The sequence below is a fragment of the Micromonospora sp. URMC 103 genome (genome assembly GCF_051386435.1).
Taxonomy (GTDB): domain Bacteria; phylum Actinomycetota; class Actinomycetes; order Mycobacteriales; family Micromonosporaceae; genus Micromonospora.
Genome location: NZ_JBPQTR010000004.1, coordinates 2039616 through 2096097 on the forward strand (window position 1 = coordinate 2039616; position 56482 = coordinate 2096097).

53 protein-coding genes, 2 pseudogenes and 1 riboswitch (2 of these 56 only partly in view) are annotated in these 56482 nt (G+C 74.7%); of the genes and pseudogenes, 49 read left to right on the forward strand and 6 right to left on the reverse strand.

Annotated elements, in window-relative coordinates:
• From aroQ to nusB, 3 genes are all read left to right on the forward strand, one after another.
• Positions 1-158, forward strand: the 3' end of a protein-coding gene (aroQ, locus tag ACSNOA_RS13045) for a type II 3-dehydroquinate dehydratase (protein WP_436658244.1). Its footprint begins 280 nt before the window's first position; 158 of the gene's 438 nt are visible here — the last part of the coding sequence; its start codon lies off the left edge, out of view; it ends in the stop codon at positions 156-158.
• Positions 159-655: 497 nt separating this feature from the next.
• Positions 656-1213 carry an elongation factor P gene (efp, locus tag ACSNOA_RS13050; protein WP_436658245.1) on the forward strand — a complete coding sequence of 186 codons (558 nt, stop codon included), beginning with the start codon at positions 656-658 and terminating at the stop codon, positions 1211-1213.
• A gap of 23 nt (positions 1214-1236) precedes the next feature.
• Complete coding sequence (nusB, locus tag ACSNOA_RS13055) at positions 1237-1647, forward strand: transcription antitermination factor NusB (protein WP_436658400.1); 411 nt, start codon at positions 1237-1239, stop codon at positions 1645-1647.
• Between the two features lie 63 nt (positions 1648-1710).
• Here the strand turns inward: nusB and bldD are convergent, their stop codons facing one another.
• Entirely contained in the window at positions 1711-2199 is a 489-nt protein-coding gene (gene bldD / locus ACSNOA_RS13060; protein ID WP_013285505.1) for a transcriptional regulator BldD, read from the reverse strand.
• Positions 2200-2489: 290 nt separating this feature from the next.
• Between bldD and pyrR the strand changes: the two genes are divergently transcribed.
• From pyrR to ACSNOA_RS13155, 19 genes are all read left to right on the forward strand, one after another.
• Positions 2490-3071, forward strand: a complete 582-nt coding sequence (gene pyrR, locus ACSNOA_RS13065; RefSeq protein WP_436658246.1) for a bifunctional pyr operon transcriptional regulator/uracil phosphoribosyltransferase PyrR — start codon at positions 2490-2492, stop codon at positions 3069-3071.
• The gene (locus ACSNOA_RS13070; protein ID WP_436658247.1) at positions 3068-3994 is read left to right on the forward strand and encodes an aspartate carbamoyltransferase catalytic subunit; all 927 of its coding nucleotides are present in this window, start codon (positions 3068-3070) and stop codon (positions 3992-3994) included. The genes pyrR and ACSNOA_RS13070 overlap by 4 nt, the downstream gene beginning before the upstream one ends.
• The gene (locus tag ACSNOA_RS13075; RefSeq protein WP_436658248.1) at positions 3991-5268 is read left to right on the forward strand and encodes a dihydroorotase; all 1278 of its coding nucleotides are present in this window, start codon (positions 3991-3993) and stop codon (positions 5266-5268) included. The genes ACSNOA_RS13070 and ACSNOA_RS13075 overlap by 4 nt, the downstream gene beginning before the upstream one ends.
• A 79-nt stretch (positions 5269-5347) precedes the next feature.
• The gene (gene carA, locus ACSNOA_RS13080; protein WP_436658401.1) at positions 5348-6466 is read left to right on the forward strand and encodes a glutamine-hydrolyzing carbamoyl-phosphate synthase small subunit; all 1119 of its coding nucleotides are present in this window, start codon (positions 5348-5350) and stop codon (positions 6464-6466) included.
• The gene (gene carB / locus ACSNOA_RS13085) at positions 6466-9840 is read left to right on the forward strand and encodes a carbamoyl-phosphate synthase large subunit (protein WP_436658249.1); all 3375 of its coding nucleotides are present in this window, start codon (positions 6466-6468) and stop codon (positions 9838-9840) included. The genes carA and carB overlap by 1 nt, the downstream gene beginning before the upstream one ends.
• A 121-nt stretch (positions 9841-9961) precedes the next feature.
• Positions 9962-10987, forward strand: coding sequence for a quinone-dependent dihydroorotate dehydrogenase (locus ACSNOA_RS13090; RefSeq protein WP_436658250.1), 1026 nt, complete (start codon positions 9962-9964; stop codon positions 10985-10987).
• A gap of 111 nt (positions 10988-11098) precedes the next feature.
• Positions 11099-12373: an adenosylmethionine--8-amino-7-oxononanoate transaminase gene (locus ACSNOA_RS13095; protein WP_436658251.1), complete on the forward strand. Its 1275-nt coding sequence runs from the start codon at positions 11099-11101 to the stop codon at positions 12371-12373.
• A gap of 97 nt (positions 12374-12470) precedes the next feature.
• On the forward strand, positions 12471-13307 hold the full coding sequence (pyrF, locus tag ACSNOA_RS13100) for an orotidine-5'-phosphate decarboxylase (RefSeq protein ID WP_436658252.1): 837 nt from the start codon (positions 12471-12473) through the stop codon (positions 13305-13307).
• Positions 13308-13485: 178 nt separating this feature from the next.
• Positions 13486-13803 carry an integration host factor, actinobacterial type gene (mihF, locus tag ACSNOA_RS13105; RefSeq protein WP_007458370.1) on the forward strand — a complete coding sequence of 106 codons (318 nt, stop codon included), beginning with the start codon at positions 13486-13488 and terminating at the stop codon, positions 13801-13803.
• A gap of 25 nt (positions 13804-13828) precedes the next feature.
• Positions 13829-14362 (forward strand): guanylate kinase, encoded by a 534-nt coding sequence (locus ACSNOA_RS13110; RefSeq protein ID WP_436658253.1) that lies wholly within the window; start codon positions 13829-13831, stop codon positions 14360-14362.
• A gap of 80 nt (positions 14363-14442) precedes the next feature.
• The gene (rpoZ, locus tag ACSNOA_RS13115; protein ID WP_013285517.1) at positions 14443-14709 is read left to right on the forward strand and encodes a DNA-directed RNA polymerase subunit omega; all 267 of its coding nucleotides are present in this window, start codon (positions 14443-14445) and stop codon (positions 14707-14709) included.
• 14 nt (positions 14710-14723) lie between these two features.
• On the forward strand, positions 14724-15938 hold the full coding sequence (coaBC, locus tag ACSNOA_RS13120) for a bifunctional phosphopantothenoylcysteine decarboxylase/phosphopantothenate--cysteine ligase CoaBC (RefSeq protein WP_436658254.1): 1215 nt from the start codon (positions 14724-14726) through the stop codon (positions 15936-15938).
• Positions 15939-16020: 82 nt separating this feature from the next.
• Complete coding sequence (gene metK / locus ACSNOA_RS13125; protein WP_436658255.1) at positions 16021-17214, forward strand: methionine adenosyltransferase; 1194 nt, start codon at positions 16021-16023, stop codon at positions 17212-17214.
• Between the two features lie 59 nt (positions 17215-17273).
• Positions 17274-19379, forward strand: a complete 2106-nt coding sequence (locus ACSNOA_RS13130; protein WP_436658256.1) for a primosomal protein N' — start codon at positions 17274-17276, stop codon at positions 19377-19379.
• A 182-nt stretch (positions 19380-19561) separates the two neighbouring features.
• Complete coding sequence (locus ACSNOA_RS13135) at positions 19562-20545, forward strand: AAA family ATPase (RefSeq protein ID WP_436658257.1); 984 nt, start codon at positions 19562-19564, stop codon at positions 20543-20545.
• 129 nt (positions 20546-20674) lie between these two features.
• Entirely contained in the window at positions 20675-21943 is a 1269-nt protein-coding gene (locus ACSNOA_RS13140) for a cytochrome P450 (protein ID WP_436658258.1), read from the forward strand.
• 46 nt (positions 21944-21989) lie between these two features.
• The gene (gene def / locus ACSNOA_RS13145) at positions 21990-22553 is read left to right on the forward strand and encodes a peptide deformylase (protein ID WP_436658259.1); all 564 of its coding nucleotides are present in this window, start codon (positions 21990-21992) and stop codon (positions 22551-22553) included.
• Between the two features lie 4 nt (positions 22554-22557).
• Positions 22558-23484, forward strand: coding sequence for a methionyl-tRNA formyltransferase (fmt, locus tag ACSNOA_RS13150; RefSeq protein WP_436658260.1), 927 nt, complete (start codon positions 22558-22560; stop codon positions 23482-23484).
• Between the two features lie 173 nt (positions 23485-23657).
• Positions 23658-25046: an RsmB/NOP family class I SAM-dependent RNA methyltransferase gene (locus ACSNOA_RS13155; RefSeq protein WP_436658402.1), complete on the forward strand. Its 1389-nt coding sequence runs from the start codon at positions 23658-23660 to the stop codon at positions 25044-25046.
• Positions 25047-25142: 96 nt separating this feature from the next.
• On the opposite strand, the gene ACSNOA_RS13160 is transcribed toward ACSNOA_RS13155, so the two are convergent.
• Together ACSNOA_RS13160 and ACSNOA_RS13165 are read right to left on the reverse strand one after the other, a co-directional pair.
• Entirely contained in the window at positions 25143-26027 is an 885-nt protein-coding gene (locus ACSNOA_RS13160; RefSeq protein WP_436658261.1) for a septum formation family protein, read from the reverse strand.
• Positions 26028-26113: 86 nt separating this feature from the next.
• Positions 26114-26995 carry a septum formation family protein gene (locus ACSNOA_RS13165; RefSeq protein ID WP_436658262.1) on the reverse strand — a complete coding sequence of 294 codons (882 nt, stop codon included), beginning with the start codon at positions 26993-26995 and terminating at the stop codon, positions 26114-26116.
• Between the two features lie 249 nt (positions 26996-27244).
• On the opposite strand from ACSNOA_RS13165, the gene rpe reads away from it, so the two are divergent.
• The 12 genes from rpe to ACSNOA_RS13225 all read left to right on the forward strand — a co-directional run bounded on the left by rpe (position 27245) and on the right by ACSNOA_RS13225 (position 37416).
• On the forward strand, positions 27245-27925 hold the full coding sequence (gene rpe / locus ACSNOA_RS13170) for a ribulose-phosphate 3-epimerase (RefSeq protein ID WP_436658263.1): 681 nt from the start codon (positions 27245-27247) through the stop codon (positions 27923-27925).
• A gap of 1 nt (position 27926) precedes the next feature.
• On the forward strand, positions 27927-28883 hold the full coding sequence (locus tag ACSNOA_RS13175; protein ID WP_436658264.1) for a GGDEF domain-containing response regulator: 957 nt from the start codon (positions 27927-27929) through the stop codon (positions 28881-28883).
• Positions 28884-28963: 80 nt separating this feature from the next.
• Positions 28964-29135: riboswitch (FMN riboswitch) on the forward strand.
• 166 nt (positions 29136-29301) lie between these two features.
• Positions 29302-30363: a bifunctional diaminohydroxyphosphoribosylaminopyrimidine deaminase/5-amino-6-(5-phosphoribosylamino)uracil reductase RibD gene (gene ribD / locus ACSNOA_RS13180; RefSeq protein WP_436658265.1), complete on the forward strand. Its 1062-nt coding sequence runs from the start codon at positions 29302-29304 to the stop codon at positions 30361-30363.
• Position 30364: 1 nt separating this feature from the next.
• Positions 30365-31060, forward strand: coding sequence for a riboflavin synthase (locus ACSNOA_RS13185; RefSeq protein WP_436658266.1), 696 nt, complete (start codon positions 30365-30367; stop codon positions 31058-31060).
• Positions 31060-31752 (forward strand): nicotinamide riboside transporter PnuC, encoded by a 693-nt coding sequence (gene pnuC, locus ACSNOA_RS13190; protein WP_436658267.1) that lies wholly within the window; start codon positions 31060-31062, stop codon positions 31750-31752. Before ACSNOA_RS13185 ends, pnuC begins: the two co-directional genes overlap by 1 nt.
• Positions 31749-33014 carry a bifunctional 3,4-dihydroxy-2-butanone-4-phosphate synthase/GTP cyclohydrolase II gene (locus ACSNOA_RS13195; RefSeq protein ID WP_436658268.1) on the forward strand — a complete coding sequence of 422 codons (1266 nt, stop codon included), beginning with the start codon at positions 31749-31751 and terminating at the stop codon, positions 33012-33014. Before pnuC ends, ACSNOA_RS13195 begins: the two co-directional genes overlap by 4 nt.
• Before the next feature lie 2 nt (positions 33015-33016).
• On the forward strand, positions 33017-33517 hold the full coding sequence (gene ribH, locus ACSNOA_RS13200; RefSeq protein ID WP_436658269.1) for a 6,7-dimethyl-8-ribityllumazine synthase: 501 nt from the start codon (positions 33017-33019) through the stop codon (positions 33515-33517).
• A gap of 6 nt (positions 33518-33523) precedes the next feature.
• Positions 33524-34219 carry an alpha/beta fold hydrolase gene (locus ACSNOA_RS13205; protein ID WP_436658270.1) on the forward strand — a complete coding sequence of 232 codons (696 nt, stop codon included), beginning with the start codon at positions 33524-33526 and terminating at the stop codon, positions 34217-34219.
• Positions 34220-34261: 42 nt separating this feature from the next.
• Positions 34262-34525 (forward strand): phosphoribosyl-ATP diphosphatase, encoded by a 264-nt coding sequence (locus ACSNOA_RS13210; RefSeq protein WP_436658271.1) that lies wholly within the window; start codon positions 34262-34264, stop codon positions 34523-34525.
• 46 nt (positions 34526-34571) lie between these two features.
• Positions 34572-35417: an ATP phosphoribosyltransferase gene (gene hisG / locus ACSNOA_RS13215; protein ID WP_436658272.1), complete on the forward strand. Its 846-nt coding sequence runs from the start codon at positions 34572-34574 to the stop codon at positions 35415-35417.
• A 176-nt stretch (positions 35418-35593) separates the two neighbouring features.
• Positions 35594-36571, forward strand: coding sequence for a DMT family transporter (locus ACSNOA_RS13220; RefSeq protein WP_436658273.1), 978 nt, complete (start codon positions 35594-35596; stop codon positions 36569-36571).
• A 371-nt stretch (positions 36572-36942) separates the two neighbouring features.
• Positions 36943-37416 carry a PH domain-containing protein gene (locus ACSNOA_RS13225; RefSeq protein ID WP_436658274.1) on the forward strand — a complete coding sequence of 158 codons (474 nt, stop codon included), beginning with the start codon at positions 36943-36945 and terminating at the stop codon, positions 37414-37416.
• A 201-nt stretch (positions 37417-37617) separates the two neighbouring features.
• Here the strand turns inward: ACSNOA_RS13225 and ACSNOA_RS13230 are convergent, their stop codons facing one another.
• The gene (locus ACSNOA_RS13230; protein WP_436658275.1) at positions 37618-38613 is read right to left on the reverse strand and encodes an IS30 family transposase; all 996 of its coding nucleotides are present in this window, start codon (positions 38611-38613) and stop codon (positions 37618-37620) included.
• Between the two features lie 511 nt (positions 38614-39124).
• On the opposite strand from ACSNOA_RS13230, the gene infC reads away from it, so the two are divergent.
• From infC to ACSNOA_RS13265, 7 genes are all read left to right on the forward strand, one after another.
• Positions 39125-39754, forward strand: coding sequence for a translation initiation factor IF-3 (infC, locus tag ACSNOA_RS13235; protein ID WP_436658276.1), 630 nt, complete (start codon positions 39125-39127; stop codon positions 39752-39754).
• Between the two features lie 20 nt (positions 39755-39774).
• Positions 39775-39969, forward strand: a complete 195-nt coding sequence (gene rpmI, locus ACSNOA_RS13240; protein WP_007458415.1) for a 50S ribosomal protein L35 — start codon at positions 39775-39777, stop codon at positions 39967-39969.
• Between the two features lie 32 nt (positions 39970-40001).
• Positions 40002-40394, forward strand: coding sequence for a 50S ribosomal protein L20 (gene rplT, locus ACSNOA_RS13245; RefSeq protein WP_436658277.1), 393 nt, complete (start codon positions 40002-40004; stop codon positions 40392-40394).
• A 56-nt stretch (positions 40395-40450) separates the two neighbouring features.
• Complete coding sequence (locus ACSNOA_RS13250) at positions 40451-41314, forward strand: TrmH family RNA methyltransferase (RefSeq protein WP_436658278.1); 864 nt, start codon at positions 40451-40453, stop codon at positions 41312-41314.
• Between the two features lie 168 nt (positions 41315-41482).
• The gene (gene pheS / locus ACSNOA_RS13255; RefSeq protein ID WP_436658279.1) at positions 41483-42553 is read left to right on the forward strand and encodes a phenylalanine--tRNA ligase subunit alpha; all 1071 of its coding nucleotides are present in this window, start codon (positions 41483-41485) and stop codon (positions 42551-42553) included.
• A 40-nt stretch (positions 42554-42593) separates the two neighbouring features.
• A complete protein-coding gene (gene pheT, locus ACSNOA_RS13260; RefSeq protein WP_436658280.1) occupies positions 42594-45140 on the forward strand; it encodes a phenylalanine--tRNA ligase subunit beta in 2547 nt (848 codons plus the stop codon).
• A 3-nt stretch (positions 45141-45143) separates the two neighbouring features.
• Positions 45144-45614, forward strand: a complete 471-nt coding sequence (locus ACSNOA_RS13265; protein ID WP_436658281.1) for a S26 family signal peptidase — start codon at positions 45144-45146, stop codon at positions 45612-45614.
• Positions 45615-45668: 54 nt separating this feature from the next.
• Here the strand turns inward: ACSNOA_RS13265 and ACSNOA_RS13270 are convergent, their stop codons facing one another.
• A complete protein-coding gene (locus tag ACSNOA_RS13270) occupies positions 45669-45884 on the reverse strand; it encodes a hypothetical protein (protein ID WP_436658282.1) in 216 nt (71 codons plus the stop codon).
• Positions 45885-46042: 158 nt separating this feature from the next.
• Here ACSNOA_RS13270 and ACSNOA_RS13275 point away from each other — a divergent pair, with 158 nt between their 5' ends.
• From ACSNOA_RS13275 to ACSNOA_RS13285, 3 genes are read left to right on the forward strand one after another with little or no spacing between them, the layout of a single operon-like run.
• Complete coding sequence (locus ACSNOA_RS13275) at positions 46043-46594, forward strand: MauE/DoxX family redox-associated membrane protein (RefSeq protein WP_436658283.1); 552 nt, start codon at positions 46043-46045, stop codon at positions 46592-46594.
• 30 nt (positions 46595-46624) lie between these two features.
• Positions 46625-47164: a TlpA family protein disulfide reductase gene (locus ACSNOA_RS13280; protein WP_436658284.1), complete on the forward strand. Its 540-nt coding sequence runs from the start codon at positions 46625-46627 to the stop codon at positions 47162-47164.
• The gene (locus ACSNOA_RS13285) at positions 47161-49095 is read left to right on the forward strand and encodes an ABC transporter ATP-binding protein (protein WP_436658285.1); all 1935 of its coding nucleotides are present in this window, start codon (positions 47161-47163) and stop codon (positions 49093-49095) included. The genes ACSNOA_RS13280 and ACSNOA_RS13285 overlap by 4 nt, the downstream gene beginning before the upstream one ends.
• Before the next feature lie 320 nt (positions 49096-49415).
• Here the strand turns inward: ACSNOA_RS13285 and ACSNOA_RS13290 are convergent.
• Positions 49416-50852 (reverse strand): annotated as a pseudogene (locus ACSNOA_RS13290) (BTAD domain-containing putative transcriptional regulator); the annotation flags it as partial.
• A gap of 346 nt (positions 50853-51198) precedes the next feature.
• Here ACSNOA_RS13290 and argC point away from each other — a divergent pair.
• From argC to argF, 5 genes and pseudogenes are all read left to right on the forward strand, one after another.
• Positions 51199-52200 carry an N-acetyl-gamma-glutamyl-phosphate reductase gene (gene argC, locus ACSNOA_RS13295; protein WP_436658286.1) on the forward strand — a complete coding sequence of 334 codons (1002 nt, stop codon included), beginning with the start codon at positions 51199-51201 and terminating at the stop codon, positions 52198-52200.
• A 55-nt stretch (positions 52201-52255) separates the two neighbouring features.
• A complete protein-coding gene (argJ, locus tag ACSNOA_RS13300; protein ID WP_436658287.1) occupies positions 52256-53422 on the forward strand; it encodes a bifunctional glutamate N-acetyltransferase/amino-acid acetyltransferase ArgJ in 1167 nt (388 codons plus the stop codon).
• Positions 53423-53480: 58 nt separating this feature from the next.
• Entirely contained in the window at positions 53481-54422 is a 942-nt protein-coding gene (gene argB, locus ACSNOA_RS13305; RefSeq protein WP_436658288.1) for an acetylglutamate kinase, read from the forward strand.
• Complete coding sequence (locus tag ACSNOA_RS13310; RefSeq protein WP_436658289.1) at positions 54419-55681, forward strand: acetylornithine transaminase; 1263 nt, start codon at positions 54419-54421, stop codon at positions 55679-55681. The genes argB and ACSNOA_RS13310 overlap by 4 nt, the downstream gene beginning before the upstream one ends.
• Positions 55678-56482: pseudogene (argF, locus tag ACSNOA_RS13315) on the forward strand (ornithine carbamoyltransferase); its annotated part runs 152 nt beyond the window's last position; the annotation flags it as partial. The gene ACSNOA_RS13310 and the pseudogene argF, both read left to right, overlap by 4 nt.

Here is a 56482-nt window from a genome sequence, read left to right on the forward strand (position 1 = left end):
CGCTGATCGAGGTGCACATCTCCAACATCCACGCGCGCGAGCGGTTCCGGCACCACTCGGTGGTGTCGGCCGTGGCGACCGGCGTCATCGCCGGCCTCGGCATCGACGGCTACTGCCTCGCGCTGCGCCACCTGGCCACGCTGGCGCCCGACCGCTGAGCCGGCGGGTCGGCGGCGGGCGGGCGGCGGGTCAGCGGCGGGTCGGCGGCGGGTCCGACGCGTTGCGCCTGTGGCAGCGATGCGGACGCGGGCCACGAGCCGCACCCGCGGCCCCGGTCGGACACGCAGCGTGACTCCGGGCCCGCCTCACGCTGCGTGAGCGTCACGGCCGGATCCGACACACCCCTTCGCCTCCTTTGCTCTGCACCCCTATGTGCACCACCCCTCTGACCTGCGGCGTACCCGGCCGGTCGCGGAACGCCACCGACGCCGGTCGTCACGGTGGGTGCCTGGTGCATCCATGGGTGCAGAGCAAAGGAGGCGGGAGGGCAGGTGCCGGGGCGCGGCCTCGGACACGGAGCGTGAGGCCGATGCCCGCGGCGGCGGGTCGGGTCGACGCAGGCCGTCCCGAGGGGCCCCGGGAGGACCGACCGGCGGCGACACGCGGACTAGTAGACTTTCCAGGTCTGTCCGCCAATTGATGATCAAGGCAGGAAATGGCCACCACCAACGACCTGAAGAACGGCCTGGTACTCAACCTCGACGGGGAGCTCTGGACCGTCATCGAGTTCCAGCACGTCAAGCCCGGTAAGGGTGGTGCGTTCGTGCGTACCACGCTGAAGAACGTGCTCTCCGGCAAGGTCGTCGACAAGACCTTCAACGCGGGCACCAAGGTCGAGACCGCGACCGTCGACAAGCGCACGATGCAGTACCTGTACGCCGACGGCGAGGACTACGTCTTCATGGACCTGGAGACGTTCGACCAGATCACGGTCCCCGGCGGCACCGTCGGCGAGGCGGCCAACTACCTGCTGCCCGAGGCCGAGGCGACCGTCGCCACCCACGAGAGCGTGCCGCTCTACGTCGAGCTGCCCACCAGCGTCGTGCTCGAGGTCACCTACACCGAGCCGGGTCTGCAGGGCGACCGCTCGACCGGCGGCAACAAGCCGGCCACCGTCGAGACCGGCGCGACCGTGCAGGTCCCGCTCTTCATCACCACCGGTGAGAAGATCAAGGTCGACACTCGGGACGGCCGTTACCTCGGCCGCGCCTGATGGCCGAGGGTCCCAAGCAGCAGATGCCGGCGCGCCGCAAGGCGCGCAAACGGGCGTTGGACGTGCTCTTCGAGGCCGACCTGCGTGACCGGCCGCCCGTGGAGGTGCTGGCCGGCTACCTGGAGCGGATCGAGAAGCCCCACCCGGAACACCTGGGCTACGCGGTGCGGCTGGTCGAGGGGGTGGCCGCGCACCTGGACCGCATCGACGAGTTGATCGCCAGCTACGCCGAGGGGTGGACGCTGGACCGGATGCCCGCGATCGACCGCAACCTCGCCCGCATCGCGGTCTACGAGCTGCTCTACCTCGACGACATCGACGACGCGGTGGCCATCAGCGAGGCCGTGGAGCTGGCCCGGCAGATGTCGACCGACGACTCGCCGCGCTTCCTCAACGGCGTGCTCGGCCGGATCGCCGAGTACGCCACCCGCTGACCTCCGCGTTCCCGTACGAACGACGAAGGGCCCGTGCCGTCCGGCACGGGCCCTTCGTGTCGCTCAGGAGGCGAAGAACGCCCGCGGGTCGGCGACGAGCACGCCGTGCTCGGTGAGGCGCTCGATCAGACCCGACGGCGAGGCGTCGTAGACGATCGCCAGCGCGCGCAGGTCGTCGGCGCGGATCGACAGCACCCGGCCGTTGTAGTCGCCCCGCTGCTGCTGGATGGCCCGGGCGTAGCGGGCCACGTACGCCAGGTCCTCGGAGGCCTCGTCGTAGAGCCGCTCCAGGTCCAGGACGATCTTGCTGGTCGGCTCGTGACGTACGCCACTGCCGTCGGGCAGCAGCTCCGACACGGGGACACGGTAGAAGTCGGCCAGCTCGGCCAGGCGGGACACCGTCACGGCCCGGTCGCCGCGCTCGTACGAGCCGACCACCACGGCCTTCCACCGCCCGTTCGACTTCTCCTCCACCCCCTGCAGGGAGAGCCCCTGCTGCTGGCGGATCGAGCGCAGGCGGGCGCCCAGAGACTTGGCGTATTCAGAGGGCATTCGGACACTCCCAGTGCTGCGGGGGTTCTCCCAGCGATTCGCTACGGAGCGTGACGGTACGGGGATTGCGACACCTGGTCAAGTGGTCGTGACCTTACCGTTGGGGAGCACGGGGGGAGTTATCCCCATTTCGCCGCCCTGATCCGGTGGTCAGTGGCCCGCGGGGGCCGAGCCGGTGACCACTGGTAACGTGGCGTGAAGCCCCGGCTCGGGCCGCTCTCGCGGCCGACGGCCGAGGTGTCCGACGTCCTTTAACGACCCGTCCCGTGAGGCGGGGAAGGAGGTCCGCCGTGGCCTGCCCACCGGCCGCCCAGTCGCCGACCGCGCGGCAACCCTCGGTGAAGGTGATCCTCGCCAGCGCCGACGTGCAGCGCGTGGTCGACCGCATCGCCCACCAGATCCTGGAGAAGACCCAGGGCGCCGCCGACACCGTCCTGCTCGGCATCCCCACCCGGGGCGCGCCCCTCGCGCGGCGGCTCGCCGCCCGGATCAGCACCTTCGAGGACGTCACCGTCCCGGTCGGTGTGCTCGACATCACCCTCTACCGCGACGACCTGCGCCGGCAGGCGACCCGCGCGGTGGGGCCGACCCAGGTCCCGCCGGGCGGGATCGACGGCAAGCGCGTCATCCTCGTCGACGACGTCCTCTTCTCCGGCCGCACGGTCCGGGCCGCCCTCGACGCGCTGAACGACGTCGGCCGGCCCGCCTCGGTGCAGCTCGCCGTCCTCGTCGACCGCGGCCACCGGGAGCTGCCGATCCGCGCCGACTACGTCGGCAAGAACATCCCCACCGCCCTCGCCGAGAGCGTGAAGGTGACGCTCGCCGAGACCGACGGCGCCGACGGGGTCAAGCTCTACGGAGGGGCCTCATGATCCGGCACCTGCTCTCCGGCGCCGACCTCGACGCGGCCACCGCCACCCGGATCCTGGACACCGCCGCCGAGATGGCCACCGTCGCCGGCCGCGAGGTCAAGAAGCTGCCCGCGCTGCGCGGGCGCACCGTGGTGAACCTCTTCTACGAGGACTCCACCCGCACCAGGATCTCGTTCGAGGCGGCGGCGAAGCGGCTCAGCGCCGACGTGATCAACTTTTCCGCGAAGGGCTCCAGCGTGGCCAAGGGCGAGAGCCTGAAGGACACGGCGCTGACCCTCCAGGCCATGGGCGCCGATGCGGTGGTCGTCCGCCACCCCGCCTCCGGCGCCGCCCACCGGCTCGCCGAGTGGGTGGACGGGTCGGTGGTCAACGCCGGCGACGGCACCCACGAGCACCCGACCCAGGCGCTGCTCGACGCGTACACGATGCGTTCCCGGCTGGGCCGGCTGGCCGGCCTGTCGGTCGCGGTGGTCGGCGACGTCCTGCACAGCCGGGTGGCCCGCTCCAACGTCCTGCTGCTGTCCACCCTCGGCGCCAAGGTGACCCTGGTCGGGCCGCCCACGCTGATCCCGGTGGACATCGCCGCGGCGCTCGCGCCCGGCACCGGCGTCTGCTACGACCTCGACGCGGTGCTGCCCGGCTCGGACGTCGTGATGATGCTGCGCGTGCAGCGGGAGCGGATGGGCGACTCCTACTTCCCCTCCGCCCGCGAGTACGCCCGCCGCTACGGTCTCGACGGCCCGCGCATGCGCCGGCTGCCGGAGCACGCGATCGTCATGCACCCCGGCCCCATGAACCGGGGCATGGAGATCACGCCCGAGGTCGCCGACTCGCCCCGCTCCACCATCGTCGAACAGGTCGCCAACGGGGTCTCCGTCCGGATGGCCGTCCTCTACCTGCTGCTCGGGGGGAACAACGCATGACCGCGTACCTCATCAAGGGGGTCAGCGTGCTCGGCGCCGCGCCGACCGACCTGCTGATCCGCGACGGCGTGGTGGCCGAGGCCGGTGCGGGTCTTTCCGCCGCCGGCGCGACGACCGTCGACGCCGCCGGGCTGGTCGCCCTGCCCGGCCTCGTCGACCTGCACACCCACCTGCGCGAGCCGGGCCGCGAGGACGCCGAGACCGTCGAGTCCGGCTCCCGGGCGGCGGCGCTCGGCGGGTACACGGCGGTCTGCGCCATGGCGAACACCTCCCCGGTGGCCGACACGGCCGGCGTGGTCGAGCAGGTGTGGCGCCTCGGCCGGGAGGCCGGCCTCGTGGACGTGCAGCCGATCGGCGCGGTCACCGTGGGCCTGGCCGGCGAGCGCCTCGCCGAGCTCGGCGCGATGGCCGACTCCGCGGCCCGGGTGCGGATCTTCTCCGACGACGGGCACTGCGTGGCCGACCCGCGGCTGATGCGCCGGGCGCTGGAGTACGTGAAGGCGTTCGACGGGATCATCGCCCAGCACGCCGAGGAGCCCCGCCTCACCGAGGGCGCGCAGATGCACGAGGGCGAGGTGTCCACCCGGCTCGGGCTGACCGGGTGGCCGGCGGTCGCCGAGGAGGCGATCATCGCCCGGGACGTGCTCCTCGCCGAGCACGTCGGCAGCCGCCTGCACGTCTGTCACGTCTCCACGGCCGGCAGCGTCGAGGTGCTGCGCCAGGCCAAGGCCCGCGGCGTGCGGGTCACCGCCGAGGTGACCCCGCACCACCTGCTGCTCACCGACGCGCGCGCCGAGACCTACGACCCGGTCTACAAGGTCAACCCGCCGCTGCGCACGGCCGAGGACGTGGCCGCGCTGCGCGCCGCGCTGGTCGACGGCGTCGTCGACATCGTGGCCACCGACCACGCGCCGCACGCCGTCGAGGACAAGGAGTGCGAGTGGGCGTACGCCCGGCCGGGCATGCTCGGCCTGGAGACGGCGCTGCCCATCGCCCTCGACGTGCTCGGGCCGCGCTGGGACCTGATCGCCGAGCGGATGTCGCGCACGCCGGCCCGGATCGCCGGCCTCGACGGCCACGGTCTCGACCCGGCCCCCGGCGTGCCGGCCAACCTGACCCTCGTCGACCCGGCGGCCCGCCGGGTGGTCGAGCCCGGCGAGCTGGCCAGTCGCAGCCGCAACACCCCGTACGCCGGCATGACGCTGCCGGGTCGCATCGTGGCGACCTTCCTGCGCGGCGAGCCGACGGTGCTCGACGGAAAGGCGGTTCGGTGAGCCCGAGGAAGGCAGCGAGGCGGATTTCCGCAGTCGCGGACGAAAGGCTGGCACAGTGAGCAGCAGGCGCAGGCCGGCGATGCTCGTCCTGGAGGACGGGCGGACGTTCCACGGTGAGGCGTACGGCAGCGTCGGCGAGACCTTCGGCGAGGCGGTCTTCAACACCGGCATGACCGGCTACCAGGAGACCCTCACCGACCCGTCGTACCACCGCCAGGTGGTGGTGCAGACCGCGCCGCACATCGGCAACACCGGGGTGAACGGCGAGGACGACGAGTCGACCCGGATCTGGGTGGCCGGTTACGTGGTGCGCGACCCGGCCCGGATCGGATCCAACTGGCGGGCCACGGGCGGCCTCGAGGACCGGCTCGCCGCCGAGGGTGTCGTCGGCATCGGCGGGGTGGACACCCGCGCGCTGACCCGGCACCTGCGGGAGCGTGGCGCCATGCGGGTGGGCATCTCCAGCGTCGAGGACGACCCGCGGGCCCTGCTGGCCCGGGTGCGGCAGGCCCCCGAGATGGTGGGCGCCGACCTCTCCGCCGAGGTGACCACCGCCGAGCCGTACGTGGTGCCGGCACAGGGCACGCACCGGTTCACGGTGGCCGCGCTGGACCTCGGCATCAAGCGCAACGTGCCGCGCCGGCTCGCCGCGCGCGGGGTCACCACCCACGTGCTGCCCGCCACGTCGACCGTCGACGACCTGCTCGCCACCGGCGCGGACGCGGTGTTCTTCTCGCCCGGGCCGGGTGACCCGGCCACCGCCGACGGGCCCGTCGGGCTGGCCCGGGAGGTGCTGAGCCGGCGGATCCCGCTGTTCGGCATCTGCTTCGGCAGCCAGATCCTCGGCCGGGCGCTCGGCTTCGGCACCTACAAGCTCGGCTACGGCCACCGCGGCATCAACCAGCCAGTGCTGGACCGGGCCACCGGCAAGGTGGAGGTCACCAGCCACAACCACGGCTTCGCCGTCCAGGTGCCTAGCGCCGGCGCCGGGACGGTCGTCCCCGACCAGGTGATCGACACCGAGTTCGGCGGGGTCCAGGTGTCGCACGTCTGCCTCAACGACAACGTGGTCGAGGGGCTGCGGGCCAAGGACGTGCCCGCGTTCACCGTCCAGTACCACCCGGAGGCGGCGGCCGGCCCGCACGACGCGGACTACCTCTTCGACCGCTTCGCAGAGCTGATCGAAGGCGGGAAGTAATGCCCAAGCGGACAGACCTGAAGCACGTCCTGGTCATCGGCTCCGGGCCGATCGTGATCGGGCAGGCCTGCGAGTTCGACTACTCGGGCACCCAGGCCTGCCGGGTGCTGCGCAGCGAGGGGATCCGGGTCAGCCTGGTCAACTCGAACCCGGCCACGATCATGACCGACCCGGAGTTCGCCGACGCCACGTACGTCGAGCCGATCACGCCCGAGTTCGTCGAGCTGGTCATCGCCAAGGAGCGGCCGGACGCGATCCTGCCCACCCTCGGCGGGCAGACCGCGCTGAACACCGCGGTCGCGCTGCACGAGTCGGGTGTGCTCGAGAAGTACGGCGTCGAGCTGATCGGCGCCAACATCGACGCCATCAACCGCGGCGAGGACCGGCAGCTGTTCAAGGACATCGTGGCGAAGGCCGCCGCCCGCCTCGGCGTCGAGGACCCGTCGTCGCTCGTGCCGCGCTCGCGGGTGTGCCACTCCATGGACGAGGTCCGGGAGACCGTCGCCGAGCTGGGCCTGCCCGTGGTCATCCGCCCGTCGTTCACGATGGGCGGCCTCGGGTCGGGCATGGCGCACACCGACGAGGACCTGGAGCGCATCGCCGGGGACGGCCTCGCGGCCAGCCCGGTGCACGAGGTGCTCATCGAGGAGAGCGTGCTCGGCTGGAAGGAGTACGAGCTCGAGCTCATGCGGGACCGGCACGACAACGTCGTGGTGGTCTGCTCCATCGAGAACGTCGACCCGATGGGCGTGCACACCGGCGACAGCGTGACCGTGGCCCCGGCCATGACGCTCACCGACCGCGAGTACCAGCGACTGCGCGACCTGGGGATCGCGGTGCTGCGTGAGGTCGGGGTGGACACCGGCGGCTGCAACATCCAGTTCGCCGTGAACCCGGCCGACGGCCGCATCGTGGTGATCGAGATGAACCCGCGGGTGTCGCGTTCGTCGGCCCTCGCGTCCAAGGCCACCGGCTTCCCGATCGCCAAGATCGCCGCCAAGCTGGCCATCGGCTACACGCTCGACGAGATCCCCAACGACATCACGCTCAAGACGCCCGCGGCGTTCGAGCCGACCCTCGACTACGTGGTCGTCAAGATCCCGCGGTTCGCCTTCGAGAAGTTCCCCGGCGCGGACCCGGAGCTGACCACCACCATGAAGTCGGTGGGGGAGGCCATGAGCCTCGGGCGCAACTTCACCGAGGCGCTCAACAAGGCCATGCGGTCGATGGAGACCGGCGCCGCGGGGTTCTGGACCCGGCCGGACCCGGCGGACGCCACGAAGGAGAACACCCTCGCCGCGCTCGGTACGCCGCACGACGGCCGCCTCTACACCGTCGAGCGGGCGCTGCGGCTGGGCGCCTCGATCGCCGAGGTGGCGGCCGCCTCCGGCGGGATGGACCCGTGGTTCCTCGACCAGATCGCGAGCCTCGTCGAGCTGCGCGCCGAGATCGTGGCGGCGCCGGTGCTCGACGCGGACCTGCTGCGTCGCGCCAAACGGGCCGGTCTCTCCGACCGGCAGCTGGCCGCGCTGCGCCCCGAGCTGGCCGCCGAGGACGGCGTCCGGAGGCTGCGGCACCGCCTCGACATCCGGCCGGTCTACAAGACCGTGGACACCTGCGCGGCCGAGTTCGCGGCGAGCACGCCGTACCACTACTCGTCGTACGACTGGGAGACCGAGGTGGTCGGGTCGCCCCGACCGAAGGTGATCATCCTGGGTTCCGGGCCGAACCGCATCGGGCAGGGCATCGAGTTCGACTACTCCTGCGTGCACGCGGTCCAGGCGCTGCGCGCCGCGCCGGCCGGCGGCGGCTCCGGCTCCGCCGGCTTCGAGACCGTCATGGTCAACTGCAACCCGGAGACCGTTTCCACCGACTACGACACCGCCGACCGGCTCTACTTCGAGCCGCTCACCTTCGAGGACGTGCTGGAGGTCTGGCACGCCGAGGACACCTCCGGCCGGGCGGCCGGCGGGCCGGGCGTGGTCGGGGTGGTCGTGCAGCTCGGCGGGCAGACCCCGCTGGGGCTCGCGCAGCGGCTCAAGGACGCCGGGGTGCCGGTGGTCGGCACGTCGCCCGAGTCGATCCACCTGGCCGAGGAGCGGGGCGCGTTCGGCGCGCTGCTGGCCCGGGCGGGCCTGCGGGCGCCGGCGTACGGCCTGGCCACCTCGTACGAGGAGGCGAAGGCCATCGCCGACGAGATCGGCTACCCGGTGTTGGTGCGCCCGTCCTACGTGCTCGGCGGACGGGGCATGGAGATCGTCTACGACGACGCCACGCTGCGCGACTACATCGGACGCGCCACCGACATCTCGCCGAACCACCCGGTGCTCGTGGACCGGTTCCTCGACGACGCCATCGAGATCGACGTGGACGCGCTCTGCGACGCCGACGGCGAGGTGTACCTCGGCGGTGTCATGGAGCACATCGAGGAGGCCGGCATCCACTCCGGCGACTCGTCCTGCGCCCTGCCGCCGATCACCCTGGCCGGCTCGCACCTGGCCGAGGTCCGCCGGTACACCGAGGCGATCGCCCGGGGCATCGGCGTCCGCGGTCTGCTCAACGTGCAGTACGCCCTCAAGGACGACGTGCTCTACGTCCTGGAGGCGAACCCGCGCGCGTCGCGGACCGTCCCGTTCGTCTCGAAGGCGACCGCCGTGCCGCTGGCCAAGGCGGCGGCCCGGATCGCGCTCGGCGCCACCGTGGCCGAGTTGCGCGCCGAGGGACTGCTTCCGGCCACCGGGGACGGCGGCACCATGCCGGCCGACTCGCCGATCGCCGTGAAGGAGGCGGTGCTGCCGTTCAAGCGGTTCCGTACCCCGGCCGGGAAGGGGATCGACTCGCTGCTGGGGCCGGAGATGAAGTCCACCGGCGAGGTGATGGGCATCGACACGAACTTCGGGCACGCCTTCGCCAAGTCCCAGTCGGCCGCGTACGGATCCTTGCCGACCGGGGGCCGGATCTTCGTTTCGGTGGCCAACCGGGACAAGCGGGGGATGATCTTCCCGATCAAGCGCCTCGCCGACCTCGGCTTCCAGATCGTCGCCACCACCGGCACGGCCGAGGTGCTGCGCCGGCACGGCATCGCCTGCGAGCAGATCCGCAAGCACTACGAGGCGGGCGAGGGCGAGGACGCCGTCTCGATGATCCTCGGCGGCGACGTCGCGCTCGTGGTCAACACCCCGCAGGGCTCGGGGGCCAGCGCCCGCTCGGACGGCTACGAGATCCGCAGCGCGGCGGTCACGGCGGACATCCCGTGCATCACCACGGTGCCCGGGGCGGCCGCGGCCGTGATGGGCATCGAGGCGCGCATCCGGGGCGACATGCAGGTGCGCCCGCTCCAGGAGCTGCACGCCGCCCTGCGGGCCGCCCAGTGACCCGCCGCACCGCTCCCGACCCCCAGCACGCGTCGATCATGAAGTTGTCGCCCGCCGGCACGGCGTGTCGCGGCAACAACTTCATGATCGACCGGGGGACGGGCGTGGGTGGGTCGGCGTCGTGATCTTCGAGCGGGCGGTCCGGCCGGTTCTGTTCCGGCTCGGGGGCGGCGACGCCGAGGCGGCGCACGAGTGGACGCTGCGGCGGCTCGCCGCGGTGTCCCGGCGGCCCGCGGTCCTCGCGGCCCTGCGGGCCCGGTACGCGCTGGGTGCGCCGCGCACGGTGTTCGGTGTCGAGTTCCCCAACCCCGTCGGCCTGGCCGCCGGGATGGACAAGGACGGCGTGGCGCTGCCCGCCTGGCCCGCGCTGGGCTTCGGCTTCGTCGAGGTCGGCACGGTGACCGCCCACGGCCAGCCGGGCAACCCCCGGCCTCGGCTGTTTCGGCTGCGCGACAGCGAGGCCGTCGTCAACCGGATGGGCTTCAACAACTCCGGCGCCGAGGCGCTCGCGGCGCGGCTCGCGGCCCTGCCCCGGCCGCTCGGCGTGCCGCTGGGCATCTCGCTCGGCAAGTCCAAGGTGACCCCGATCGAGGACGCCGTGGACGACTACCTCGCCTCGTACCGGACGCTGCGCGCGCACGGCGACTACTTCGCGGTGAACGTGTCCTCGCCCAACACACCGGGCCTGCGCGCGTTGCAGGACCGGGCACACCTCGACGCGCTGCTCGCGGCGCTGGTGGGGGAGAAGCCGGTGCTCGTCAAGATCGCCCCGGACCTCACCGAGCCGGCGATCGCCGAGCTGCTGGAGGTCTGCCTCGCCCGGGGCGCGGCCGGCGTGATCGCCACGAACACGACGCTCGCCCGCGACGGGCTGGCCGCCGCCGACCGGCCCCGGGGCGCGGAGAGGGGCGGTCTGTCGGGCCGCCCGCTCACGGCACGCGCCCGCGAGGTGGTCTCGTTCGTGCACCGGGAGACCGGCGGCCGGCTGCCGGTGATCGGGGTGGGCGGCATCGTCGACCCCGACGACGCGGCCCGGATGGTCGACGCGGGCGCCAGCCTCGTGCAGCTCTACACCGGCTTCATCTACCGGGGCCCGGCCCTGGTGCGCTCCGCCGCCCGGGCCCTGTCCAGGACCCCGGCACCGTAGGCTCCCCGCGATCTCGCACTTCCTGCCCCGGCATGCGCCACATCCCGGACCGCACGATCGCGGGGCCTGCGCGCGGGGGCGCGGGGCTGAAGCATGTTGGAGGAGGTCACGTTGACACCTGAGGAGATTCTCGCCGGCGACCGGGACCACGTGTGGCATCCGTACGCGGCGCTGCCGCCGGCCAGCCCGCCCTACGTGGTCGAGAGCGCGCGGGGCGTACGCCTGCGGCTGGCCGACGGCCCGGAACTGGTCGACGGGATGTCGTCGTGGTGGGCGGCGATCCACGGCTACCGCCACCCGGTGCTCGACGCGGCGGCCACCGACCAGCTCGGACGGATGAGCCACGTCATGTTCGGCGGGCTGACCCACGAGCCGGCCGTGCGGCTCGCCCGCACGCTGGTCGAGCTCACCCCGGACGGGCTGGAACACGTCTTCCTCTGCGACTCCGGCTCGGTGAGCGTGGAGGTGGCCGTGAAGATGTGCCTGCAGTACCAGCGGGCCACCGGCCGGCCGGAGCGCCGCCGGCTGGGCACCTGGCGCGGCGGCTACCACGGCGACACCTTCCACCCGATGAGCGTCTGCGACCCGGAGGGGGGCATGCACCACCTCTGGGGCGACGTGCTGCCCCGGCAGGTCTTCGCGCCGGTGCCGCCGGGCGGCTTCGACACGGCGCCCGACCCGGCGTACGTGGCGGCCCTGGTGGACGCCGTGGAGCGGCACGCGCACGAGCTGGCCGCGGTCATCGTGGAGCCGGTGGTGCAGGGCGCCGGCGGAATGCGCTTCCACCACCCGGAGTACCTGCGGGTGCTGCGCGAGGTCACCCGGGCGCACGGCATCCTGCTCGTCTTCGACGAGATCGCCACGGGCTTCGGCCGGACCGGGACGATGTTCGCGGCCGAGCACGCGGGTGTGACGCCGGACGTGATGTGCGTGGGCAAGGCGCTCACCGGCGGGTACCTCACCCTGGCCGCCGCGCTCTGCACCCCGGAGGTCGCCCGGGGGATCTCCCGCGACGGCGTTTTGGCGCACGGTCCCACGTTCATGGGCAATCCGCTCGCCTGCGCGGTCGCCAACGCCTCCATGGGGCTGCTGCGGGCCGGAAACTGGGCGGCCGAGGTGGCGCGGGTGGGCGCGGGGCTCCGGGCCGGCCTGGAGCCGCTGCGGGGCGCGCCGGGGGTGGCCGACGTGCGGGTCCTGGGCGCGATCGGCGTCGTGCAGCTCGACCACGAGGTGGACCTGCCCGCCGCGACGGCCGCCGCGGTCGCCGAGGGCGTCTGGCTGCGGCCGTTCCGGGACCTGGTCTACACCATGCCGCCGTACGTCACCGACGACGCCGACCTGGCCCGGATCGCGGCCGGCGTGGCGGCGGCCGTGAAGGCCGGCTGAAGGCCCCGGCGGCCCCGTCCCGGGGCGCGGGGATTCCTTGGGCGTGCGCGGGCGGCGTGGGCCGCCCGTTTCGGAGTGAGGAGAGGGAGAAGAACGGATGGAGACCTTCGGCGCCCGGTTGCACCGGGCCCTCGTCGAGCGGGGACCGCTCTGCGTCGGGATCGACCCGCACCCCGGACTGCTCGCCCGCTGGGGGCTTCCCGACGACGTCGAGGGGCTCGACCGGTTCGCCCGGACCGTCGTGGACGCCCTCGGTGACCGGGTTGCGGTGGTCAAGCCCCAGTCGGCCTTCTTCGAGCGATTCGGTGCCCGAGGTGTCGCGATTCTTGAGTCAACTATCCGACAGTTACGGGATTCCGGCTCGCTCGTTCTGCTTGACGTCAAGCGCGGGGACATCGGCTCGACGGTCCGGGCGTACGCCTCGGCGTACCTTGATCCATCCAGCCCGCTGTATGTCGACGCGGTGACGGCGAGTCCCTACCTGGGAGTAGGTTCGCTCGCCCCGATGTTCGAGCTCGCCGCCGAGCACGGCGGTGGCGTCTTCGTGCTGGCGCTCACCTCGAACCCGGAGGGCCCGGCCGTCCAACACGCCCGCACCGCCGACGGCAGGACGGTGGCGCAGACGGTGATCGACGAGATTTCCCAGCTCAACGCGGGTGCGGACCCGCTCGGTAGCTTCGGCCTGGTGGTCGGCGCGACGATCGGGGACACCGGTCACGACCTGTCCCGGGTGGGCGGTCCGCTGCTCGCACCGGGGCTCGGCGCCCAGGGCGCGACGGCCGCCGATCTGCGTACGGTCTTCGGCGCCAGCCTCCCCGCGGTGCTTCCGTCGTACTCCCGTGAGGTGCTCGGCGCCGGCCCCGACGCGGCCGCGCTGCGGGCCGCCGCGGACCGGGTCCTGGCCGACTGCCGGGCCGTCCTGCCCGCCCGCTGACTGATTGATCGCTCGGTCACTTTGTCGTGATCATGGCGCGCCCACGTTGCCGAAAGCTCCGTTGACCGCTAGTTTTCCCCGCGCTGGGAACCACATACCCCTTGGTTCACAGCGACACCACGTTTCACAGATGCGGCGGTGCGTCCCGCCCGTCGCGATAGGGACCTGAGGAGAACTGGTGCCGCTCCCGTCACTGACCCCCGAGCAGCGCGCTGCCGCGCTGGAGAAGGCCGCGGAGATCCGCAAGGCCCGTGCTGAGCTGAAGGAGCAGCTCAAGCAGGGCAAGACCACCCTCGGAGCCGTTCTCGAGCGGGCCGAGTCCGACGACGTCGTGGGCAAGCTGAAGGTGTCGGCCGTCCTGCAGGCGATGCCGGGCATCGGCAAGATCCGGGCCACCCAGATCATGGAGAAGCTGAAGATCGCCGACAGCCGCCGCCTGCGGGGCCTCGGCGAGCAGCAGCGCAAGGCACTGCTTGGAGAGTTCGCCGCCAACTGAGCATGGCAGCGTGTAGAAACAAGCAGTGAGCACGGATGGCGGAGCGCGCCCGGCGGCTCGGCTCACTGTCCTGGCCGGTCCTTCGGGCGCCGGCCGGGAGAGTGTCGTCGAGCTCGTCCGGGCGCGTTCTCCCTCCGTGTGGCGGCCGGTGCCGGTGACCACCCGGCCCCGGCGCCACCCCGAGGTCGACGGGGTGGACCGGATCTTCCTGACGGCCACCGAGTTCGACCGGCTGATCGCCTCCGGCGCTCTGCTGGAGTGGTCCCGCGCCGGCCCGCACCGGCGCGGCACCCCGTACGAACCGCTGCGCTCCCGGCTCGCGGCCGGGCAGCCGGCGCTGCTCCCACTCGACCTCCCGGGCGCCCTGGCCGTCCGTGAACGCCTCGCCGACGCCCGGCTCGTGTTGCTGCGCCCGCCCGACTACCGGCCGGACCCGGCCGTACGGGCCGCCTTCGACCTCGACCTCACGCACGACCTGACCGATCGCGTCGCCGATGAGCTGGTAGGCTTGTTCGGTTCTTCTTATCCGACTCCGGCCCGACCGGGGGTTCTCGGTTAGGAGCCGTCCGCGGTCCGGAGTCGGCCGTGGCCGCCAGTCCGCACCGCGTCCGCGCGGTTCGACAGACGCAGAGGTTATTCGTGGGATCCATCGCCACCAACCCCGAGGGCATCACCAACCCGCCGATCGACGAGCTCCTCGAGAAGACGACGTCGAAGTACGCCCTGGTCATCTTCGCCGCCAAGCGGGCCCGCCAGGTCAACGCCTACTACAGCCAGCTCGGTGAGGGCCTGCTGGAGTACGTGGGCCCGCTCGTCGAGACCACCCCGCAGGAGAAGCCGCTCTCCATCGCCATGCGCGAGATCAACGCCGGCCTGCTCACCGCCGAGCCGACCGACCAGCCGTAACCCGCCGCACCGCGATGTCCGCCGGGATCGTCCTCGGGGTCGGTGGCGGCATCGCCGCCTACAAGGCGTGTGAGCTGCTGCGGCTCTTCACCGAATCGGGCCACCGGGTCCGCGTCGTGCCGACCGCGTCGGCGCTCCGCTTCGTCGGGGCGCCGACCTGGGCGGCGCTCTCCGGCCAGCCGGTCGCCGACGACGTCTGGTCCGACGTGCACGAGGTGCCGCACGTGCGCCTCGGGCAGCAGGCCGACCTCGTGGTGGTCGCGCCGGCCACCGCCGACCTGCTCGCCAAGGCCGCGCACGGTCTCGCCGACGACCTGCTCACCAACACGCTGCTCACCGCCCGCTGCCCGGTGGTGCTCGCCCCGGCCATGCACACCGAGATGTGGGAGCACCCGGCCACCGCGGCCAACGTCGCCACGCTGCGCTCCCGTGGCGTCCGGGTGATCGAGCCCGCGGTCGGCCGGCTCACCGGTGTCGACACCGGCAAGGGGCGCCTGCCCGATCCCGCGGAGATCTTCGCGGTGGCCCGTCGCGTGCTCACCCGGGGGATCGACGCCCCCGCCGACCTCGCCGGTCGCCGTGTGGTCGTGACCGCGGGCGGCACCCGCGAGCCGCTGGACCCGGTCCGGTTCCTGGGCAACCGTTCCTCCGGCAAGCAGGGCTACGCCTTCGCCCGCGCGGCCGTGGCCCGCGGCGCCCGGGTCACGCTGATCGCGGCCAACGTCGGTCTGGCCGACCCGGCCGGGGTCGACCTGGTCCGCGTGGGCACCACGGCGGAGCTGCGGGAGGCGACGCTGAAGGCGGCCGTCGACGCCGACGCCGTGGTGATGGCCGCCGCTCCGGCCGATTTCCGTCCGGCCGTCTACGCCCCTGGCAAAATCAAGAAGGCGGACGACGGCAGCGCGCCCACCATCGAGCTCGTCACCAACCCGGACATCGCCGCCGAGCTCGGCCAACGCCGTCGGCCCGACCAGGTGCTGGTGGTGTTCGCCGCGGAGACCGGCGACGCGGAGGCCAACGGCCGGGCGAAACTCGCCCGGAAGCGGGCCGACCTCGTCGTCGTCAACGAGGTCGGGCAGGACAAGGTGTTCGGCGCCGACACCAACGCGGCGACCGTCATCGGCGCGGACGGCTCGGTCAGCCGGATGCCCGAGCAGTCCAAGGAGGACCTCGCCGACAGCGTCTGGGACCTCGTCGTGGCGCGGTTCGCCCGTCGCTCCGAGGGGTGAGATCGGCGCAACTGGCTCCGCCGCCACCGACGGTGGTGGCTAGACTTCCGCGGAACGACTTTCACATGCTTAAGGGAGTGCCGTGACACGCCGCCTCTTCACGTCCGAATCGGTCACGGAAGGCCACCCGGACAAGATCGCCGACCAGATCAGCGACGGCATCCTCGACGCGTTGCTCGCCGAGGACCCGCGTAGCCGGGTCGCGGTGGAAACCCTGATCACCACGGGCCAGGTGCACATCGCCGGCGAGGTGACCACCAAGGCGTACGCGGACATCCCGACCATCGTCCGCCGGACGATCCTCGACATCGGCTACGACTCGTCGAAGAAGGGCTTCGACGGCGCTTCCTGCGGCGTGAGCGTCTCCATCGGCGCCCAGTCCGAGGACATCGCGCAGGGCGTCGACAACGCCTTCGAGCTGCGCACCGGGGCGTCGGAGAGCGCGCTGGACGCCCAGGGCGCCGGCGACCAGGGCATGATGTTCGGCTTCGCCTGCTCGGAGACACCGGAGCTGATGCCGCTGCCGATCGCGCTGGCGCACCGGCTGGCCCGGCGGCTCGCCGCCGTGCGCAAGGACGGCACGATCCCCTACCTGCGGCCGGACGGCAAGACCCAGGTCACCATCGAGTACGAGGGGCTGCGCCCCGTGCGGCTCAACACCGTGGTGGTCTCCAGCCAGCACGCGGCCGACATCTCGCTGGACTCGCTGCTCACGCCGGACATCCGCGACCACGTCATCGCCCCCGAGATGGAGAGCCTCGGCCTCGACATCGACGGCTACCGGTTGCTCGTCAACCCGACCGGCCGTTTCGAGATCGGTGGGCCGATGGGCGACGCCGGCCTGACCGGTCGCAAGATCATCGTGGACACCTACGGCGGCTACGCCCGCCACGGCGGCGGGGCGTTCTCCGGCAAGGACCCGTCGAAGGTCGACCGCTCGGCCGCGTACGCCATGCGCTGGGTGGCCAAGAACGTGGTCGCGGCCGGCCTGGCCGAGCGGTGCGAGGCGCAGGTCGCGTACGCCATCGGCAAGGCCCACCCGGTGAGCCTGTTCATCGAGACCTTCGGCACCGAGACCGTGCCGGTGGCCTCGATCGAGAAGGCCGTCACCGAGGTGTTCGACCTGCGTCCCGCGGCCATCATCCGCGACCTCAACCTGCTCCGCCCGATCTACCAGCAGACGGCGGCGTACGGCCACTTCGGCCGCGAGCTGCCCGACCTCACCTGGGAGAGCACCGACCGGGCCGCCGACCTCAAGTCGGCAGCGGGAGCCTGAGCGGCACCACGCGCAGCGACCGGCGACCCGCGGACGGGTCGCCGGTCGCTCGTGTCTGCGTGGACGTCCCGCTGGCCCACCTGGACCGGCCCTTCGACTACCTCGTCCCGGCCGACCTGGACGGCGCGGCCGTGCCGGGCGCCCGGGTGAAGGTGCGCTTCGCCGGGCAACTGGTGGACGGCTGGCTGCTGGAGCGTGCCGACGCCTCCGGGCACGGCGGCCGGCTGGCGTACCTGGAGAAGGTCGTCTCGCCGGAGCCGGTGCTGTCGCCCGAGGTGGCCCGGCTGGCCCGCGCGGTCGCCGACCGGTACGCCGGAAGCCTCGCCGACGTGCTCCGGCTCGCCGTGCCGCCCCGGCACGCCCGCGTCGAGAAGGAGGCGCGCGAGCGAGCCGCCCCGGACATCACCACCGCGGCGCCCGCGGCCGACGCCGCCGGTGCGGCGCCCACCGCCACTGGCGCTGCCGGTGCGGCGCCCACCGCCACCGACGCCGCCGGTGGGGCGCCCACCGCGGCCGACGCTGCCGGTGGGGCGACCACCGCCGCTGCGGCCGGTCCGGCGGCTACGGCCGTCCCGCCGCCGCCACGGGCCGCCGCCGACGGCTTGGTCACGGCCGGGTCGGGGGGCTGGCGGGACTATCCGGCCGGCCCCGCGTACCTGCGGGCGCTGGCCGACGGCCGGGCCCCCCGCGCCGTCTGGTCTGCGCTGCCGGGGGAGGACTGGGCGGCCCGCTACGCCGAGGCCGTCGCCGCGACCGTGGCCGGCGGCCGGGGCGCCGTGGTGGTCGTCGCCGACAACCGGGACCTCGACCGGCTGGACGCCGCCGTGGGCGCCGCCCTCGGCCCGGGGCGGCACGTCTGCCTGTCGGCGGCGCTCGGCCCGGCCCGCCGCTACCGGGCGTTCCTCGCGGCCCGGCGCGGTGACGTTCCCGTGGTGATCGGCACCCGGGCCGCCATGTTCGCCCCCGTCGAGAGGCCGGGGCTCGTCGCGATCTGGGACGACGGGGACGACCTGCACGCCGAGCCCCGGGCACCCTACCCGCACGCCCGCGAGGTGCTGCTCACCCGCGCCCAGCTCGCCGACGCCGGGGCGCTTGTCGGCGGGTACGCCCGTACCGCCGAGGCGCAGCTGCTGCTGGAGACCGGCTGGGCCCGCGAGGTCGTGGCCGACCGGGCGACCGTGCGGGCGCGTACCCCGGCCGTCGCGCCGACCGGCGACGACCCACAGCTCGCCCGGGACCCCGGGGCGGCCACGGCGCGGCTGCCGAGCCTCGCCTGGACGGCGGCGCGGGAGGCGCTGCACGCCGACCGGCCGGTGCTCGTGCAGGTGCCCCGCCGCGGGTACCTGCCGTCGGTCTCCTGCGCCGACTGCCGCACCCCGGCGCGCTGCCCGCACTGCGCCGGCCCGCTCGCGCTGCCCTCGGCAACGGCCGCGCCCGCCTGCCGCTGGTGCGGCCGGGTCGCGGCGGCGTACGCCTGCCCGGAGTGCGGCGGGCGGCGGCTGCGCGCCGCCGTCACGGGTGCCCGGCGCACCGCCGAGGAGTTGGGCCGGGCCTTCCCCGGCGTGCCGGTGCGCACGTCGGGCCGGGAGGAGGTGCTCGCCACCGTGCCCGGCGGCGCGGGCCTGGTGGTCGCCACGCCGGGAGCGGAACCGGTCGCCGACGGCGGGTACGGCGCGGTGCTCCTGCTCGACTCGTGGGCGCTGCTCACCCGGGCGGACCTGCGCGCGGGGGAGGAGGCGCTGCGCCGCTGGCTGGCCGCCGCGGCGCTGGCCCGCCCGGCCGCGGCCGGCGGCCGGGTGGTGGTGGTCGCCGACGGCGCGCTCGCGCCCGTGCAGGCGCTGCTGCGCTGGGACGCCGGCTGGTTCGCGGCCCGCGAGCTCGCCGAGCGCCGCGAGCTGGGCTTCCCGCCGGCGGTCCGGATGGCCAGCGTCACGGGTCTGCCGGCGGCGGTCGCGGACCTGCTCGACGAGGCGCGGCTGCCCGACGGCGCCGAGGTGCTCGGGCCGGTGCCCGCCGACGGCGAGCGGGAGCGGATGCTGGTGCGGGTGCCGCGCGCCCGGGCGGCGGCGCTGGCCGGCGCGCTGCACACAGCCGCCGGCGCGCGTAGCGCCCGCAAGGCCGCCGACCCGGTCCGCCTCCAGGTGGACCCGCACGACCTCTTCTGAGCTGCGCTTCGAGAGGGTGAGCCGGGCGGTGTCGCACGCCGCGTGCGGCAGGCGCCGCTTTCCGGGGTGGTAGCATCGCCCGTCATGCCCGGGCGCACAGACCGCGCGACGATGACGGGAGCGCGTCGAGCCGACGCCAGGACGATGCTGTCAATCAGCCGGTGATCAGGGGTGGACCAGTCGTGACCGTTCGTCAGTCGATCGTCTTCAACGGTGACCTCGGCAGCGGCAAGAGCACGGTGTCGGTGGAGATCGCCAAGCGTCTCGGGATGCGCCGGGTCAGCGTCGGCGACCTCTACCGGCAGATGGCGCAGGAGCGGCAGATGACCGCCCTCCAGCTCAACCTGCACGCCGAACTCGACCAGGCGGTCGACGGCTACGTCGACCAGCTCCAGCGGGACATCGCGGCCTCCGGCGAGAGCCTCGTCATGGACTCCCGGCTGGCCTGGCACTTCTTCACCGACGCCCTCAAGGTGCACATGATCACCGAGCCGGGCGAGGCGGCCCGGCGGGTGCTCGCCCGCCCGTCCGGGCCGGCGGAGAGCTACACCTCCCTCGAGGAGGCCACGGCGAAGCTGCGCGAGCGCAGCGAGAGCGAGCGGGGCCGGTTCCTGGTCCGCTACGGGGTGGACAAGGCGCGGCTGCGCAACTACGACCTCATCTGTGACACCACCCGGGCCTCCGCCGACGAGGTCATCGAGCACATCGTGGCGGCGTACGAGGGCACGCTCGGCGCCGACGTGCTGCGCGACGCCCCGCCGCTGCTGCTGCTGGACCCGGCGCGGGTGTACCCGACCGAGGACATCGCCACCCTGCGCGGCCTCTGGGACTCCGAGTTCGTGGGCGAGGTGGCCGGGGCCGGCGACGAGGCGTTGGAGCCGCTGCGGATCGGCTACACGGGCGAGTACTTCTTCGTGGTCGACGGGCACCGCCGGCTCAGCGCCGCCCTGCAGAGCGGCTTCCGCCTGGTGCCGGCCCAGCTCGTCGCCGAGGTCGACGAGCCGGTGGTCGGCGGGATGAGCGCCGTCGACTACTTCGCCGCCCAGGTCCGCCCCGGCATCGTCTACGACTGGGAGGCCGCGCACGGCACCCGTTTGCCGCTGCCCGAGCACGCGCTGCTCGGCGGCGACGCGGTGCTGGCCGGCGAGCCGGGCCACGGCGCCTGACCGATCCCGGAGCGTCCGCGACGCCATCGCCTGGCCGCCCCGGGCCTCCGGCGCGGCGGTCCGCCGGATCGCCGAGCGGCCGGTTCGGAGGCATGATGAAAGGCCCTCGACGGATGCGGGAGGCCGACCATGGACGCTGCCGAGGCGCTGACGCTGCTGCTGTCGCCGCAGGGCCGGGTCGATCCCTACCCGACGTACGAGCGGCTGCGCGCGTACGGGCCGGTGGCCGAGGCGGGACCCATGTTCTACCTGGTCACCGGCTACGCCGAGGCGGACGAGCTGCTCCGTGACCCGCGGCTGGGGGTGATGGACGACGCGCTGCGCGACAGCGTCTGGCCGGGCTGGCGGGACAGCCCCGCGGTGGCCTCGATCTCGCGGTCGATGCTGCGGACCAACCCGCCCGACCACAGCCGCATGCGCCGCCTCGTCTCCGGCGCGTTCAGCCCGCGCCGGATCGCCGGGATGCGGGACGTCGTGGCCGCCCAGGCCGACGAGCTGATCGACACCATGTGCGCGCGGGGCGGCTCGGGCGAGCCGGTGGACTTCCTCGCCGACTTCGCGTACCCGCTGCCGGTCGCGGTGATCTGCGCGCTGCTCGGCGTGCCGTCCGGCGATCGACCGCTGTTCCGCCGCTGGGCGAGCGACCTGACCGGCGTCCTCGAACCGGAGATCACGCCGGAGGAGCTGGCCGTCGCCGACCGGGGCGCCGCCGAGCTGCGCGACTACTTCATCGAGCTGGTCGAGGCCCGGCGGCGGGCTCCGGGCGACGACCTCACCACCGCCCTGGTGCAGGTGCACGACGCAGACGGCGAGCGGCTCTCCGGCGACGAGCTGCTCGCCAACCTGGTGGTCCTGCTGGTCGCCGGGTTCGAGACCACCACCAACCTGCTCGGCAACGGCCTCGTCGTGCTGCTCGACCACGCGTCGGCCGCGGACGCGCTGCGCGGGCACCCGGAGCACGCCCCGGCGTACGTCGAGGAGCTGCTCCGCTACGACTCGCCCGTGCAGCTCACCAGCCGCGTGAGCACGGCCGCCGTCCGCTGCGGCGGGGTCGAGCTGCCGGCGGGCAGCTGGGTGCTGCTGCTGCTCGGCGCGGCCAACCGGGACCCGCGTCGGTTTCCCGAGCCGGGCCGCTTCGACCCGTGGCGGGCGCAGTCCCACCCGCTGTCCTTCGGCGCCGGCCCGCACTACTGCGTCGGCGCCGGCCTGGCCCGCCTGGAGGCGCAGATCGCCTTTCCGCACCTGCTGCGCCGGCTGCCCGGCCTGGCCCTGGCCGGCACGCCCCGGCGGCGCACGAGGCTCACCCTGCGCGGCTACGACACCCTGCCGGTGACGCTCGGCACACCGGCCCGGGACGATCGCGGTACGCCGGCCGGCGCCCACCCCGGCACTCCGTAGACTGGTACGGCCCCGATCGTCCCACCCCGCGAAGGAGCCGTTCCGCGTGACCGTCCAGCCCATCCGTCTGTTCGGCGATCCGGTGCTGCGCACGCCGGCCGATCCGGTGGTCGACTTCGACGCCGAGCTGCGCCGGCTCATCGCCGACCTGACCGACACCATGCGCGAGCAGAACGGCGCCGGCCTGGCCGCGCCGCAGCTCGGAGTGGGCCTGCGGGTGTTCACGTTCGACGTCGACGACGTCCTCGGCCACCTCGTCAACCCGGTGCTCGAGTTCCCTGACTCCGAGGAGCAGGACGGGCCCGAGGGCTGCCTCTCGATTCCGGGGCTCTACTTCGACACGAAGCGCCGGCAGAACGTCGTCGCGAAGGGCTACAACGGCTACGGCGACCCGGTGCAGATCGTCGGCACCGGCCTCATGGCCCGCTGCGTGCAGCACGAGACCGACCACCTCGACGGCGTGCTCTTCGTCGACCGGCTCGACCCGGCCGGGCGCAAGGAGGCCATGAAGGCCATCCGCCAGGCCGAGTGGTACGACCCGGCGGCCCCGCCGGTGGTCAAGCTGAACCCGCACGGCGCGGGCAGCAGCCCGTTCGGCCTGGGTGGGTGACGCCGTGCGAGTGATCTTCGCCGGCACGCCGGCCGTCGCCGTCCCGGCCCTGGCGGCCGTCGCCGAGTCCCGGCACGAGCTGGTCGCCGTGGTCACCCGGCCCGACGCGCCCGCCGGCCGCGGCCGTGGCCTGTCCCGCTCGCCGGTGGGCGCGTGGGCCGACGAGCACGGTGTGGAGGTGCTCACCCCGGCCCGCCCGCGGGAGCCGGAGTTCCTGGCCCGGCTGCGCGAGCTCGCGCCGGACTGCGTGCCCGTGGTCGCGTACGGGGCCCTCGTGCCGCCGGCCGCCCTGGAGATCCCCCGGCACGGCTGGGTCAACCTGCACTTCTCGCTGCTGCCCGCCTGGCGCGGCGCCGCGCCCGTGCAGCACGCCGTGCTGCACGGCGACGAGGTGACCGGTGCCAGCGTCTTCCAGCTCGAGGAGGGTCTCGACACCGGGCCGGTCTACGGCACGCTGACCGACGAGATCCGTCCCACCGACACCTCCGGCGACCTGCTGGAGCGGCTCGCCACCTCCGGCGCCGGCCTGCTCGTCGCCGTCCTCGACGCGATCGCCGACGGCACCGCCCGGGCGGAGCCGCAGCCGGCCGACGGGGTGTCCCTGGCGCCGAAGCTCACCGTCGACGACGCCCGGGTCCGCTGGACCGACCCGGCGTTCGCCGTGGACCGGCGCATCCGCGCCTGCACCCCGGCGCCCGGCCCGTGGACCACCTTCCGCGGCGAGCGGGTGAAGCTGGGCCCGGTCGCCCCGGCGCCCGACGGCCCCGACCTCAAGCCGGGCGAGCTGCTCGTGGAGAAGGCCCGGGTGCTCGCCGGCACCGCCACCGTTCCGGTACGCCTCGGCGAGGTGCGGGCGGCCGGCAAGCGGGCCATGCCGGCGACGGACTGGGCGCGCGGCGCCCGGGTCGCGGCCGGCGAGGACCTGGCGTGAGCGGCACCGGACCGGCGCGCGACGACCGGCCCGCCGGCGACGGGTCGCCCGACTCGCGGTCCGACCTCCGCCCGGCCGACGCGCGCTCCGGTGAGAGCCCGTACGGCGGCCGCCGCCGGGGTGACCGTCTCGGTGGCGGGCGACCGGCGGCCGGGTGGTCCGCGCGCGCCGGCATGGACCGACGGGTCGGCCGGGGCGGCCGGCCGGCCGTGGACCGGCCGCGCCAGGCCGCGTACGAGGCGGTCGCCGCCGTGAACCGGGACGACGCGTTCGCCAACCTCGTGCTGCCGGCCATCCTCCGCGACGAGGGTCTCGTGGGCCGCGACGCGGCGTTCGCCACCGAGCTGACCTACGGCACCCTGCGCCACCTCGGCACCCTGGACGCGATCCTCACGTCGGCCGCCGGCCGGGACGTGCAGCGGATCGACCCGCCGGTGCGCGACGCGCTGCGGCTCGGGGCGTACCAGCTGCTGCACACCCGGGTCCCCGCGCACGCCGCGGTGTCCTCGACCGTCGACCTCGTCCGCGTGGTCGGCCCGGGGGCCACCGGTTTCGCCAACGCGGTGCTGCGGGAGGTCGCGGGCCGGGACGAGGACGCCTGGGTGCAGCGGCTCGCGCCCGCCATGGACGCCGATCCCGTCGGGCACCTGGCGCTCGCCTACAGCCATCCCCAGTGGGTGGTGCGGGCGTTCGCCGAGGCCCTCGGCGGCGACCTCGGCGAGACCACGCGGCTGCTCATCGAGGACAACGAGCGCCCACCCGTGCACCTGTGCGCGCGACCGGGCCTCGCCGACCCGGTCGAGCTGGCCGACGAGGTCGGCGGCGCCCCGGGCGCCTTCTCCCCGTACGCCGTGTACCTCTCCGGCGGCGCGCCGGGCGACCTGCCGGCGGTGGCCGAGGGCCGCGCCCACGTGCAGGACGAGGGCTCCCAACTGGTGGCCACGGCGCTCGCGGCCGCGCCCCTGGACGGCCCGGACGGGCGCTGGCTGGACCTGTGCGCGGGGCCCGGCGGCAAGTCCGGACTGCTCGGGTCCCTCGCGGCCCAGCGCGGCGCCCGGCTGACCGCCGTCGAGGTGGCCGAGCACCGGGCCCGCCTGGTCGCCCAGGCCACCCGTGGTCTGCCGGTGACCGTCCTGCACACCGACGGTCGCACCGTCGGGCAGGATCCGAAGCTGCCGGAGGAGCACTTCGACCGCGTTCTTGTCGACGCCCCGTGCACCGGCCTCGGCTCGCTGCGGCGCCGCCCCGAGTCCCGCTGGCGGCGGCAGCCGTCGGACCTGCCGGCGCTGACCCGGTTGCAGCGGGAGCTCCTCGGCGCGGCGCTGCGCGCGGTACGTCCCGGCGGCCTCGTCGCCTACGTCACCTGCTCCCCGCACGTCGTGGAGACGCACGTGACGGTGACCGAGGCGGCCCGGCGATCCGGGGTCCCCGTGGACTTCGTCGACGCCCGTCCGCTGTTGCCGGCCGGCATGCCGGGCCTCGGCGACGGTCCGACGGTGCAGCTGTGGCCGCACCGGCACGGCACCGACGCGATGTTCCTGGCCGTCCTGCGCCGCGGCTGAGGGGCGGGGGAGGGCCCGGCGCGGTCGACGCCGGGCGCGCCGGGGCCGTGGCTCACGGCGGGGACGGATCCGCCGCCGTCGGGACGCGGCGGCGGGTCAGCGGACGGGAAGGGCCTTGGTGCCGGCGCCCTTCATGGAGCGGGTGAGCGCGCGGTCGCTGACCCACAGGAAGCACTGCACCCCGCGGTTGCCGTCCTTCCACTCCTCCTCGAACGGGTGGTAGAAGATCGTCCCCGCCCGGTACTGCACGTCGGCGTTGTCCGGGACCTTCACGTAGGAGGCCAGCAGCTTCCGGCACGCCTTGTGCGTGGCGAGGACGTTGTCGGTGAACTGCGCGTAGGTGACGTCGGGCGCCCGGTACACCCCGACGAACTCGGCGTGGTGCCGGGCCGTGCAGGACGCCGGGACCATCTCCTCGATGTCGTCCTTGACGAGCTTCGGCTCGAAGCAGCGGTGCGCCAGCTTCGAGTCGCCCTTGAGCGCGCCGCGCAGGCTCCCGGTGCGGGGCAGCACGGCCGGGTCGTCGAGGCTCTGGAGTTCGCTCACGTCGCAGCGGAACCAGCGCGCCCCGCCGCCCCATGCGGCGGGCGAGGGGAAGACGGCGTCCACGCCGAGCCTGCCGGAGTGCCAGTCGGCGCCCACGGCCTTGTCGACCTCCCGGTCGCACTCGGCGCGCGCGGCCCGCATCCCGGGCGAGCCGGGCGGCGGTGGCGTGCTGCGCTGCGCGACGGCGCCGGAGAGGGTGCCCACGTGCACGGTCTCGGCCCGGTGGGTCTGAGCGCAGTCGACGGGGCTGTAGGCGCTCAGGTACCCGACGTCCTGGAGGGCGGCGTGGCAGACCCCCGCGTCGGGGACGAACGCCTCGGCCGCGGCGAGCGCCGGCCAGTCGTCGGTGAGTTCCGTGTCGAGGCCGGCCGGGGCGCAGCCGGTGAGCCCCAGCAGCGTCGCGCCCACGGCGACCGCCGTCCACCACCGTCGCATGCGCCAGCCTCCCCGTCGACCGTGGTCACGCCCACCGGCGATCGTCGCCGGTGGCGCCACAAGCGCAGGAGCATACGGCACCGGAGTCAGATCGCCGGAAGTCCCTGCGGGCCCACCCCGCGCATCGACCGGGTCAGCTTCCGATCGTCGCTCCACAGGAAACAGCGCACCCCGCGGTCGCCCTCGTCCCACTCCCGGCGCGACGGCGGGTAGAAGATGGACCCCGCCCGGTAGGGCAGGTCGGCGTCGTCGGGCACCGCCGCGAAGGCGGCGATCAGCGCCATGCACCGCCGGTGCGCCTGCTCGGGCGCCGCGGAGAACGCCGCCCAACTCACGTCCCGCTCGGCGTACACGCCGACGAACTCGGCGCGGTGCGGCTCGGTGCACAGCACCGGCGCCATGTAGTTGAGGTTGCCCCCGATCAGTTTCGGGTCGAAGCAGCGGTGGATGAGCGGGGAGTCGCCGATCATCGCGCCGCGCAGGCTGCCCACCCGGTTGATCGGACGGGTGTTGTCGATGCTGTCGGTCTCGCTCAGGTCGCAGCGGAACCAGCGGGCGCCACCGGCCCAGGCCGGCCCGGAGGGCAACGCGATGTTCAGGGTGAGGCGCGCCGAGTGCCAGTCGCCGCCGAGCACCTCCCGGGCCCGCTGGTCGCACTCGGCGCGCGCGGTGCGCAGCGCGGGGGAGCCGGGCTCCGGCCGGGCGCCGCGCGGGGAGTCGAACGCGCCGACGTGGATGGCCTCGGCCAGGTGGCTGCGGGAGCATGGCACCGTCTCGTACGTGCCCGCCTGCACGACGGGGGTGATCCGGGGCAGGCAGGTGTCGGTGGCCGGCACGAACACCTTCGGCGCCCGCAGGGCCGGCCAGTCGTCGACGAGGTCACCGTCGGCCCCGCGCGGCCGCTGGCAGCCGGCCAGCAGGACCGTCACCGCGCCGGCCAGCGCCACCACACCGAGCCACCGTCGCATCGTCCGCCCTTCCCGGAAGCTGTGACCGCACACGGCGGGCCGCCGACCGCCGGCGCGGGCCCTCCGCCGGTGTCACCGTCCCCGTTGGAGTTTCGTCGGATTCGCGCCGTACGGCCAGTCGCGGACGGCCCGTACCGCCGACACGCCGGCCCGGACGGCTCATTCTGCACCGCCGGTCACCGGCGGGTCACGCCCCGTCCCGGATGGTGCCGTGCCGCGGGGCGGCGGGCACGTTCGTACACTGGCCCGGTGACCGTACCGCCGCCGATCATCGCGCCGAGCATCCTCGCCGCCGACTTCGCCCGCCTCGCCGACGAGGTCCGTGCCGTGGAGAACGCCGCGGACTGGTTGCACGTCGACGTGATGGACAACCACTTCGTGCCGAACCTCACCATCGGGCTGCCGGTGGTGCAGAGCCTGCGGGCGGCCACCCAGCTCCCGTTCGACGTGCACCTCATGATCGAGGACCCGCGGCGCTGGGCGCCCGGGTACGCCGACGCCGGCGCGTACAACGTCACCTTCCACGCCGAGGCGTGCGACGACCCGGTGGCGCTGGCCAAGGACCTGCGCTCGGCCGGCGCCAAGGCGGGGCTCGCCATCGACCGGGACACCCCGATCGAGCCGTACCTCGACCTGCTGCCCAGCTTCGACACCCTGCTCGTCATGACGATCAAGGCCGGTTTCGGCGGGCAGCGCTTCCTTCCGCAGCTGCTGGAGAAGGTCCGCACCGCCCGCCGGCACGTGTCCGCCGGTCACCTGGAGCTGCGCATCGAGGTCGACGGCGGGATCGCGGCCGACACCATCGAGCAGGCCGCCGCGGCGGGCGCGGACGCCTTCGTGGCCGGCACCGCCGTGTACGGCGCCGACGACCCCGCCGAGGCGGTACGCCGGCTGCGGGCCCTCGCGGAACGCGCGACCCCCGGGACCTGACGTGGACCCGGCGGAGGAGCGACCGGACGTCATCCTCGTCGTGGACGACGACGAGGACATCGTGCGCTTCGTCGAGTTCAACCTGCGCCTGCACGGGTTCGAGGTGCTGCACGCCGGCGACGGCCAGGAGGCCCTGGAGGTCATCGAGCAGCAGCGGCCCGACCTGGCCGTGGTCGACCTCATGATGCCCCGGATCGACGGGCTCGAACTGACCCGCCGGCTGCGGGCCGACCCCATGACCTCGGCCCTCCCGGTGATCATGCTGACCGCCAAGGGGATGACGTCCGACAAGGTCAACGGCCTGAGCGCCGGGGCCGACGACTACCTCGTCAAGCCCTTCGACACCGCCGAGCTGATCGCCCGGGTCAGCTCCACCCTGCGGCGCAACAAGGAGTTCCGCGAGGTGTCCCCGCTGACCGGGTTGCCCGGCAACAGCCGGATCCGCCGTGAGATCAGCGACCGGGTGCGCAACGGCGCCGACTACGCCGTCGGCTACATCGACATCGACCGGTTCAAGAGCGTCAACGACCGGTACGGCTTCGTCCGCGGCGACGACTTCATCTCGGCCCTGGCCCGGAGCCTGCACCGGGCGGTGGTCTCGGTGGGGCTGCCGCCGGCCTTCCTCGGCCACGTGGGCGGCGACGACTTCGTGATCGTCTGCTCGCCGGACCAGGTCCGCCCGCTGACCTCCCGCGCCGTGGTCGACTTCGAGAAGGCGGCCGACACGCTCTACGACCCGGTCGACCGGGAGCGGGGCTTCGTCGAGTTGAAGGACCGGCGGGGCAACATCCGGCGCGCCGCTCTCGTGACCCTCTCGATCGGGGTCTCCCTTTCCGACTCCGGCAAACGCTTCACCAACCCCCTCGAGGCGATCGCGGTGGCCAGCGAGATGAAGACGGTGGCCAAGAGCCAGCCGGGGTCGTACGTGGCGGTGGACCGGCGGCGCGGCGTCACGTGATCGTGTGCCGCCGCTGTGAGGTAGCTCGCCTCGGTGGCGGCGCACCCCCGTCGGCGTGTAAGACTTCCGGAGTACCCACCACGCGCTGGCGGGACTCGGTGTAATTCCGAACCGGCGGTGATCCACGGCGAGCCCGTGGTAAGCCCGCGACCCGGACGGCTCTGCCGCCCGGTGGACCTGGTGAGAATCCGGGGCCGACGGTTGGGGGCGGGGCATCCCGCGCCCAGACAGTCCGGATGGGAGACAGCGCGCGGGACGGACGGGCCGTGCCGGCCGCCTCTTTCGGCGTGCGGTGCGCGGCCCCGCGGGTCGGCCCTGCCGTACCCGCGTCTCCGCCACCGCATGCCCGCGGCCCGACGGCCGCCGTCCCCCGCCCCGCCCGCGCGCGACCGGCGAGTGAGAGGGCAGGCAGCGCGACATGGCGAGCGTCTCCGTCGACGAGGCGATGCGTCGGGCGATCGAGCTCGCGGCACGCGGGCTCGGCACCACGAGCCCCAACCCGGTGGTCGGCTGCGTCCTGCTCGACGACGCCGGCGAGGTCGTCGGGGAGGGCTTCCACGCGTACGCGGGCGGGCCGCACGCCGAGATCGTGGCGCTCGCCCAGGCCGGCGAGCGGGCGCGCGGCGGCACCGCGGTGGTCACCCTGGAGCCCTGTGACCACACCGGTCGCACCGGCCCCTGCAGCCTCGCGCTCATCCAGGCCGGGGTCTCCCGCGTCGTGATCGCCGTGCCCGACCCGAACCCGGTGGCCTCGGGTGGCGCGGCCACCCTGCGCGCCGCCGGGGTCCGCGTGGATCTCGGGGTACGCGGACACGAGGCGGAGGCCGGCAACATCGCCTGGCTGACCTCGATGCGCCGGGGCTGGCCGTACGTCATCTGGAAGTACGCGGCGACGGTCGACGGCCGGTCGGCGGCGGCCGACGGTACCAGCATGTGGATCACCTCGGAGGCGGCCCGGATCGACGTGCACGCGCTGCGGGGCACCGTCGACGCGGTCGTCGTCGGCGTGGGCACCGTGCTCGCCGACGACCCGCGGCTGACCGCCCGCAACCTGCGCGACGGCAGCCTCGCCATCCGCCAGCCGCTGCGCGTGGTGGTCGACAGCGAGGGCCGTACGCCCGCCGACGCACGGGTCCGCGACGGCGCGGCCCGCACCTGGATCGCCACCGCCGCCGAGGTCGGCTCGGGCCCCCACGGCGGGGTGGACCTGACGGCGCTGCTCGCGGCGCTGCACCAGCGCGGCGTACGCGCGGTGCTGCTGGAGGGCGGCCCCCGGCTGGCCGGCGCGTTCCTGGCCGCCGGCCTGGTCGACAAGATCGTCGGTTACGTGGCGCCGCGGCTGCTCGGCGCCGGGCCGACCGCGGTGGTCGACGCGGGTGTGACCACCATCGCGGAGGCCATCGATCTGGAGTTCATCGACGTTACGCAGATCGGTCCGGATCTGCGGATCACCGCGCTGCCCCGTAAGAGGGAGGGCTGACATGTTCACCGGCATCGTCGAGGAGCTGGGCGAGGTCGTCCGGGTGACGGCCACCGCGCAAGACTCCGCGCTGGTCGCCCTGCGCGGCCCGCTGGTCACCGCCGACGCACGGCACGGCGACTCCATCGCCGTCAACGGGGTCTGCCTCACCGTGGTGGACGTCGACGGCGGGGTCTTCACCGCCGACGTCATGGGGGAGACGCTGCGCCGGTCCGCGCTGGGCGCGCTGCGCCCGGGCGACCCGGTCAACCTGGAGCGGGCCGCCACGCTGGGCAGCCGTCTCGGCGGGCACCTCGTGCAGGGCCACGTCGACGGGGTCGGCGAGGTGCTCGGCCGGGAGCCGGCCGCGCAGTGGGAGACGGTCCGGTTCCGGCTCCCCGCGCACCTGGCCCGGTACGTAGTGGAGAAGGGCTCGATCACCGTCGACGGTGTGTCGCTCACCGTGGCCGACGTCGGGCCGGACTGGTTCGCGGTCGGGCTGATCCCGACCACGCTGAAGCTCACGACGCTGGGCGCGCGCGGTGTCGGCGACCCGGTCAACCTCGAGGTGGACGTTCTCGCCAAGTACGTCGAGCGGCTGCTCGGCGACCGGGCGGGCGCCGGGCCGGCCGTCGGCGCGGCGTCCGGGGTCCCGGAGGCGCGGCCGGCGCAGGCGGGCGGGGTAAACGGCGCGGCGCCGGCGGGCGGGGTGGCGTGATGCTGCACTGGCTGCTCGACGCGCAGGTGAGCGTCGCCGGCTCGCCCGTGCTGGTCCGGGAGATCGTCGGCAACGCGTTCGGGCTCGTCTCGGCGCTGCTCGGCCTGCGCCGGCTGGTCTGGGCCTGGCCGGTCGGCATGGTCGGCAACGTCCTGCTGTTCACCGTCTTCCTGGGCGGGGCCTTCGCGACCCCGCAGGCGCACGACCTGTACGGGCAGGCCGGCCGGCAGGTGTTCTTCTTCGCGGTGAGCGTCTACGGCTGGTGGCGCTGGTCGCGCACCCGCCGGCTCGGCCTCGTGCCGGACCGGGGCGCCGTGGCGCCGCGCTGGGCCACCGGCCGCGAGCGGCTGGTGCTGCTCGTCGCCGCCGCGCTCGGCACCGCGGCCGCCTACCCGCTGCTCGCCGCGCTCGGCTCGTGGGGGCCGCTGCCGGACGCGTGGATCCTCACCGGCAGCCTGCTCGCCACCTACGGCATGGCCCGCGGCTTGGTGGAGTTCTGGCTGGTCTGGGTCGCGGTGGACGCCGTCGGCGTGCCGCTGCTGCTCGACGGCGGCTTCTACCCGTCCGCCGCCATGTACCTCGTCTACGGCGCCTTCTGCGTCTGGGGCTTCGCGAGCTGGTGGCGGACCTCCCGGGCGCTGCGGCCGACCCGCGTCACGATCCCGCCCACCTACACGGAGGCCGTCGCATGACCGCTTACTCCTCCATCGAGCAGGCGGTGGCGGACATCGCCGCCGGACGGCCGGTCGTCGTGGTCGACGACGCGGACCGGGAGAACGAGGGCGACCTCATCTTCGCGGCCGAGCTGGCCACGCCGGAGCTGGTGGCGCTCATGGTCCGCCACACGTCCGGCTTCATCTGCGTGCCGATCACCGAGGCCGAGGCCGACCGGCTCGAGCTGCCGCCGATGTACCACACCAACCAGGACCGGCGCGGCACCGCGTACACGGTGACCGTGGACGCCCGCGAGGGGGTCAGCACCGGCATCTCGGCGGCCGACCGGGCGCACACCATCCGGCTGCTCTCGGCCCCGACGACCGGGCCGACCGACCTGGCCCGCCCCGGGCACGTGGTGCCGCTGCGGGCCCGGCCGGGCGGCGTGCTGCGCCGGCCCGGGCACACCGAGGCGGCCGTCGACCTCGCCCGGATGGCCGGCCTGCGTCCCGCCGGGGTGCTGTGCGAGCTGGTCAACGACGACGGCACCATGATGCGGGTTCCGGACCTGGAGAAGTTCTGCGCCGAGCACGCGCTCACGCTGATCACCATCGCGGACCTGATCGCGTACCGGCGGCGGACCGAGAAGCAGGTCGAGCAGGTCGCCGACGCCCGGATGCCCACCCGGCACGGCGTGTTCCGGGCGGTCGGCTACCGCACCGAGAACGACGCGGCCGAGCACATCGCGATGGTCTACGGCGAGATCGGCGACGGGCAGGACGTGCTCGTCCGGGTCCACTCCGAGTGCCTGACCGGGGACGTCTTCGGCTCGCTGCGCTGCGACTGCGGGCCGCAGCTCGACGCCGCCCTGGCCCGCGTGGCCCGGGAGGGCCGCGGGGTGGTCCTCTACATGCGCGGCCACGAGGGGCGGGGCATCGGCCTGCTGCACAAGCTCCAGGCGTACCAGTTGCAGGACCTGGGCCGGGACACCGTGGACGCCAACCTGGACCTCGGCCTGCCGGCCGACGCCCGGGACTACGGCACCGGGGCGCAGATCCTCTACGACCTCGGTGTGCGGTCGATGCGGCTGCTCACGAACAACCCGGCGAAGCGGGCCGGCCTCGAGGGGTACGGCCTCACCATCACCGGACGGGAGGGGCTGCCGGTGCGCCCGCACCCGGAGAACGTCCGGTACCTGCGCACCAAGCGGGACCGGATGGGACACCTGTTGGACGAGTTGGACGAGATCACCGAGGCGCCGGCCGGCCGGCTGACCGCCGGTGACGAGATCGGAGCGTAGGCATGGCGGGATTCGGTGAGCCGGGGGCGGCGCCCGTGGACGCGACCGGGATGACGGTCGGTGTGGTGGCCGCGCGCTGGCACGGCGAGCTGACCGACCACATGCTCGAGCGGGCGGTCGCGGCCGCCGAGGCGTGCGGGGCGCGGGCCGTGGCCGCCCGGGTGGCGGGCTCGGTCGAGCTGCCCGTGGTGGCCCAGGCCCTCGCGCGCCGCTGCGACGTGGTGGTGGCGCTGGGCGTCGTGGTCCGGGGCGCCACGGCGCACTTCGACTACGTGTGCCGGTCGGTGACCGACGGGCTGACCCGGGTGGCGCTGGACGAGGGCAAGCCGGTGGCCCACGGCGTGCTCACCGTGGACACCATCGAGCAGGCCCGGGACCGGGCCGGCCTGCCGGGTTCGGCGGAGGACAAGGGCTGGGCGGCGACCGTCGCGGCCCTGGACGCCGCGCTGGCCATCCGGTCGGTCAACACCGCCAACGGCCACCGGGTCGGTTTCGCCGGCTGACGGCCCGTGGAGTTCGTCGACCTGCCCGGCCTGCGGACGGCGTACCGCACCTGGGGCCCGCGGCACGGGCGGCCGGTGCTCCTGCTCCCCGGCGGCGCGGCGGACGGCTCCACCTGGGCCACCGTCGCCGCCGGGCTGGCCGAGGACGGCCTGCGGTCGTACGCCCCGGACCCGCGCGGGTTCGGGGCCAGCGACCGCACCGGGCCGTACGGCCTCGCGGTCCTCCGCGACGACGCGCTCGCGCTCTGGGACGCGCTCGCGCTCGACCGGCCGGTGCTCGTGGGGCACTCCTCCGGGGCGGTGGTCGCCGCGCTGCTCGCCGAGGCGCGCCCGGACCGGGTGGCGGCGCTGGTGCTCGAGGAGCCACCGCCGCCGGTCCCGCTCGGTCTCCGGCTGCCCTCGCGGCCGGCGGGCCCGCTCGGGTACGACTGGGCGGCCCGCGAGGCCGTGGTCGCCGACCTGAACGCGCCCGACCCGCAGGGGTGGGCGCGGCTCGCGCGGATCACGGCGCCCACCCTCGTGGTCGCCGGCGGGCCGGCCAGCCACCTGCCGCAGGCCGACCTCGCCCGGATGGCGGCCCGGTTGCCCGCGGGTGACCTCGTGACCGTCGACGCCGGGCACGCCGTGCACGCGTCCCACCCGGACGAGTTCTCCTCCGCCGTGCGGGCCTTTCTGCGGTCCCGCGGGGTGAGCGGGGCCTGACCCGGCGCGCCCGCGGCCCCGGGGCGCTGGAAGAATCGCGGCGTGAAGACGTTCGAGGAGTTGTTCGCCGAGCTGCAGGCCAAGGCCGCGGCCGGCACTCCGGGCTCGGGCACGGTGGCCGCGCTCCAGCGCGGGGTGCACTTCGTCGGCAAGAAGGTCGTCGAGGAGGCGGCCGAGTCGTGGATGGCCGCCGAGCACGAGGGCCGGGAGCGGGCCGCCGAGGAGATCTCCCAGTTGCTCTACCAGACCCAGGTGCTGATGCTCGCCGCCGGTCTCGAGCTGAAGGACGTCTACCGACATCTGTGAGTGCGTCCCGTCGTCGACCCGTACCGACTGGAAGGAGCACTCCGACATGCTGCGTGTCGCCATTCCCAACAAGGGCACCCTCGCCGAGCCGGCCGCCCAGATGCTGCGCGAGGCGGGCTACCGCCAGCGCACCGACCCGAAGGACCTCGTCTGCCGGGACGAGCCCAACGACCTCGAGTTCTTCTACCTGCGCCCGAAGGACATCGCCACCTACGTCGGCTCGGGCGACCTGGACCTCGGCATCACCGGCCGGGACCTGCTCATCGACTCGGGCGCCCCGGCCGAGGAGGTGGTCGACCTGGCGTTCGGCCGGGCCACCTTCCGCTTCGCCGCCCGCCCCGAGGCCATCGACTCCGTGCAGGAGCTGGGCGGGCACCGGATCGCCACCGCGTACCCCGGGCTCGTCGAGCGGCACCTCGCCGACCTCGGGGTGAAGGCCGAGGTGATCCGCCTCGACGGCGCCGTGGAGAACGCCGTCCGGCTCGGCGTCGCCGATGTCGTGGCCGACGTCGTGGAGACGGGGGCGACCCTGCGCCAGGCGGGGCTCGTGGTCTTCGGCGAGCCGCTGCTGCGCTCGTCGGCGGTGCTCGTACGCCGCGCCGGCGCGCCCGCCCACGCGCAGGCCGAGCAGCTGCTGCGCCGCCTGCACGGCGTGCTGGTGGCCCGCCGCTACGTGATGCTCGCGTACGACGTGCCGGCCGGCCTGCTCGACCGGGCCAGCTCGCTCACCCCGGGCATCGAGTCGCCGACCGTGTCGCCGCTGCACCGGGAGGGCTGGGTCGCGGTGCAGGCCATGGTGCTGCGCGACGACGTACACCGGATCATGGACGAGCTGTACGAGCTCGGCGCCCGCGCCATCCTCGTCACCAACATCCACGCCTGCCGCCTGTGACGGCGACGCCGGCGGCGCCCGGCGCCGGACCGGACCGGGCGGTCCCCGGGGGTTCGCCCGACCGGGAACCGGCCGTCTGCGGTCCGGCGGCCGCCGTCCCGGGTTCGCCTGACCCGGAGCCGGCCGTGCCCGGTCCGGCGGCCGCCGTTCCGGGTTCGCCTGACCCGGAGCCGGCCGTGCCCGGTCCGGCGGCCGTCGTTCCGCCGGCGACCGCCGCGTCGGCGTCGGCGCGGCCGGTGCGCGGGCCGCTGCCCCCGTGGGCCGCCCTGTCCGTCGTCACGGTGGCCGGCGTGGCGTCCGCCGCCCAGGGAGCGGCCAACGGCGAACTGGGCACCCGGGTGGGGGAGCCGACGGTGGCCGCGGTCGTCAACAACCTCGGCGGCACCCTGCTGGTCGTCGTCGGCCTCGCGGTGCTGCCGTCGATGCGTGCCGGGCTCGCCGTGCTGCGCGGGGCGCGGCTGCCCTGGTGGAGCTACCTGGGTGGCCTCGGCGGTGCCGCGATCGTGGTGCTCGGGGCGTACGTGGTGCCGCTGCTCGGCGTGGCGGTGTTCACCATCGCCCAGGTGGCCGGCGGCAGCGTCGGCGGGCTGGCAGTGGACCGCGGCGGCGTCGCCCCGGTCGGCCGCCTCCCGCTCACCGGCCCCCGGATCGCCGGCGGGCTGCTCGGCGTGGCCGCCGTGGGCCTGGCCCAGCTCGGCCAGCCGGTGGGCGACCTCGCCGTCGGCCCGGTCCTGCTCGCCGCGGCCGGCGGGGTCGGGGTGGCCTTGCAGTCCGCGCTCAACGGTCGCGTCTCGGCGGCCACCTCGTCGGCCGCCGGCGTCGCGGTCAACTTCGCGGTCAGCACCCCGGCCGTGCTGCTCGTGGCGGCGCTCGCCGGCGCGCTCACCGACCCGCCGTCGGCCTGGCCGCACGCCTGGTACCTCTACACCGGCGGCGTGCTCGGCGTCTGCATCGTGGCCGGCCTCGTGGTCGGCGTCCGCTCGGCGGGCGTGCTGCGGACCGGCCTGGCCCTCGTGGCCGGCCAGCTCGGCGGGGCCCTGCTGCTCGACGCGCTGCTGCCCGGCGGCCCCGGCGCCCGCCCGGCGGTGCTGGCCGGGGCGGCCCTGACGCTCCTCGCGGTGGTGGTGGCCGGCCGCGGGGCCCGCCGCCGCTGAGGCGGTCCGTGCCCCGTTGTCGTCGTGGCCGGCCGTAGGGCCCGCCGCCGTTGGGGCGGTCCGTGCCCCGTTGTCGTCGTGGCCGGCCGTAGGGCCCGCCGCCGTTGGGGCGGTCCGTGCCCCGTTGTCGTCGTGGCCGGCCGTAGGGCCCGCCGTCGCTGAGGCGGTCCGGGCCCCGGGGTCGTCGTGGCCGGCCGCAGGGCCCGCCGTCGCTGGGGCGGTCCGTGCCCCGTTGTCGTCGTGGCCGGCCGCAGGGCCCGCCGTCGCTGGGGCGGTCCGTGCGCCCTTCCGCACGCCGTGGTCACGCCGTCGGGTGACCCCGGCAGCGTGGCGGCGGCGGGGCCCCCTCCGGCGGGTGGCAGACTGAGGGGGTGAGTGAACCCGAGCTGATCCGACTCCGGCCCCGGCGCATCCGGCTGGTCTGCTGGGCCTCGGCGGCCACCCTGCTGGTGGTGTTCACCCTGGTGGCCACCTCGCTGCACGGCCCGACCGGCGACGGCTACGGCACCTTCCAGCGCGGTGACCAGCTCGCCATGGTCGGTTTGGGCGTCTTCGGCGCTCTCGCGTTCCTGCTCTTCACCCGGCCCCGGGTAGAGGCCGACGCCCGGGGCGTCCGGGTCCGCAACATCGTCGGCTCGTACGACCTGCCGTGGGACGTCGTCCGCGGGATCCGGTTCGACCGGGGCGCGCCCTGGGCCAGCCTGGAGCTGCACGACGACGACCTGCTGCCCATGGTCGCCCTCCAGGCAGCCGACAAGGAGCTGGCCGTCGAGGGCGTACGCGCGCTGCGCCAGCTGCACCAGGCCCACCTTGCGCGCCTGGTCGAGAACGCCCCCAACCGCTGACCCGGGCCCGCACCCGGCCCCGACCGGCCGCCGTACCGGCCCTCCGCACCTGGCCCCTCCCGCGCCGCCCCGCCCGACGCCCGTCCCGTCGCGCCCGCCCCGCCCGGCCCGCCCGGCCCGCCCGGCCCGCCCGGCCCGCCCGGCCCGCCCGCCCCGCCCGGGCCCATGATCCGCACAAGTTCTCGGAAGTTGTTCCCGTGCTCAGCTGGTGGAAGCAATCTGGCTGGTCAGGAGTTCGGCGAAGACTTCTTTGGGTTTCTTGTAGCCGAGGATGCGCCGGGGTCGGTTGTTGAGTCGGTCGGCGATGGCGTTGAGGTGGTCGTTGTCGTTGGGGATGACGGTTCCGCGGGGGAGGTATTCGCGGATCCAGCGGTTGGTGCTTTCGTTGGTGCCGCGTTCCCAGGGACTGTGGGGGTGGGCGAAGTAGACGTCGATGTCAGCGGCGACGCTCAGGGCGGCGTGTTCGGCCATCTCGGTGCCGCAGTCCCAGGTCAGGGTGCGGCGCAGGGTGTCGGGCAGGCCAGCGATTCCGGTGGCCACGGCGCTGGTCACGGTCGGGCTGTCCCGGCCCGACAAGGGCACGAGGATCAGGAATCGGGAGGTGCGTTCCACCAGTGAGGCGGTGGCGCTGGCACCGTCCTTACCGATGATCAGATCGCCTTCCCAGTGCCCGGGCACCCGCCGGTCCTCGGCCTGGACGGGCCGCTGGTCGATGAACGTCGGGTTAGGGATCTTCGGCGCCCGCGACGCGGCCGAGCGTGCCGGGCGACGGTGTTTGCGGCCACTACGCAGACGCATGTGCTGCCGCGCCAACTCCCCGACCGGTAGCGCGTAGATCCACGTGTAGATCGCCTCGTGCGACACCCGCATCGCCTCGTCTTCGGGATAGTCCAGCCGTAGCCGTCCCGCGACCTGATCCGGCGACCACCCCTCACCCAACAACGCCACCACCGCCTGCCGCAGCCGCACATCCACATCCAACTTGCGCGCCTTGGGCCGGCGCCGCCCCCGTTGCGCCTGCCGCTGCGAACGCCACGCCCGATAGAACCCCCGCCCACCGCCCCGACAAATCTCCCGCGACACCACACTGGGATCTCGACCGATCAACACCGCGATCTGCTGACCCGACAACCCCTCAGCGATCCCCCGAGTGATCTCCTCCCGATCCGCCACCGTCAACGGCCGACGACCACCCACACCCCACCCACCCCTCAGCAGACACACACCTACCAAGAGGACCAACGACCGACAAGATCGATTGCTACGACCACCTGAGCACGAGGTTACCTCCCGAGGACGGGAGGCAACTTTTCCCCTGAAGTTGCGCGGATCTTGATGCGGCTCGCCCGGATCTTGATGCGGCCCGTGCGGATCAGGGGGCTCGCGCGCCCGGGGTGCCCGGTTTGGGGCTGGGTTGCCCGAGGGTGTAGTGTTGTCGAGTCGACCAGGCTGCCCCCGTGCAAGCGGGCAGCATGAAAGTGGAGCGCCTGCTCCCACCCGAGTCGCCGCAGCGGCGTCCGGGTCCGGTCACCGGTTCCGGGCGTGCCCCGGTCCCGGATGCGCGATCATGTGATCGTGCCGACCGGTCGAGCGGGCCCTGGCATACGCCGGGGCCTTCTGCTTTCCGGATCGGTTCCCGCCCGGGAGCCGCAGGGTCGGCACGCACAGACACTCGACTCGAGGAGGCCCCATCAGCGTCGAACCACGCGTGAACGAGCAGATCCGGGCACGTGAGGTCCGACTGGTCGGCCCCGAGGGTGAGCAGGTGGGCATCGTCCCGCTGGAGCGCGCCCTTCAGCTGGCCGCGGACGTCGATCTGGACCTGGTCGAGGTTGCGCCGATGGCGCGCCCGCCGGTGTGCAAGCTCATGGACTTCGGCAAGTTCAAGTACGAGAGCGCACTCAAGGCGCGCGAAGCGCGGCGTAACCAGCAGCAGACCGTCATCAAGGAGATGAAGCTCCGGCCGAAGATCGATCCGCACGACTACGAGACCAAGAAGGGTCACGTGGTGCGGTTCCTGAAGGCCGGCGACAAGGTCAAGGTGACGATCATGTTCCGCGGTCGCGAGCAGAGCCGCCCGGAGCTGGGTTACCGGCTCCTGCGCCGGCTCGAGTCGGAGATCTCGGAGCTGGGGTACGTCGAGGCCGCTCCGAAGCAGGACGGCCGCAACATGATCATGGTGCTCGCGCCGCACCGCGCCACCAAGGCCGCCGCGGTCGCCGCGACGGCTTCCCGTGGCGGGGCGCCCCGGGAGCGGGCCGAGGGGTCCGCCGCCGAGGCCGGCGAGACCACAGCAGCCGGTGAGACCGGCGCAGTCGCCGACACCAGCGGCGAGTAACAGGGGAGAAGACGTTCCACATGCCGAAGATGAAGAGCCACACGGGTATGGGCAAGCGGGTCAAGGTGACCGGCAAGGGCAAGATCGTTGCCCAGCAGGCCGGCCTCCGCCACAACCTGGAGAAGAAGCCCTCCACCCAGACCCGTCGCCTGACCGGCACGGTCGTGCTGGCCAAGGCCGACGTCAAGCGCATCAAGAAGCTGCTCGGCCGCTGACGCGCGCCACCTGAACGTACGAAGGAGTTGAGATGGCACGCGTCAAGCGGGCTGTGAACGCCCAGAAGAAGCGCCGTACCCTGCTGGAGACCGCGAGCGGCTACCGCGGTCAGCGCTCCCGGCTGTACCGCAAGGCCAAGGAGCAGGTGCTGCACTCGATGCAGTACGCCTACCGCGACCGGCGCGACCGCAAGGGCGACTTCCGGCAGCTCTGGATCCAGCGGATCAACGCGGGCGCCCGCGCCAACGGGATGACCTACAACCGCCTGATCCAGGGCCTCAAGCTGGCCGGTGTCGAGGTCGACCGGAAGATCCTGGCCGACCTGGCCGTCAACGACGCCGCCGCCTTCGCGGCGATCGTCGAGGTCGCCCGGGCCGCCGTCACGGCCGAGGGCACCGGCGGCGCGGCCGCTCAGGCCGCCTGATCCCCTGCGCCGACCCGAGGCGCCCTCCGTCGACCCCGACGGGGGGCGCCTCGCGCATGTCCGAGGTGAGCATGCTCTTCACGCCGCGTACGCCCCGGGTGGTGGCCGCGCGCCGGCTGCACCGCCGCCGGGACCGCGAGGCCACCGGCCGTTTCCTGGCCGAGGGCCCGCAGGCCGTGCGTGAGGCGCTGGCCGCGCCCGGCGTGGTCACCGAGTTGTTCGGTACGCCCGCCGCGCTGGACCGCCACGCCGAGCTGGCCGCCCTCGCGGCCGGCGGCGACGTGCCCGTCTCCGAGGTGACCGACGACGCCCTCGCGGCGCTCGCCGAGACGGTCGCCCCACAGGGCCTGGTGGCCGTCTGCCGGCACCTCGACGTGCCCCTGGAGCGGGCAGTCGCCCGCGCGCCCCGGCTCGTGGCGGTGCTCGCCGACATCCGCGACCCCGGCAACGCCGGCACGGTGCTGCGCACCGCCGACGCGGCGGGGGCCGGCGCCGTGGTCTTCGCGGGCGAGGCCGTCGACCCGTACAACGGCAAGTGCGTGCGGGCGTCGGCGGGCAGCCTGTTCCACGTCGACGTGGTCCGCGCCGCCGACCCGCTGGACGTGGTGGCCGCGCTGCGCGCGGCGGGGCTCGCCGTGTTCGCCACCACCGGCTACGGCGCCGACGACCTCGACGACCTGGCCGACGCGGGCCGGCTCGCGGCGCCCACCGCCTGGCTGTTCGGCTCCGAGGCGCACGGGCTGCCCCGGGCGCTCACCGACGCGGCCGACGCCCGGGTCCGGGTGCCGCTGCACGGGCGCGCCGAGAGCCTCAACCTGGCTGCGGCCGCGGCCGTCTGCCTGTACGCTTCAGCGAGGGCACAGCGGCGGCCGCGAGACGGCCGTCCGGACGTCACGACAGGGGAGAGCAGCCGTTCATGAACGCGCCACGGCGTTCGTTTAGCCAGCCCGCCGGTGTCGGCGGGCGGCGGGCCTGACCCTGCTCCCTGCGCAACTCCCACCGGCGGGCTGCGGCACAGCCGCGCGTCCGTAGACTCGCTTCGCCGCCCTGCGAGGGCCGGCGCCGCCGTGAGGGAGTGCCCGTACGCCATGACCTACCGCAACGATCCGTACGATCCGAAGCAGGCCGCCCTGCTCGACCCGGCCGCCCTGGCCGACGCCGTGGCCGACGCCGAGAAGGCGTTCGCCGACGCCACCGACCCGGACGCGCTGACCGCGCTGCGCCCGGCGCACCTCGGTGACCGGGCGCCCGTGTCGCTGGCCCGCCGGGAGATCGGCTCGCTGCCACCGGCCGCCAAGGCCGACGCCGGCAAGCGGGTCAACGAGGCCCGCCGGGCGATCGAGGCCGCCTACGCGGCCCGCGCCGAGGTGCTGGAGCGCGAGAACGCCGAGCGGGTGCTGGTCGCCGAGCGCGTCGACGTGACGCTGCCGTACGACCGGCGCCTCCGCGGCGCCCGGCATCCGCTGAGCACGCTCATGGAGCAGATCAGCGACCACTTCGTGGGGATGGGCTACGAGGTGGCCGAGGGCCCCGAGATCGACCTGGAGTGGGTGAACTTCGACTCGCTCAACATTCCCGCCGACCATCCGGCGCGGGGCCTCATGGACACCTTCTACGTGGACCCGGCGGACCGCTCCGGCCTGGTGCTGCGTACGCACACGTCGACCGTGCAGACCCGCACCATGCTCAGCCGCAAGCCGCCGATCTACGTGATCTGCCCCGGCCGGGTCTACCGCACCGACGAGGTGGACGCCACCCACAGCCCCGTCTTCCACCAGGCCGAGGGCCTTGTGGTCGACAAGGGCATCACGATGGCGCACCTGCGGGGCACGCTGGACCACTTCGCGCGGGCCATCTTCGGCCCGGACGCGAAGACCCGCTGGCGGCCGCACTACTTCCCGTTCACCGAGCCGTCGGCCGAGTTCGACGTCTGGTTCCCCGAGCACCGTGACGGCCCGCAGTGGGTCGAGTGGGGTGGCTGCGGCATGGTGAACCCGCGGGTGCTGCGGGCCTGCGGCATCGACCCGGAGGTCTACTCCGGCTTCGCGTTCGGGATGGGCATCGACCGGACCCTGATGGTCCGGCACGGGGTCAGCGACATCCGCCATCTCTTCGAGGGCGACGTCCGGTTCAGCCGGGCGCTCGGGACCGGGGTGTAGGCGAGTGCGGGCACGAGTTACGGAGACGGTGGTCTGAGTCATGCGAGTTTCTGTCAGCTGGCTGCGGGAGTACGTCGACCTCCCCGCCGACCTGCCCACGAGTGAGCTGGAGCGCGCCCTCGTCAACCTCGGCATCGAGGTCGAGTCCGCCACGGACCTGCGGGAGACCGTCACCGGGTCGCTGGTGGTCGGTGAGGTGCTCGAGATCGAGGAGCTCACCGGTTTCAAGAAGCCGATCCGGTTCGTCCGGGTGGACGTCGGCGCGGCCAACGGCACCGGCGAGCCCCAGGAGATCGTCTGCGGGGCGCGCAACTTCGCCGTGGGCGACCGCGTGGTGGTCATCCTCCCGGGAGGTGTGCTGCCCGGCGGGTTCGCCATCGGCGCGCGCAAGACGTACGGGCGCAACTCCAACGGCATGATCTGCTCGGCCCGGGAGCTGGGGATCGGCGACGACCACGCCGGCATCCTGGTGCTGCCGCCGGACAGCGCGGCCAAGCCCGGCGACGACGCCCGGCCGGCGGTCGGCCTCGACGAGGTCGTCCTCGAACTGGAGATCACCCCGGACCGGGGGTACGCGCTCAGCGTGCGTGGCCTGGCCCGGGAGCTGTCGCACGCGTTCGGTGTGCCGTTCCGCGACCCCGGTCTCGCGCCCGCGCCGGGGGCCACCGCGGAGCCCGCGTACCCGGTGGAGGTGCGTGACACGGTGGGCTGCGACCGGTTCGCGGCCCGGCTCGTCCGGGACGTCGACCCGGCCGCGTCCACGCCCGAGTGGATGCGCAGGCGCCTCACGACGGCCGGCGTCCGCAGCATCTCGCTGCCGGTCGACATCACCAACTACGTGATGCTCGAACTGGGCCAGCCGATGCACGCCTTCGACGCCGACCGGGTCACCGGGCCGCTCGTGGTGCGCCGCGCCGAGGAGGGGGAGAAGCTCACGACCCTCGACGGCGTCGACCGCGTCCTGGCCCGCGAGGACATGGTGATCTGCGACGACACCGGGCCGATCTCGCTGGCCGCGGTGATGGGTGGCGAGACCAGCGAGGTCGTGGCCGACACCACCACCGTGCTGTTCGAGGCCGCCCACTGGGACCCGGTGATGGTGGGGCGCACGGCCCGCCGGCACAAGCTGTTCAGCGAGGCGGCGAAGCGGTGGGAGCGGGGTGTCGACCCGGCGCTGCCGCTGGTCGCCCTGGAGCGGGCCGTGCGGCTGCTCACCGAGCACGGCGGCGGCACGGCCGGCGACGAGATCCTGGACATCGACCACGTCCGGCCACGGACGCCGGTGACCCTGCCGGCCGACCTGCCGAGCCGGCGGGTCGGCGTCGACTACCCGCCGGCGCGGGTGGTGGCCCTGTTGGAAGAGGCCGGCTGCACGGTGGCGCAGGGCGCCGACCGGCTCGCCGAGGACCCGGGCGCCGTCGGTGTCGCGGCCGGCGCCGGGGTGGCGCTGACCGTCACCCCGCCGACCTGGCGTCCCGACCTCACCGACCCGGCCGACCTGGTCGAGGAGGTGGTCCGGCTCGACGGGTACGACAACGTCCCGTCGGTGCTGCCCGTGGCGCCGGCCGGCCGCGGCCTCACCGGGGAGCAGCGCCGGCGCCGGGCGGTCGCCCAGTCGCTGGCCGAGCGCGGGTACGTCGAGGTGCTCGCGCACCCGTTCGTCTCGCCGGAGCTGCCGGACCTGCTCGCGCTGCCGGCCGACGACCCGCGCCGTCCCGCGGTGCGGCTGGCCAACCCGCTGTCCGACGAGGAGCCGCTGCTGCGGACCACGCTGCTCGGGCCGCTGCTCGGCATCCTCAAGCGCAACCTCGGCCGGGGCCACCGTGATCTCGCCCTGTTCGAGATCGGCGCGGTCTTCCACCCGCGTCCCGGCGCGGGCAGCCCGCCCGCCATGGGCGTGGACCGGCGACCCACGGACGCGGAGTTCGCGGCCGCCGACGCCGTGGTCCCCGACCAGCCTCGGCACGTCGCCGCGGTGCTCGCCGGCGAGATCGAGCTGTCCGGCTGGTGGGGCGCCGGTCGCGCGGCCGGCTGGGCGGACGCCGTCGAGGCCGGGCGTACGGTGCTCGCGGCCGCCGGGTTCCCGGCCGACCGGGTCGAGGTGCGGGCCGCCGAGCAGGCGCCCTGGCACCCGGGCCGCTGCGCGGAGCTGCGCGTCGACGGCACGGTGGTCGGGCACGCGGGGGAGCTGCACCCGACGGTCGTCGCGGCGCTGGAGCTGCCCCGGCGCACGAGCGCCATGGAGCTGAACCTCGACCTGCTGCCCGCTCCGCCGGTGCTGCCGGCGCCCGCCGTGTCCGGCTTCCCGCCGGCCCTCATCGACGTGGCGCTGGTGGTGGACGAGACGGTGCCGGCCGCGCAGGTGCAGCGCGCCCTCGCCGAGGGCGCCGGCGAGCTGCTGGAGGACGTGCGACTGTTCGACGTGTACGCCTCGGAGCAGCTCGGCGCCGGGCGCCGGTCGCTCGCGTACAAGCTCACCTTCCGGGCGCCGGACCGGACGCTGACCGTGGAGGAGGCGGTGGCCGCCCGGGACGCCGCGGTGGCCGTGGCCGCCGAGCGGTTCGGCGCCACCCTGCGTGGCGCCTGACCGGTGTCGCTGATCGGATGGCTGGTGGGGGCCGCCGCGCTCGTGGCGGCCGCCACCGCCCTGCTCTGGGCCCGCCGGCACCTCATGCTGGTCTCGGTGGTCGGCCGCAGCATGGAGCCCACGCTGCGCCCCGGCGACCGGGTGCTGGCCCGGCGGGTGCCGCTGACCGAGGTGCGCTCCGGTGACGTCGTCGTGGTGGTGGCGCCGGCGGCGATGACCGCCGGGCACCCCAGCCGGCCGGGTGACGCCGGGCCCGGCCTGCTGATCAAGCGGGCGTACGCGGTGCCCGGCGAGCCGGTGCCCGTGGACCGGGTGCCGCTGCTGCGGGAGCGGCCGGAGCGGGTGGTCCCGTCGGGGCACCTCGTGGTGCTGGGCGACAACCCGCCGTTCAGCTACGACTCCCGGGAGTGCGGCTACATCCCGGAGGCGGACCTGCTCGGGGTGGTGGTCCGGCCGCGGCTGCGCGCCGACTGACCCCGGGTGGCGTGCCGCGCGGCCGGGGCCGTGCGGCACGCCGGGTGCCGGTTCTCAGCACAGGGCGGTCATCGTGGTCGCCCCCGCGCTGCAGTAGTACCCGCACGAGCCGCAGAACGTCTGGCAGGCACCGTTCTGGCTGCACCGCTTGAAGTAGCAGGTCCCGCAGAGCGCACAGTACGGGTCCGGCGGGCAGCCGGCGGCGGCGGTCACCTTCGGCACGAACACGCCGAGCATCCGCTCACCGAGGGTCTCCAGTCGACGGAACATCCGTTCACCTCCTTCCGACGGTCGATCGATGCCGGGACGCTACGACCGTCCGCTACACCGCACCTACAGCCGCCGCCCATGCGGACGTACGTCGATGTATCCGCGGTGTATCCGCCGCTTCTAGCGTGGGCCTCCCCGTGGCGAGGAGGTGCGGACGGATGCGAGCGGTGGAGCTGGCCGCGCGGCTGCTGCTGGCCCTGGTGTTCCTCGCGGCGGTGATCGGCAAGCTGCGGACGCGGGCGGGCTTCACGGCGTTCGCCGGGGCGGTCGGCCAGTTCGGCGTACCGTCCCGCTGGGCCGCCCCGGTGGCCCGGCTCGCGGTCGCCACCGAGGCGGCGGTGGTCGTGCTGCTCGCCCTGCCGGCCACCGTGCCCGCCGGGCTGCTGCTCGCCGCCGGCCTGCTCGGTGTGCTGACCGCGGCCATCGTGGGCGCCCTGCGCCGCGGGGCCCGCCCGGCCTGCCGCTGCTTCGGCGCCGCCGACGCGCCCGTGGGCCCCCGGCACGTGGCCCGCAACCTGGCGCTCACCGTGGTGGCCCTGCTCGGCCTGCTCGGCTGGGCCGTGTCGGGACCGCCGCCGGGGCCGGCCGCCGCCCTGCTCGCCGCCGGTCTGGCGGTCCCGCTGGCCGCCGTGGTGGTCCGCCTCGACGACCTGGTGGCCCTTTTCGCTCCCGCACCGTCCCGGGCGTCCCGCCCGGCCGGCCGACCCTGACCCCACCCCGGCACCCCCGAAGGAGCCCCCATGGCCCTGCTGACCGTCGCCGTCGTCCTCGTGGCCGCACTCGGCCTGCTCAACCTGGTGCTGCTGCTCGGCGTGATCCGCCGGCTGCGCGAGCACACCGACCTGCTCAGCGACCGCCAGTCCCAGCCGCCCGCCGTGATGCTCGAGGTCGGCTCGATACCCGGCGACTTCGTCTCGACCACTGTGGACGGTGAGCTGCGCACCCGCGCGGACATCCCGCCCATGACCCTGGTGGCCTTCCTCTCGCCGAGCTGCGAGCACTGCGCCGAGCAGATCCCGGTGCTGCTCGACCGAGCCCGGACCATGCCGGGCGGAGCCGAGCACGTGTGGATCGTGGTGGTCGGCAAGGGGCCGGAGACCGAGCCGTACGCGGCCCAGTTCGCGGGGCTGGCCACGGTGTTCGTCGAGCCGGGCACCGGGGCGTTGCCGCTGGCGTTCGGGGTCAAGGGCTTCCCGGCGTTCGGTCTGCTCGACGAGCGCGGGATCGTCGCGTCCACGGCGTTCGGCATCGCCCGGTTGGACCTGCCGGTGGCGCGGTGACCGGCCCCCGGCTCGCGCCCCGCCGGGCCGTCCGGCACGCCCGGGCGGCCCTCGGGCTCACCTGGCGGGCCGCGCCCGGCGGCACCGCCGTGGACCTGGTCCTCGCGATCCTGGCCGGGGTGACGCCGGTGCTGGTGGCGGGGCTGACGAAGCTCGTCCTCGACGGGCTCACCGGCCGGCGCCCGGGCGGGGCGCCGCTGGCCCTGCTCGGGGTCGGCCTCGCGGTGGCGGCCGCGGCCGGGGCCGTCCTGCCCCACCTGCGCACGTACGTGGAGAAGGAGCGGGACCGGGCGGTGAGCCGGCTCGTGCGCCGCCGGCTGCACGACGCGGTGCTGCGGCTGGTCGGCCTCGTGCGGCTGGAGGACCCGGAGTTCCAGGACCGGTTGCAGGCCGCCCAGCAGACCGGGCACCTGGGCCCCACCCAGCTCACCGGGAACGCGCTCGGCGCCATGCAGAGCCTGCTGGCCCTGAGCGGCTTCCTCGGCGTGCTGCTGGCGCTGAGCCCGGCCATCGGGCTGCTGGTGCTGGCCGCCGCCCTGCCCACGCTCTGGCTGCAACTGCGCCTCAACCGGGCCCGCGCCGCGACGGTGCTGCACCTGGAGCACTTCCAGCGGCGCGACCTGTTCTTCGCCCAGCTGCTGGTGGGCGTGCCGGCCGCCAAGGAGGTCCGGCTGTTCGGCCTCGGCCGGTTCTTCGGCGACCGGATGCTCGACGAGCTGCACGGCATGCACCGGGTCGAGCAGCGGCTGGACCGCCGCGAACTGCGGGCGCAGGGCCTGCTCGGGCTGCTCGGCGCCGCGGTGGCCGGCGCCGGCGTGGTCTACACCGTCGCGGCGGCCACCGCCGGCCGGCTCACCCCCGGCGACGTGGTCATCTACCTGGCCGCCGTGCCCGGGGTGCAGGGCGCGCTGGCCGGTCTCGTCGGGCAGCTCGGCGCGATCCACCGGGCGCTGCTGCTCTTCGACCACTACGACACGGTGACCCGGGTCGAACCGGACCTGCCGGTGCCGACCGCCGCCCGGCCCGCGCCGCCGCTGCGCCACGGCATCGAACTGCGCGACGTGTGGTTCCGCTACTCGCCGGGCCACCCGTGGGTGCTGCGCGGAGTGGACCTGTTCCTGCCGGCCGGCTCCACCACCGCGCTCGTCGGGCTGAACGGCGCCGGCAAGAGCACGCTGGTCAAGCTTCTCTGCCGGTTCTACGACCCGGAACGCGGCTCGATCCGGTGGGACGGGGTGGACCTGCGCGAGCTCGATCCGGCGACGCTGCGCGAGCGGCTCGGCGCGGTGTTCCAGGACTTCATGCCGTACGACCTCAGCGCCGCGGAGAACATCGCGGTGGGTGACCTCGCGGCCCGCGACGACACCGGCCGGCTACGGGCCGCCGCTCGCGACGCCGGCATCGACGAGGCCCTCGCCCGGCTGCCCCGCGGCTACGACACCCTGCTCACGCGCATCTTCTTCGACGGCCCGGACCGGGACGACCCGCAGGCCGGTGTGGTCCTGTCCGGAGGCCAGTGGCAGCGGGTGGCGCTGGCCCGCGGCTTCCTGCGGGCCGACCGGGACCTGCTCGTCCTCGACGAGCCCAGCTCCGGCCTGGACGCCGAGGCCGAACACGACCTGCACAGCCGGCTGCGGGAGCTGCGTCGCGGGCGTACCAGTTTGCTGATCTCCCACCGGCTCAACGCCGTCCGCGAGGCCGACACCGTCGTGGTCCTGGCCGACGGGCGGATCGCCGAGCGCGGCCACCACGACGAGCTGCTCGCCGCCGGTGGCGCGTACGCGCGGCTGTTCCGGCTCCAGGCGCGCGGCTACCGGGAGGAGAGCGAGGCCCGGACCGCCGGCGCCTCGGCGGCTGCCGGGGCGGCTGCCGGGGCCTCCTCCGCGGCGGCTGCCGGGTCGCCCTCCGCGGCGGCCAGCTCGGCGGCGTAGAGGCGGACCAGCTCGCCGATGCGGTACCGGCCCGGGCCGGCCGGCTCGGCGAGCTGGGCGGCCACCAACCGGTCCAGCGCCCGGACCGCGTCCTCCCGGCGGGCACCGGTGAGGGCGGCGGCCTGCTCCGCGGTGACCGGGCCCGTGGGCGCGCCGCCCAGCCGGCGGAAGACCGTCGCCGCCCAGCCGAGCCGGCAGTAGCTCGCCGTCAACCGGGGCCGCAGCCCGGTCTCCGCGAGCCGGTAGCGCTCGTCGCTCAGCAGCCGGGCGAGCCGGGCCAGCGACCAGTGCGGCCCTTCGGCCAGCCTTCGTGCCGCGGTCCGCAACGCCAGCGGGAGCCCCTCGCACAGGGCCACCACGGCGCAGGCGGCCTCCGGCTCCTCGGCGACCCGGCGCTCCCCGGCCGCGGCCCGCAGCAGCGCGAGCCCGTCCACGGACGGCAGCGGATCCAACCGCAGCGGCCGGACGTCCCCGTCCGGTAGCGGGCAGCGGCTCGTGGCCAGCAGGGCGCACCCGCCGCGTACCGGCAGCAGGCCGTCGACCTGGGCGGGATCGGCGACGTTGTCGAGCACCAGGAGGACCCGGCGCCCGAACAGCAGCGACCGGACGCGGGCATGCGCCTCGGCGAGGCCGGCCGGCGGCGCGCCCGTGACGCCGGCACGCAGCGACCGAAGCACCCGGGCCGCCACCTCGCCGGGGGACGGGGGAGTGCCGGCCACCGAGCCGCCGAGGTCGAGGTGGAGCTGACCGTCGGGGAAGGCGTCCAGCGCCTCCGCGGCGGCGTGCAGGGCGAGCGCCGACTTCCCGGTGCCCGCCATGCCGTACACGGACACGGTGACCGGGCGCTCGCGGGCGGCGGCGAGCGCGGCGCGCACGCGGGCCAGCTCGGCGCGGCGGCCGACGAAGGGCGGCGCGGCGCAGGGCAGTTCGTGCGGCACGAGAGCCGGCCGGGCGTCGCCGGGCCGCTCCCGGACGCGGACGGCGGGGCGGCCGGCGGGGAGCAGCCGGGGATCGCACCGTCGCACGGCCCGGTACAGCTCGGTCAGCTCCGGCCCCGGGTCGACTCCCAGCTCGCCGGCCAGCGCGCGGGACGCGGCCCGGTAGGTGGCCACCGCTGCCGCGTGGTCGCCCGCCCGGCACTGGGCGGTCATGAGCAGCGCCCAGCCCGGCTCCCGCAGCGGGTTGTCGGCCAGGTGCCGGCGCAGCAGGGCGAGCAGCGCGGGGCTGCCCGGGTCGCCGAGGTCGAGGCGGCAGGCCGCGTACGTCTCCCGGGCGGCGGCGCGCCGCTCACGCAGCCGGTCGTACGCCGCGGCGGTCGCCGGCCCGTGCGGCGGGGCCGGCTCGGCCGGTGCCCAGAGCGCCAGCGCCCGTTCGAGCAGTGCCGCGGCGACGGCCGGCTCGCCCGCGTCGCGGGCCGCGTGCCCCTCGGCGGCCAGCCGTTCGAACTCCGCGGCGTCCAGCTCGTCCGGCGCCACGCGCAGCAGGTAACCGCCGTTCTCCGCCCGCAGCCGGGCCGGCTCGCCCGGCGCGTCGAGCGCGTGCCGGAGCTGGCTCGCGTGGCTGCGCAGGTTGGCCACCGCCGAGGCGGGTGCCCGCCCGCCCCACAGCTCCTCGCGCAGTCGTTCGACGGGCAGGGCCATCCCGGCGTGCAGCAGCAGGGTCACGAGGAACGCCGTGGGACGGCCACCGGGCAGCCGCAGCGGGCGACCGTCGCGGCAGGCCCGGACGGGCCCCAGAATCTGGAAGCTCAGCCCCATGCGACCTCCGTCGTGTGCCCCCGCGGGCCGGTCTCCCGGCCCCACACCATCGCCGAGGCAATTATGCCAGTCGATACCTGGCGGTGTCCGTGATCCCGGGGAACCGTTTTCCGCCGAGGGGCGGAAGCGCCACTCGGCGCGCCCGGCCTGCTCTCGTGCCTCGATCGACACCAGATCGCCGATCTCGCGGCGTCTGAGGCCCGGCGATCCCGCCGTATCGGCGAAACGGAGCCGATCGCCCCAGTCGGGACGAGTCCGGACCTGATTCTCATGCAGTGGACCGCATGACCTTGCGGCGGGCGATCAAGACGACTAACCTGGGATGCATAGTCATGCGGAGGTGAGTATGGGAATCCGAGTCGCGGTCGCCGGGGCGAGCGGCTACGCCGGTGGCGAGCTGCTCCGCCTGGTCGCCGGGCACCCGGAGTTCGACCTGGTCGCCGCGACCGCGCACACCCAGGCCGGGCATCGCGTCGACGTCGTGCACCCGCAGCTCTCGGGGCTGGACCTGGTCCTCGGCCCGGCGGGGCCGGACGCCCTCGCCGACGCGGACCTCGTGTTCCTCGCGCTGCCGCACGGCGAGTCGGCCGCGCTCGCCGCGCAACTGCCCGCCGACGTGCGGGTCGTGGACCTCGGCGCCGACCACCGGCTCGCCGACCCGTACGACTGGGCGCAGTACTACGGCGGCACCCACGCCGGGCAGTGGACCTACGGTCTGCCGGAGCTGCCCGGGCAGCGGGAGCGGATCGCGGGCGCCACCCGGGTCGCCAACACCGGCTGCTACGCGGTGGCCATCACCCTGGCCCTCGCCCCGCTCATCGCGGCCGGCGCCGCGGATCCGGCCGACGTGGTCGTGGTGGCCGCGTCCGGCACGTCGGGGGCCGGCCGGTCCGCCAAGGCGCACCTGCTCGGCAGCGAGGTGATGGGGGACCTGTCGCCCTACCGGGTGGGCACCCACCAGCACGTGCCGGAGATCAAGCAGGCCACCGGCGCCACCGGCCTCTCCTTCACGCCGGTGCTCGCGCCCATGCCGCGCGGCATCCTGGCCACCGTCACCGCGCTCCCGGCGCGCGGGGTGGACCCGCAGGCGGTACTCGCCGAGGCGTACGCCGACGCGCCGTTCGTGCACGTGCTTGCCGAGGGCCGCTGGCCGCACACCGCCGCCACGCTCGGCTCCAACTCCTGCCACCTCCAGGCCACCGTCGACGTCGACTCCCGCCGCCTGGTCGTGGTGAGCGCCCTGGACAACCTCGGCAAGGGCGCGGCCGGTCAGGCCGTGCAGAACGCGAACCTCATGGTCGGCCTGCCGGAGACGACGGGCCTGTCGGTGTACGGGGTGGCGCCGTGAGCGCGAGGAGTGCAGCGCAGCGGAGCCCCGCAGTCGCGAACGAAAGGGTGGCCCCGTGAGCGTCACGGTTCCCCGGGGGTTCCGGGCGGCGGGCGTGGCGGCCGGGCTCAAGGCCGGCGGCGCCGCCGACATCGCCCTCGTGGTCAACGACGGGCCCGACGCCGCCGTGGCCGGTGTCTTCACCGCCAACCGGGTGAAGGCGGCGCCGGTGCTCTGGTCGCAGCAGGTGGTCCACGGCGGCGTGGTCCGCGCCGTGGTGCTCAACTCCGGCGGCGCGAACGCGTGCACGGGCCCGGCCGGTTTTCAGGACACGCACGCCACCGCCGAACACGTGGCCGCGGCGCTCACGGCGACGGGGCACGAGCTGGGCGCCGGTGAGGTCGCGGTCTGCTCGACGGGCCTCATCGGGGAGCGGCTGCCCATGCCCGCGCTGCTGGCCGGCGTCGACGCCGCCGTCCGCGAGCTGTCCCCGGCCGGCGGCGCCCCCGCCGCCGAGGCGATCATGACGACGGACACCCGGCCGAAGACGACCGTGACGCGGGGCGCGGGCTGGACGGTGGGCGGCATGGCGAAGGGCGCGGGCATGCTCGCTCCGGCCCTGGCCACCATGCTGTGCGTCCTGACCACCGACGCGGTGGCCGGGCCGGAGGCGCTCGACGCCGCGCTGCGCGAGGCGTGCCGGGTGACGTTCGACCGGATCGACTCCGACGGCTGCATGTCCACCAACGACACGGTGCTGCTGCTTTCCAGCGGCGCGTCGGGTGTCACGCCGGCGCCGGGCGAGCTCGCCGCCGCCGTCACGGCCGCCTGCCACGACCTGGCCCAGCAGCTCGTCGCCGACGCGGAGGGGGCCACCAAGCAGATCGCCGTCGAGGTGGTCGGCGCGGTGGGCGAGGACGACGCGGTCGAGGTGGGCCGGGCGGTGGCCCGCAACAACCTGGTGAAGACGGCGCTGTTCGGCAACGACCCGAACTGGGGGCGGATCCTGGCGGCCGTCGGCACCACCGCGGCCGCGTTCGAGCCGGACGACGTGGACGTGGCGGTCAACGGGGTCTGGGTGTGCCGGAGCGGCGCCGCGGCCGAGGACCGGTCGAAGGTCGACCTCAGTGGGCGGGACGTGACCATCCGGATCGACCTGAACGCGGGGGGCGCGGCGGCCACCGTCTGGACCAACGACCTGTCCCACGCGTACGTGCACGAGAACTCGGCGTACTCGACATGAGCGCGAGGAACGCGGCGAAGCGGAGTTCCGTGGTCGAGAACGAGGGGTGGGCATCGACATGATTCTCTCCGCCGATCTCACCCGCTCCCAGGCCAAGGCCGCCACGCTGATCGAGGCGCTGCCCTGGCTGGCCCGCTTCTCCGGCTCGACGGTCGTCGTGAAGTACGGCGGCAACGCGATGGTCGACCCGGAGTTGCAGCGGGCGTTCGCCGCCGACATGGTCTTCCTGCGCTACGTCGGCCTCAAGCCCGTCGTCGTGCACGGCGGCGGCCCGCAGATCTCGGCCATGCTGGGCCGGCTCGGCATCGCCAGCGAGTTCCGCGGCGGCCTGCGGGTCACCACGCCGGAGGCCATGGACGTGGTCCGGATGGTGCTGGTCGGCCAGGTGGGCCGGGAGCTCGTGGGCCTCGTGAACGCGCACGGCCCGTTCGCGGTGGGCCTCTCCGGCGAGGACGCCGGCCTGTTCACGGCGGTCCGGCGGCCGGCGTACGTCGACGGCGAGCCGGTCGACGTCGGCCAGGTGGGCGACGTGGAGTCGGTCGACGTGTCGGCGGTCACCGACCTCATCGCGGCGGGCCGCATCCCGGTGATCTCCACGGTCGCGCCGGACGCCGACGGGGTGCTGCACAACCTCAACGCGGACACGGCGGCGGCCGCCCTCGCGGTCGCGCTGGGCGCCCGCAAGCTGGTCGTCCTCACCGACGTGCCGGGCCTCTACACCGACTGGCCGGACGCGACCAGCCTGGTCTCCGAGATCGACACGGACGACCTGGCGAAGCTGCTGCCCACACTCGAGTCGGGGATGGTCCCGAAGATGGAGGCCTGCCTCCGGGCGGTGCGCGGGGGAGTGCCCGCCGCGCACGTCGTCGACGGCCGGGTCGCCCACTCCACGCTGCTCGAGGTGTTCACGTCGGAAGGTTTCGGAACCATGGTCGTGAGCGCGAGGAGTGAGCTTGCGAGCCCCGATGTCGCGAACAAGGAAGGCGGAAGGCCGTCATGAGCACGCTCGTGCAGCGCTGGGGACAGTCCATGATGGACAACTACGGGACGCCGCCGCTGGCGCTGGTGTCCGGTTCCGGCGCCGTCGTGGTCGACGAGGCCGGCCGGGAGTACGTCGACCTCGTCGGCGGGATCGCGGTGAACGCCCTCGGCCACGCCCACCCGGCCGTGGTGGCGGCCGTGTCGAAGCAGGTCGCCACGCTCGGGCACGTCTCCAACCTCTTCGTCGCCGAGCCGCCCGTCGCGCTCGCCGAGCTGCTGCTGGCCCTCGCCGGCCGGCCCGGCCGGGTGTTCTTCGCCAACTCCGGCGCCGAGGCGAACGAGGCGGCGTTCAAGCTCTCCCGGCTCACCGGCCGCGGCCACGTGGTCGCCACGCACGGCGGCTTCCACGGCCGCACGATGGGCGCTCTCGCGCTGACCGGGCAGCCGGCCAAGGCCGACCCGTTCCGCCCGCTGCCCGGCGAGGTCACCCACGTCACGTACGGCGACGTGGCCGCGCTGGAGGCGGCGGTCACCGACGCCACCGCCATGGTGATCCTGGAACCGATCCAGGGCGAGAACGGCGTCGTCGTCCCGCCGGCCGGCTACCTCGCCGCCGCGCGGCGGGTCACGGCACGGCACGGCGCGCTGCTCGTGCTCGACGAGGTGCAGACCGGCATCGGGCGCACCGGGCACTGGTTCGCCCACCAGGCCGAGGGCGTGGAGCCGGACGTCGTGACGCTCGCCAAGGGACTCGGCGGCGGATTGCCGCTCGGCGCGACCCTCGCGTTCGGTCGGGCGGCCGAGCTGCTCACCCCCGGTTCCCACGGCACCACGTTCGGCGGCAACCCGGTCAGTTGCGCGGCCGCCCTCGCCGTGGTGGGCACGATCGCCCACGAGGGCCTGCTCGACCACGTGAAGCGGGTCGGTGAGCGGCTGCGCCGGGGCATCGAGGCGCTCGGCCACCCGCTGGTCTCGGGCGTACGCGGCGCCGGCCTGCTGCTCGGCGTGGTGCTTGCCGCGCCGGTCGCGCCGGTGCTCGGCGAGGCGCTGCGCGAGGCCGGTTTCCTCGTCAACCCGGTGCAGCCGGGCGTGGTCCGGCTCGCCCCGCCGCTCATCCTCACGTCGGACCAGGTCGACGCGTTCCTGGCGGCCCTCCCGGGCGCGCTCGACGCGACGGCGCCGGCCGCCGCCGGCGCGACCGCCCCACCCCCGGCCGCCGCCGGCACGACCGCCCCACCCCCGGCCACCCCGATCACCGCCCCGGAGGCGACCGCATGACCCGCCACTTCCTGCGCGACGACGACCTCACCCCGGCCGAGCAGGCGGCGGTGCTGGACCTCGCCGCTCGGATGAAGGCCGACCGGTTCGCGTACCGGCCGCTCGACGGGCCGCGGTCGGTGGCGGTGCTGTTCGACAAGCAGAGCCTGCGCACCCGGATCTCCTTCGACGTGGGCATCGCCGAGCTGGGCGGCCACCCGCTCGTCGTGGACACCCAGGTCACCCACTTCGGCCGGGGCGAGACCCTCGCCGACGCGGGCCGGGTGCTGTCCCGGTACGTCGCCGCGATCGTCCTGCGTACGCACGGCGACGACCGGATCGCCGAGGTCGCGGCCGGGGCGAGCGTGCCGGTGGTGAACGCGCTCACCGACGGCTTCCACCCCTGCCAGCTCCTCGCCGACCTGCTCACCGTCCGCGAGCGGTTCGGGAGTACGGCCGGGCGCACGCTCGCGTACCTCGGCGACGCGGCCAACAACATGGCCCACTCGTACCTGCTGGCGGGCGCGACCGCCGGGATGCACGTGCGGGTCGCCGGGCCCGCCGGTTTCGGGCCGGACCCCGCGGTGGTGGCCCGCGCCGCGGAGATCGCCGCCGGCACCGGCGGATCCGTGCGCGTGCTGACCGACCCGGCCGAGGCCGTGAAGGACGCCGACGTGGTCGCCACCGACACGTGGACGTCGATGGGCCAGGAGTCCGACGGGCTCGACCGGATCACCCCGTTCCTGCCGTACCAGGTCAACGCCGCGCTGCTCGCCCAGGCCGCGCCCGGCGCGATCGTGCTGCACTGCCTGCCGGCGCACC

Bases quoted from the DNA above. Each gene is read 5' to 3' on its own strand.
- ACSNOA_RS13070 (WP_436658247.1), top strand. From the start codon at position 3,068: ATGATCCGGCACCTGCTCTCCGGCGCCGACCTCGACGCGGCCACCGCC.
- ACSNOA_RS13185 (WP_436658266.1), top strand. From the start codon at position 30,365: ATGTTCACCGGCATCGTCGAGGAGCTGGGCGAGGTCGTCCGGGTGACG.
- carB (WP_436658249.1), top strand. From the start codon at position 6,466: ATGCCCAAGCGGACAGACCTGAAGCACGTCCTGGTCATCGGCTCCGGG.
- ACSNOA_RS13270 (WP_436658282.1), bottom strand. From the start codon at position 45,884: ATGTTCCGTCGACTGGAGACCCTCGGTGAGCGGATGCTCGGCGTGTTC.
- hisG (WP_436658272.1), top strand. From the start codon at position 34,572: ATGCTGCGTGTCGCCATTCCCAACAAGGGCACCCTCGCCGAGCCGGCC.
- rpmI (WP_007458415.1), top strand. From the start codon at position 39,775: ATGCCGAAGATGAAGAGCCACACGGGTATGGGCAAGCGGGTCAAGGTG.
- coaBC (WP_436658254.1), top strand. From the start codon at position 14,724: ATGTCCGCCGGGATCGTCCTCGGGGTCGGTGGCGGCATCGCCGCCTAC.
- ACSNOA_RS13275 (WP_436658283.1), top strand. From the start codon at position 46,043: ATGCGAGCGGTGGAGCTGGCCGCGCGGCTGCTGCTGGCCCTGGTGTTC.
- efp (WP_436658245.1), top strand. From the start codon at position 656: ATGGCCACCACCAACGACCTGAAGAACGGCCTGGTACTCAACCTCGAC.
- rplT (WP_436658277.1), top strand. From the start codon at position 40,002: ATGGCACGCGTCAAGCGGGCTGTGAACGCCCAGAAGAAGCGCCGTACC.
- ACSNOA_RS13280 (WP_436658284.1), top strand. From the start codon at position 46,625: ATGGCCCTGCTGACCGTCGCCGTCGTCCTCGTGGCCGCACTCGGCCTG.
- argB (WP_436658288.1), top strand. From the start codon at position 53,481: ATGATTCTCTCCGCCGATCTCACCCGCTCCCAGGCCAAGGCCGCCACG.
- ACSNOA_RS13195 (WP_436658268.1), top strand. From the start codon at position 31,749: ATGACCGCTTACTCCTCCATCGAGCAGGCGGTGGCGGACATCGCCGCC.
- ACSNOA_RS13165 (WP_436658262.1), bottom strand. From the start codon at position 26,995: ATGCGACGGTGGCTCGGTGTGGTGGCGCTGGCCGGCGCGGTGACGGTC.
- nusB (WP_436658400.1), top strand. From the start codon at position 1,237: ATGCCGGCGCGCCGCAAGGCGCGCAAACGGGCGTTGGACGTGCTCTTC.
- ACSNOA_RS13075 (WP_436658248.1), top strand. From the start codon at position 3,991: ATGACCGCGTACCTCATCAAGGGGGTCAGCGTGCTCGGCGCCGCGCCG.
- ribD (WP_436658265.1), top strand. From the start codon at position 29,302: ATGGCGAGCGTCTCCGTCGACGAGGCGATGCGTCGGGCGATCGAGCTC.
- ACSNOA_RS13310 (WP_436658289.1), top strand. From the start codon at position 54,419: ATGAGCACGCTCGTGCAGCGCTGGGGACAGTCCATGATGGACAACTAC.
- ACSNOA_RS13160 (WP_436658261.1), bottom strand. From the start codon at position 26,027: ATGCGACGGTGGTGGACGGCGGTCGCCGTGGGCGCGACGCTGCTGGGG.
- bldD (WP_013285505.1), bottom strand. From the start codon at position 2,199: ATGCCCTCTGAATACGCCAAGTCTCTGGGCGCCCGCCTGCGCTCGATC.
- ACSNOA_RS13140 (WP_436658258.1), top strand. From the start codon at position 20,675: ATGGACGCTGCCGAGGCGCTGACGCTGCTGCTGTCGCCGCAGGGCCGG.
- ACSNOA_RS13155 (WP_436658402.1), top strand. From the start codon at position 23,658: ATGGACCGACGGGTCGGCCGGGGCGGCCGGCCGGCCGTGGACCGGCCG.
- pyrF (WP_436658252.1), top strand. From the start codon at position 12,471: ATGGAGACCTTCGGCGCCCGGTTGCACCGGGCCCTCGTCGAGCGGGGA.
- pheS (WP_436658279.1), top strand. From the start codon at position 41,483: ATGACCTACCGCAACGATCCGTACGATCCGAAGCAGGCCGCCCTGCTC.
- carA (WP_436658401.1), top strand. From the start codon at position 5,348: ATGCTCGTCCTGGAGGACGGGCGGACGTTCCACGGTGAGGCGTACGGC.
- ribH (WP_436658269.1), top strand. From the start codon at position 33,017: ATGGCGGGATTCGGTGAGCCGGGGGCGGCGCCCGTGGACGCGACCGGG.
- pnuC (WP_436658267.1), top strand. From the start codon at position 31,060: ATGCTGCACTGGCTGCTCGACGCGCAGGTGAGCGTCGCCGGCTCGCCC.
- argC (WP_436658286.1), top strand. From the start codon at position 51,199: ATGGGAATCCGAGTCGCGGTCGCCGGGGCGAGCGGCTACGCCGGTGGC.
- pheT (WP_436658280.1), top strand. From the start codon at position 42,594: ATGCGAGTTTCTGTCAGCTGGCTGCGGGAGTACGTCGACCTCCCCGCC.
- ACSNOA_RS13250 (WP_436658278.1), top strand. From the start codon at position 40,451: ATGTCCGAGGTGAGCATGCTCTTCACGCCGCGTACGCCCCGGGTGGTG.